The organism is Pseudomonas sp. S3_C06 (genome assembly GCF_054667675.1).
Map to the genome: position 1 here is coordinate 2,991,404 of NZ_CP162747.1, position 56,291 is coordinate 3,047,694.

Consider the following 56,291-nt stretch of genomic DNA (forward strand, 5'->3'; position numbering starts at 1 on the left):
TAATTCACCTTTGAAAATTGCGCCCATCAGCGCCGTGTTACCGCGCAGGTCCTGAGCGCAGGCATCGGCGCCGGCAGCGAGCAACCGTTCCACCGCGGGTGCCTGACCGTGATAGGCCGCCAGAATCAGCGCGGTGTAGCCCTTGGTGTCGCGGGTATCGAGGGAATAACCCGACTCGATGAACGTGTCGAGCATCGGCACATCACCGCGCCGGGCCGCGTCGAAGTAGTAGTCCTGAAGTTGGGCTTTGATCGCCTCGGGACTCTGCCCGGTCGGTGCCGCCCACGCCGCGAACGACAGGCAACCGGCCAACAGTAAAAGACAGATTCGCATCAATAGTCTCCTTGAACAGAACGGGGCCTGACTCAGGCCCCGCGTGCGCTACATCTGTATCAGTCGGCCAGTTTGGCCGCCAACGCCTTGACCCGGCTCAGGTCGCCCTTGGCCACTTTGGTCACACCGGTCCCGTATTCCGGGTCAGCCTTATAAAGGAAGGACAGGATGATGTGCTTGCTCTCGTCATCGGTGGTCGCCAGCGAGCCGCCGAAGCTGTCGATCAGGTCCTGACGCTCTTGCTGGCTGAACGAGCGATACAGATCACCGGCCTGCTTGAAGTTCTGCTCACGCTGGATCTTCGCCTGCTGGGTGCTGCCCGACAGCGTCGACTGGCTATAACGCGCACTTGGCGTCTCGTCACGGGGTTGCAGTCGGCTCGGCTGATAGTTCACACCCGAGTTGCTCGCGCCGAAGTTCATCGCGCCATCCTGATTGCCATTGTTCACCGCAACTTTTGCCGCGTTGATTGGCAATTGCAGAGCATTGGCACCCAGCCGATACATTTGCGTATCGGCATAAGAGAACACTCGACCTTGCAACAAACGGTCTTCGGAAGGCTCGATACCCGGAACAATATTCGCTGGCGCCATGGCCACTTGTTCGGTTTCCTGGAATACATTTGCCGGATTACGGTTCAACACCATTTGTCCAACTTTTCGCTCAGGAATACCTGGCCAGATCTTGGTGGCATCCAATGGATCAAAATCAAACTTGGACAAATCTTGTGGTTTCAGCACTTGAATGTACAAGTCCCATTTCGGGAAGTTACCTTTATTGATATTGCTCACCAGATCATTGGTCATATGACTGTAGTCTTGACCTTGAACGTTGGCGACTTGTTTCGGCGTCAGATTATTAAGACCCTGCAAGCTCTTCCAGTGAAACTTGACGTAATGAACTTCACCCTTGGCGTTGATCAACTTGTAAGCATGTACGCCATTACCGTCCATCTCTCGATAACTGGCAGGAGTACCCGAATTCGAATACAACTCGGTCAATGTACGGGTTGCCTCCGGTACATGTGAGAAGAAGTCGAAACGGCGCGAGTCGTCGTCAAGGTTAGTACGCGGGTCGGGCTTGAACGCGTGAACCATGTCCGGGAACTTGATCGCGTCACGAATGAAAAAGGTCGGGAAATTGTTGCCTACCAGATCCCAGTTGCCGTCAGCCGTGTAGAACTTGGTGGCGAACCCCCGCGGATCACGCAGGGTTTCCGGCGAGTGATTACCGTGCACCACCGCAGAGAAGCGCACAAACACCGGTGTGCTCTGGCCGGCGGCGAATACCTTGGCCTTGCTCAGGTCGCTGAGATCGTTGGTGACAGTGAAGGTGCCATGGGCGCCGGTGCCGCGGGCGTGAACCACTCGCTCAGGAATGCGCTCGCGATCGAAGCGCTGCAGTTTCTGAATCAGTTGTACATCCTGCAGCAGCACCGGGCCGCTGGCGCCGGCGGTCTGCGAGTTCTGATTGTCGCCGACGGCGGCGCCGTTATCGCGGGTCAGGGGCGCGGCGTTAACCGAAAAGGTCAACAGGCTGGCGGTGAGTACACCGAGGGTGCGGCGACGGGGAAAAGCCCCCAGTCCAAGTGCGGAGTTCATATCAGGATCCTCTGGTTGTTTTGGGGCGCATCCAGATGCGCCAAGCCAAGGCTAGAGGCCTGAGACGTCGAACATAAATAGAAAGAACGTAACGCCATGATTGAGAAAATTGGCTGTTCGATCAGCGAGTTACCGTATATTTCGCGCGCGATTGATGGCACTTTGCAAACTAATCGCCAATTGATGTGTCGATAAAAACGAGCATTGTAAGAAGGTGTTTCGCGCAGGACGCGTTTTGCTGATTTACACTGCGTACACCAAACTCATCTGTAACAAGGAAATAACTATGGGCGTGCTAAGTGAGTTCAAGGCCTTCGCGGTCAAAGGCAATGTGGTCGACATGGCCGTCGGTATCATCATCGGTGCCGCCTTCGGCAAGATTGTTTCGTCGTTTGTCGGTGACGTGATCATGCCGCCAATCGGCCTGCTGATCGGTGGGGTGGACTTCAGTGATCTGGCCATCACGCTCAAGGCCGCCGAGGGCAATGCTCCTGCGGTCATGCTGGCTTACGGCAAGTTCATCCAGAGCGTTCTGGACTTCGTGATCGTCGCTTTCGCGATCTTCATGGGGGTCAAAGCCATCAACCGTCTGAAACGCGAAGAAGCCGTGGCCCCTACCCTGCCACCGGTTCCGACCAAGGAAGAGGAGTTGCTGGGCGAGATCCGCGACTTGCTCAAGGCCCAGAACACCCGGCCTTGATCCTTTGCACGATAGAAACAACGGCGCCTTCGAGGCGCCGTTTGTTTACCAGTAGTTTTCCACGGCCACTTGGCCTGGCCGGCGGGTGAGGCTGAGGCTCATGTGGCGTTTTTTCAGCAACGCGCGCGTGTCATCGATCATCTGCGGATTGCCGCACAGCATGACCCGCGAGTGCTCCGCCGACAGCTCCACGCCCGCTGCGCGCTCCAATTCTCCGTTTTCGATCAGCGTAGTAATACGGCCGTGCAGTGCGCCGGGGTGCGCCTCACGCGTCACCGTCGCGATGAACTGCAGTTTGTGGGCATGTTCGCTGAGGTACTCGCGCTGCTTGAGTCCGGCAATCAGATCGTGATAGGCCAACTCCCGCGCTTCGCGCACGCTGTACACCAGAATGATGCGCTCGAATTTTTCCCAGACTTCGAAGTCCTGCAAAATCGACAGGAATGGTGCCACCCCTGTACCCGTGGACAGCAGCCAGAGATCACGCCCGTCGACGAAGCGATCAAGGGTCAGATAGCCGAATGCCTGGCGCTCCACCAGCAAAGTGTCGCCAACCTGCAACCGGCTCAGCTCACTGGTGAACTCTCCCCCCGGCACCACGATGGAAAAGAACTCGAGAAACTCGTCAAACGGCGACGACACCATCGAATACGCGCGCCACACGGTACTGCCATCGGCCTTGGTCACACCGAGCCGGGCGAACTGCCCCGCACGGAAACGAAACCCGGCATCCCGGCTGGTGCGCAAGGTAAACAGGCTCGGCGTCAAGGTTTGAACATCGAGCAAGGTCTGCGTGGTGTATTTCTCGGCACTGGCGGTCATGGGGCACTCCATTGATCGGTGACGGCCAGTGTCGCGCAAATCGAGCCTGCGAAACACCGACAACTGATAATGGTATTCAACCGTTTCCGGACACCGTCAACGCGTTAAGCTGTTGAAAACATCAGAAGTAGAGCAACAACTTTACATGAAGGCTCAAATGTAAAGTTTCTGAGCACTAAGAACTCTTTATAGACAGATCATCAATGTTCAATACCGAAAAAATTTAAAGCACTCCGTAAGAAACATCCTACACCTCGTTGCGTGCCGGATCCTTTGGATCCATTCCGCGCCCCCCGCAACGTCAATGGAGTGTTCAGAAATGGAAACATGGAAGGAATCACAATTGAAACAACTGACGTTTGCCAAGGGAGTAGATGCTGCTTATCCGATTCTGCTGCGATTCGCCGAAAACCTCGGATTCAATTTTTGTGAAATTTCGGTTGTTTCACTCCATCGGGACCTGCCTCTTAAGACCTTGCAAATCAATAACTACCCTAAAGAATGGAACTTACAATATGAAGAAAACCGTTACAGTAAAGTCGACCCACTAATAGCACACTGCAATCACTCGATGACTCCCATTGTCTGGTGCGAATCAGTATTTGCCGACGCCCGGCCGATATGGGAGGGATTACAGCAACATGGACTGCAAAATGGCTGGTCGCAGTCGTTCCATCACGAGCAGAGTGGCTTGTGCAGTATTATCAGCCTTGCCCGAAAACATTACTCGATCAGCCCTCTGGAGCTGTATGAGCATTTCGGTTACATGTTCTATGCCGCCAGTCACTTGAGTGAAATGTTTGCCCGGACACTGCCGCCTCATTCTCTCAAACCCCGCCATCCACACCTTTCCCCAAGGGAACTGGAGGTTTTGCAGTTATCCGCAGGTGGCAAAACGGCCTATGAGATATCGAAGATCCTTAGCCTGAGCGAACGCACGGTGAACTATCACGTGCAGAACGTGATCGAGAAGCTCAACGTCTGCAACAAGATTTCCGCTGTCATCGCCGCCGTCAGAGCGCACATCATCTAGTCGATCAGCCTTGCCTCCTTTACAAAACATGCGGGTAATAACAGCAAAAAAACCGTACCATTTGAGACCCTCTTGAGTGATGACGTGAACATTCTGCGTTGCATTACACTCAGTCGGTTCCGCCGCACACTGTCAGGCTGCGGAACACCCCGTTGATTACCCTGAGTTCCCGCCCGATGCCTTTGCTTGAAACACCCTTCGCCCAACTCGACCTGATCCGCCAGCCCGAGCAGCAGAATGAACCGTTGCAGGCCTTCGATGCGGCCGACGAATACCTGCTCAACCATCTGGCCGCGCAGCAACCGACGGCTGACACGCGGGTATTGGTGCTCAACGACAGCTTCGGTGCGCTGGCGGCCAGCTTGCTGGGCAAGGTCAAGGTCAGCAGCAGCGGCGACTCGTTTCTGGGGTTTCAGGGGCTGGAAAAAAACCTGCTGCGCAATGGCCAGGCGTTCGACGCCATTCGCGGGATACCCGCCAGCGAGCCATTGGTCGGACCGTTCGATCGTGTGCTGATCCGCGTGCCGAAAACCCTCGCGCTGCTGGAAGAACAACTGATCCGCTTGCAAGGGCAGCTCGCACCCGGTGCCGAAGTGGTCGCTGCAGCCATGGTCAAACACCTGCCACGCGCTGCCGGTGACTTGCTTGAGCGCTACATCGGCCCGGTACAAGCCTCTCTGGCGGTGAAGAAAGCGCGGCTGTTGATCGCCACACCTGAAGCGAAAGCCCCGGCCGTCTCGCCCTACCCTTCGCGGTATCGCCTCGACGAACCGTCGATCGAGTTGCTCAACCACGCCAACGTGTTCTGCCGCGAAGGCCTGGACATCGGCACGCGCGCCTTCCTCCCGCATCTGCCGAAAAACCTTGGTAGCGCCCGAGTTGCCGATCTGGGCTGTGGCAACGGGGTTCTGGCCATCGCGAGTGCGCTGCAAAACCCCGATGCGCATTACACGCTGATCGACGAATCGTTCATGGCCGTGCAATCGGCTGCCGAGAACTGGCGCGCAGCGCTGGGTGATCGCGAAGTGATCGTGCGGGCCGGCGATGGTCTGGCCGGGCAGGAACCACAATCGCTGGACGTGGTGCTGTGCAATCCGCCATTCCATCAGCAGCAGGTGGTTGGCGACTTCCTCGCCTGGCGTATGTTCCAGCAGGCGCGCGAAGCGTTGGTGGTGGGCGGCGCGCTGTACATCGTCGGCAACCGTCACCTGGGTTACCACAGCAAACTGGCGCGGCTGTTTCGCGGCGTTGAGCAAGTGGCTGCCACGCCGAAATTCGTGATTCTCAAAGCCCGCAAGTAAACCGCCAGGCAAAAAAAACCCTCCGCAAGGAGGGTTGCAAAGCCGTACCCGAAGGCGCCGGGACGGGGATGATTCAGTGGGTGGTCAGACCTGCGGCATTCATGAACATGCGCATCAGGCTGGCGGCGATAAACAGCACACCGACGCTACCGGCCCAGATCAGAGCCAACCAGCCGAGCCGCTGCCAAAGCGGCTTTTTTTCGGCTTCTTCAATGTCGTGCAGGGAATGTTTTCCAGTCATTTTCTTCAAACCTCTTCAAGATTGATGGCGCCATTGCCGACGCCATCGCGAGCAGGCTCGCTCCCACAGGTTTTGCTTAGTGATAGCCGTCTTCATGGGTAACCTTGCCGCGGAACACGTAGTAGCTCCAGAAGGTGTAACCCAGGATGAACGGGATGATGAACAGCGTCCCCACCAGCATGAAGCCCTGACTTTGCGGCGGTGCGGCGGCGTCCCAGATCGAGATCGACGGCGGCACGATGTTCGGCCACAGGCTGATGCCCAGACCGCTGTAGCCGAGGAAGATCAGCACCAGGGTCAGCAGGAACGGCATGTAGTTGGCGTTGCGCGCCACGGCGCGGATCAGACCGTACATGGTCACCAGCACCAGAATCGGCACCGGCATGAACCAGAACAGGTTGGGCATGCTGAACCAGCGGGTGGCAATATCCGGATGAGCCAGCGGCGTCCAGATACTGACAATACCGATCACGGCCAGCAGTACGAAAGCCAATGGCCGTGCCAGGTCATGCATCTGTTCCTGGAGCTTGCCTTCGGTTTTCATGATCAACCAGGTGCAGCCGAGCAAGGCATAGGCCACCACCAGCGCGGCGCCGCAGAACATTGTGAACGGTGTCAGCCAGTCCAGTGATCCACCGGCGAACTGCCGATTGACCACCGGCAAGCCATCGATGAACGCGCCCAGCGCCACGCCCTGAAAGAACGTTGCCGCCACCGAGCCGCCGATGAATGCCTTGTCCCACAGGTGACGCTTGTCATCCTTGGCCTTGAAGCGGAACTCGAAGGCCACACCACGAAAGATCAGGCCGATCAGCATGAAGATCAGCGGCAGATACAGCGCCGACAACACCACCGAATAGGCCAGCGGGAACGCGCCAAACAACGCCGCGCCGCCCAGTACCAGCCAGGTTTCGTTGCCGTCCCAGACCGGGGCGACGGTGTTCATCATCACGTCACGGTCGACTTTACCGGGGATGAACGGGAAGAGAATCCCGATCCCCAGGTCGAAGCCGTCCATGACCACGTACATCATGATGCCGAAGATGATGATCACGGCCCAGATCAGCGGAAGATCAATACCCATGAGTCAAATCTCCTTGGTCACGCGAATGTCGTCGTCGCCGTGATCGGCATCGGCCGAGTCGTCGGCAGCGGACAACGGACGGGCCGGTGTGCGTTTCTTGCCTGGACCACCGTCCGGCGTTTCCGTGCCTTCGCTGATCTTCGGCCCTTTGCGCACCAGACGCATCATGTAACCGAGACCAGCACCGAACAGGGCGAAGTACACCACCACAAACATGATCAGGGTGATGCTCATCTGCATGAAGCTGTGGTTTGAAGACGCATCCGCCGTGCGCATCAGCCCGTAGACCACCCACGGCTGACGGCCGATTTCAGTGGTGAACCAGCCAGCGAGAATCGCGATCAAACCGGACGGCCCCATCCACAACGCCAGATAGAGGAAAGGGCGCGAGGTGTAGAGCGTGTCGCGTTTGCGCAGCCACAGGCTCCACAAACCGGTGAAGATCATCAGGAAACCAAGGCCAACCATGATCCGGAACGACCAGAACACAATGGTCGAATTCGGCCGGTCTTCCGGCGGAAACTCCTTGAGCGCCGGCACCTGTTTGTCCAGCGAGTGGGTCAGGATCAGGCTGCCGAGGTATGGGATCTCCACGGCGAACTTGGTTTTCTCTTCTTTCATGTCCGGCCAGCCGAACAGGATCAGCGGCGTCGCTTCATCACCGTGGTTTTCCCAGTGACCTTCGATCGCAGCGATTTTTGCCGGTTGGTGCTTGAGCGTATTGAGACCATGGAAGTCGCCGATGACCGCCTGGATCGGCGCGACAATCAGCGCCATCCACATTGCCATCGACAGCATCGTGCGGATCGCCGGATTGTCCTTGCCGCGCAGCAAGTGCCAGGCCGCCGAGGAGCCGACGAAGAATGCCGTGGCGACAAACGCAGCCGTTGCCATGTGCATCAAGCGATACGGGAACGATGGGTTGAAGATGATCGCCAGCCAGTCAGTAGGAATTACCTGACCGTTGATGATTTCAAAGCCCTGCGGCGTTTGCATCCAGCTGTTGGAGGCGAGAATCCAGAAGGTCGAAATCAGCGTGCCGATTGCCACCATGACGGTGGAAAAGAAGTGCAGGCCGCGCCCGACCTTGTTCCAGCCAAACAGCATCACACCAAGGAAACCGGCCTCGAGGAAGAACGCCGTGAGCACTTCATAGGTCAGCAATGGCCCGGTGACGGCGCCGGCGAAGTCCGAGAAGCGGCTCCAGTTGGTGCCGAACTGGTAGGCCATGACCAACCCCGAGACCACGCCCATGCCGAAGTTGACGGCGAAGATCTTCGACCAGAAATGGTAGAGGTCACGGTAGGTGTCGTTATGGGTTTTCAGCCACAGGCCTTCGAGTACCGCGAGGTAACTCGCCAGGCCAATGGTGATGGCCGGGAACAGGATGTGGAACGAGATGGTGAACGCGAACTGAATTCGGGCGAGATCTAGTGCCTCTAAACCGAACATATGGCTTCCTCTGTCAGGTAATACCGGCTGCGGACCCGGAGGCCTGCACCCACTGCCCCCACGGATATGGAGTGCGGCGAATTCTGATTCGTTCTTTTTAAACAACCATCGCAACGCAGGGAGTCTGGCCAACTGGCCACCGGATCAATTCCGTTCGGGGTCTTGATCTGGATCAAGCAACGTTGAAAGAGTAGTCCCATTTTTGCCGATGAACTGCGTGGTCGTTTGCCGCGTGACAAGTTGCCTCACAACCTTGGCAAAGCCCTGCAACAAATCCCTGGAGCGCTGAGGGCGAGGAAAACAGTACAGATCTCGAGAACGAAGCAAATCCCCGAACAGCAGAATCAATCTGCACCGCAAAAAATCGATGTCTTCCTAACTAAATTTTTTGTCATAGCAACTTCCTGTTACAGACTGGTGATAACCTCGCGGTTCCCCTCGAGCCAGACCTGCCTTCAGATGCCCAGTCAAGAGCCCCTGCTGTTACGTCACCATCGTCCGTTTCTCGCTTTCTGGTTCGCACGGATCTTTACCGCCAGCGGATTTCAGATGCTTACCGTGGCGATCGGCTGGAACCTCTACCAACTGACCGGCAACGTGCTCGATCTGGGCTTGGTCGGTCTGGTCGAATTCGCGCCGCGTGTGCTGTTCATGCTGCACACCGGACATGTGGCCGACCGCTACGACCGGCGCAAAGTGGCAGCAATCTGTCAGTCGTTGCAGGCGTTGATCGCCTTGGCGCTGGCGATTGGCAGCGCCACCGATCACGTGACCCGCGAGATGATCTTCATCCTCGCCTTACTGCTTGGCGCGGCGCGTTCGTTCGAGATGCCGACCACTCAGGCACTGCTGCCCAGCATCGTGCCCAGCGCACTGTTCCCTCGAGCAGTGGCGGCGGCGCAGTCGGCACAGCAATCGGCCACGATCGTCGCACCTGCGCTGGGCGGTTTGCTCTACGCATTCGGCAGCGTCTGGGTATATGGCCCGACCGTGCTGCTCTATGTGATCGCCTGCACGCTGATGCTCAACCTGCCCGCGCGGCAAACGCCGTTGAACAAAGGCAAAGCCACGCTGGACTCGTTGCTGGCGGGGATTCGCTTCATTCGCAGCCGCCCGGACATTCTCGGGGCGATTTCGCTGGATTTGTTTGCGGTACTGCTCGGCGGGGCCACGGCGCTGCTGCCGGTATTTGCCAAAGACATTCTGCTGACCGGGCCGTGGGGCCTCGGGTTGCTGCGTTCGGCACCGGCGGTCGGCGCACTGGGGATGTCGCTGTTCCTCGCGCGGTTTGCCGTGGAGCGCAATGTCGGTCGGGTGATGTTCACAGCGGTGGGCATCTTCGGCGTCGCCACCATCGCCTTCGGCCTGTCGACCTCGTTCTGGTTCTCGCTGGCAGTGCTGGTGGTACTCGGCGCGGCGGACATGATCAGCATGGTCATCCGTGCGTCTTTCGTGCAGCTGGAAACCCCGGACGAAATGCGCGGCCGGGTCAGCGCGGTGAACGGGCTGTTTATCGGTGCTTCCAATCAGCTCGGCGAATTCGAATCCGGCGTCACCGCCCACTGGTTCGGCACGGTGCCGGCGGTGGTGATGGGCGGAATCGGCACGCTGGTGGTGACCGGGACGTGGATCAAGTTGTTCCCGACACTGGCTAACCGGGACCGGATGCATGTGCCGGTGGAAGAGGTGAAGGTCTGACAACCTCCAAAGCACAAGACAACTGAAAATGTGCGGTACATAGTTACCGCACTGAGTGTAATGTATCGCCTTACACTCGAGCCCATGATCAAATCCTTTCAGCACAAAGGCCTTCGCGGCTTCTATGAAACAGGTTCGACTCGCGGGATTCGTGCCGACCACGCAAAACGGCTGTCGCGCATGCTGCAGTTCATGGATCGCGCTACGATTCCCGCAGACTTGGATCTTCCGGGCTGGCGCCTGCATCCATTGAAAGGTGAGCTGACGGAGTACTGGTCGCTGAGCGTTTCAGGCAACTGGCGAGTGATCTTTCGTTTTGTCGGTTCGGACATCGAATTGGTCGATTATCTGGACTACCACTGACAGGAGGCAGGCTCATGCCCATGCACAACCCGCCACACCCCGGTGAAACACTGCTGATGGATGTCTTGCCCGAGCTTGGCATCAGCGTGACCGAATTGGCCCGACACTTGGGCTTCGCACGCCCGCATCTTTCACGTGTATTACACGGACATGCGCCAATCAGCCCGGATCTGGCTGTACGTCTTGAGCGTGCTGGCATTGGCAAGGCGCGCGTGTGGCTAGGCGTACAAACCGACTATGATCTGTGGCAAGCGGAGCATCGGGAGCAACCGGTTATCGAACTGATCGCTGTCCACGCCTGACACCTCCAGCCACTACAACTCCCCCGCCACTTTCACCCGCAATGCCTTGCCGCCGAGTTGCTCGACCAGCGTCAAGGCAAACTCCAGCGCAGCGCTTGAGCCTTGTGCGGTGACGCAGTTGCCGTCGACCACCACCGGTTGATCAACAAACGTACAGCCCGAGAGTTGATGGCTGGCGCTGGGCAGGCAGGTCATGCGCCGCTGGCGCAGCACGCCGAAGGTTTGCAGGGTGACGGCCGGGGATTCGGCGATGGCGGCGAACAGGCGTCCGGCGCTGGCCTGATCCTTGAGCAACTGTTGCAGAGGTTGGTGCGCGGCCAGATGTTGTGAACCGACAACACCGCCGGGCAGGACGATCAGGTCGAAGGTTTGCGCCAGCACATCGACCAGCATGCCGTCGGCGGTCAGGCGTGTGCCGCGCGCGCAGGTGAGCATGCGCCGACCTTCGATGCTCGCCGCCACTACCTCAATACCGGCGCGGCGCAACACATCGATCAGGGTCACGCTTTGCAGATCATCGATGCCCTCGGCGAGGGTAATCAGGGCTCTAAAGGTCATGGGCGCTATCCGCTGGGTGATACGTGAAGCGTAGTCAGCTTCACCCGGATCGCGCTGCAACAGCCGTTACTTGATGTAAAGCTGGGTCGACATTGTGTTGCGTGGCGCGTTGATGGAAGTGTTGCTGAAGCTGAAGGTGCCTTCCTGCTTGCCCGCCAGATCGAAGGTATAAAGAGAACCGACGGTTTTATTACCGGGAGTGCATTCGGTCAGGTTGCCGTTATCAAAAGCACACACCGGGGCACGTGTGCCGTTCACTTCAAAACCGTCCAGTGCGACCTGAGGCTGGCTCTTGCCGTAGCCGACTTCGAGCACATAGACCTTGATATTCGGTCCGCTGTGATTGCACTGGGTCTGCGCCTGCCCATCGGCGATGTCTTCAAGACCACAGGCTGGCGATTGCACCTTGATCACTTTCACTTGCGTCAACGGTGGGGCCGATGCCGCCCAGGCTGTCGACATCCCGGCCATCAGTACGGCAATCAAACCCAAAACCTTCATCCAGCACTTGCTCATGCGCTTCCCGCCCGGAAAAAATCAGCGCGCAGTATGGCGCAGTTGGCATCAACGCAAAACTTCGCCGACGATCGACACCAACAACCGCCATATTCCTCACGCTGCTGGTATGATGCGCGGCTTTTTCCGGCCCACCACAATTTTTCAGGCGCTTGCGACGGTCTGTGCTTTGCTGTTGAGGTCGATACATTCACGGCGCCACGCGCGCCACGGGGAGCAGACATGCTGGAAAGGCTGTTTCAACTCAAGGCACACAACACCAACGTGCGCACCGAGATTCTGGCGGGCATCACGACTTTCTTGGCCATGGCCTACATTCTGTTCGTCAACCCGAGCATTCTCGGTGAGACCGGTATGGACAAGGGTGCGGTGTTTGTCGCCACCTGTCTGGCGGCCGCCATCGGTTCGACCGTCATGGGTCTGATCGCCAACTACCCGATCGCCCTCGCCCCGGGCATGGGTCTGAACGCCTTCTTCACCTACACCGTGGTTCTGCACATGGGCCACACCTGGCAAGTGGCGTTGGGTGCGGTGTTCATTTCCGCCGTGCTGTTCTTCCTGCTGTCGATCTTCCGCATCCGTGAATGGATCATCAACAGCATCCCGCTGCCGCTGCGCTCGGCAATTGCCGCTGGTATCGGCCTGTTCCTGGCGCTGATCGCCCTGCACAACGCCGGCATCGTCGTCAGCAACCCGGCAACCATGGTCGGCCTCGGTGACCTGAAAGCGCCGGCACCGATTCTCGCCACCCTGGGTTTTGCCCTGATCGTTGCCCTCGAAGCGCTGAAAGTGCGCGGTGCGGTACTGATCGGCATTCTCGCGGTGACCATCACCTCCATCGTGATGGGCTTCACCCCGTTTGGTGGCGTTACCTCGATGCCACCTTCGCTGGCTCCGACTTTCCTGCAACTGGACATCAAAGGCGCACTGGACATCGGTTTGGTCAGCGTGATCTTCGCCTTCCTGTTCGTCGACCTGTTCGACAACTCCGGCACCCTGATCGGCGTCGCCAAGCGTGCCGGCCTGATGGGCAAGGACGGCCACATGCCGAAAATGGGCCGCGCCCTGATCGCCGACAGCACCGCGGCCATGGCCGGTTCGTTGCTGGGTACGTCGACCACCACCAGTTACATCGAATCCGCTGCCGGCGTGAGTGCGGGCGGCCGTACCGGTCTGACGGCCATCGTCGTGGCGATTCTGTTCCTGCTGGCGCTGTTCTTCTCGCCACTGGCGGCCAGCGTTCCGGCGTTCGCCACCGCACCGGCACTGCTGTTCGTCGCCGTGTTGATGACTTCGGGCCTGGCGGAAATAGACTGGGATGACATCACCGTCGCCGCGCCAGTTGTCGTGACCGCGCTGGCCATGCCGTTCACTTACTCGATCGCCAACGGCATCGCGTTCGGTTTCATCTCCTGGACCGTGATCAAGCTGCTGTCGGGCCGCGCCCGTGAGCTGAACCCGGCGCTGGTGATTCTGTCGATTCTGTTCGTGATCAAGTTGGGTTGGTTCAACGCATGACTTTCGATTCCCAGGCCTACGCCGAGCAACTAGAAGCCAAGGTCACGCGCTTGCGTGATCTGCTGGCGCCGTTCGATGCCCCCGAGCCAACGGTGTTCGACTCGCCGCTGCAGAACTTCCGTCTGCGTGCCGAGTTCCGCCTGTGGCGCGAGGGCGGTGATCGTCATTACGCGATGTTCGCTCAGGACGACAAACGCACGCCGATCCTCATCGAAGAGTTCCCGATCGCCAGCCTGCGCATCAATCAGTTGATGCCGCAGTTGAAAGCGGCGTGGCAGGCCAGTTCGGCGCTGAGCCACAAGCTGTTTCAGGTGGAATTCCTGACCACGCTGGCCGGCGATGCGATGATCACCCTGTGCTATCACCGTCCGCTGGACGAACACTGGCACGCGGCAGCCACCAAGCTATCGGCGGATCTCGGCGTCAGCATCATCGGTCGCTCGAAGGGCAAACGCGAAGTGCTTGGCCTCGATTACGTGGTCGAGAAACTCGAAGTCGGCGGTCGCACCTTCAGCTATCGCCAGCCGGAAGGCGCGTTCACCCAGCCAAACGGCACCGTGAACCAGAAGATGCTGAACTGGGCGTACGAGGCATTGGGCGATCGCACAGACGATCTGCTGGAGCTGTACTGCGGCAACGGCAACTTCACCCTGCCGCTCGCCACTCGCGTGCGCAAAGTCCTGGCCACCGAAATCAGCAAGACCTCGGTCAACGCTGCATTGAGCAACCTCAGCGAAAACGCTGTGGATAACGTCACTCTGGTGCGTTTGTCTGCCGAAGAACTGACCGAAGCGCTCAACGAAGTGCGCCCGTTCCGCCGCCTGCAAGGCATCGACCTGAAGAGCTACGAGTTCGGCAGCGTCTTCGTCGACCCGCCGCGCGCCGGCATGGACCCGGACACCTGCGAGCTGACCCGCCGCTTCGACAACATCCTGTACATCTCCTGCAACCCGGAAACTTTGGCGGCGAACATCGCCCAGTTGCACGACACGCACCGTATTACCCAGTGCGCGTTGTTTGACCAGTTCCCGTGGACGCATCACATGGAATCGGGTGTGTTGCTGACCCGGCGTTGATTGCGGGGCGCTGATGCGAAAAAGCCGTCGTGATTGACGGCTTTTTTGTGGTTTTACAACGCGGGATCGGCCTTGCGTGGTCGCCCGCCCTTTTTGCCATTCGCTCGAGCAGCTTCGGACTTTGCAGCACTGCTTTGACGACCGTTACGCGATGCAACCACCGACGCAGCCATCTTCATGAGTGACTGGCTCGCTGAAATCATCCCGGCAATGGAAACGTCAAGGTCTTTGCCCTCATGGCAAAGCGCAGTGCCTGCGAATCCGACGGTTAGTCCCTCGTAATCGCCTGCATCAAACCCGTCAAACTCTGGATACTGGTTCACCGGAAGCAACACACCGCTGCCATCCTCAAAACGGATGACCAAAGATGATTTTTCAAAGCACACAGAAACAGCTTGGAAACTGCTGGCCTGTCGTACTTCACCAAGCTTTATGGCTGCATCGAGCATTTCTTCCGTCAGTGGTCGATGTACGGACGGCTTTGCCTTAATGACTTTCATAAATGGATTTCAACTCCTTCCGGTTTGCCAACCAATGTCAGAAGCAACTTGTCTTCTTCTGGTTCGTAGCGCGCCGCAGCGATTCTGTAAGTCGTATCGGTAACCAGTTTCATCACGGGTACCTCGTTTGATTCGCAGTCCCACACTTGATTGCCGAGACAGACGGTTTGCAAACCTGACCACCAGATCCTCGTGCGCGACGCAGATGAACGGGATGCCCCAACGATCGACACAAACCCTCCAATACAGCCATCGTCGGTCGACGAGACAGCGGCACGACATCCCACAGATCAATGTCGTTGTGCCAAAAGCTGAAATGGAATCGCGCACTCCAGGCGCCCGCATTTACATGAGCGTGCGGTGGGCAATGCTCATTCCGCAACATTACGCGTATCGACAATCCCTTGTAGTTGCACACATTCATGCTAACCCATCCGTTAGGTTAATAAATTTCAGGATCCGATAATCCTTTCAAATCCGACGACCGGTGCCGTAAAACGCAAGCGGCTCCGCTCTTCTCTCAGGCTAGCGCCGGCATGGGCCAGGAGTCGGTAAATCTTCGAGGGAAAACGTAAGCAAAACTGTCGTTACGATTCGAACAACATCAAGTATGAAACAGCCTTGGTGCGATTACCGAACACAAAAATCCTGGGCTCAGGCACTTCAATTGACCATGGTAACCATCTAGTACATTTTATCTCCACAGGCTGAAACCCTCGGCCAAAGCCAAAAACAATAAGTGGAGTTACCCCTCATGCCCCCTATCGTTCTGGTGCTCAACGGCCCGAACCTGAACCTGCTCGGCACTCGCGAGCCGGCCACTTACGGTCACGAAACCCTGGCGGACATCTCGGCCTTGTGCGGTCGCGCTGGCGAAGAATTCGGCCTGGCCGTGGAATTTCGCCAGACCAACCACGAAGGCGAACTGCTCGACTGGATTCACGCGGCTCGCGGTCGTTGCGCCGGGATCGTGATCAATCCGGCGGCGTGGACGCACACCTCGGTAGCGATTCGCGATGCGCTGGTGGCCAGCGAACTGCCGGTGATTGAAGTGCACCTGTCCAATGTCCACGCCCGCGAACCGTTCCGTCATCACTCGTTCGTCTCGGCGATTGCCACAGCGGTAATGGCCGGTTTTGGCAGTCACGGCTATCGACTGGCACTGGAACATTTCAGCCAGCGGTTGAAGGGGTAACGCGCATGTCTCGCTCTAACGTAATACTCGCCGGGCTGATCGGCGCCGGCATTCAGGCCTCGCGCACGCCAGCGCTGCATGAGCACGAAGGTGATGCCCAAGGCCTGCGTTATCTGTACCGACTGATCGATCTCGATCAACTGAACATGGACAGCACTGCCCTGCCCGACCTGCTGCTGGCGGCCGAGCGGATGCACTACACCGGATTGAACATTACTTTCCCGTGCAAGCAGGCAATCATCCCGCTGCTCGATGAGTTGTCGCCGGAAGCCAAAGGCATCGGCGCGGTGAACACGGTAGTGCTGAAGGACGGCAAACGTGTGGGTCACAACACGGACTGCCTTGGTTTCGCCGAAGGTTTTCGCCGAGGTCTGAAAGACGCCGCCCGCGAGCGTGTAGTCCAGATGGGTGCCGGCGGCGCGGGTGCAGCAGTGGCCCACGCCCTGTTGAGCGAAGGCGTACAACAACTGAGTATTTTCGACGTCGACCGTGAGCGCGCCGAAAGCCTGGCGAACAATCTCAATGAGCATTTCGGCGTTGCTCGTGCGATCGCCGGGCATGATCTGCCGAGCACGCTGAATCAGGCTGACGGGCTGGTGAACACCACGCCGATGGGCATGGCCAAACTGCCGGGCATGCCGGTGCCGGTCGAGCTGCTGCGCAAGGAATTGTGGGTGGCGGAGATCGTGTATTTCCCGCTGGAAACCGAACTGCTGCGCAACGCCCGCGCGCTGGGTTGCCGGACGCTGGATGGCGGCAACATGGCGGTGTTTCAGGCGGTGAAGGCGTTTGAATTGTTCAGCGGCGTGGTGCCGGATGCGCAGCGGATGCTCGCGCATTTTCAAAGCATGAATGGCTAAAAACCTGTGGGAGCGAGCCTGCTCGCGAAGGCGTGCCTTCAGTCAACATATTTACTGACTGACACACCGCTTTCGCGAGCAGGCTCGCTCCCACAAGGGGATATACGTCAGGCTTGCAGGTAGCGCAAAACGGACTCGCAAATCATCTCGCGATGCCGCTGTTTGATGCTTTCATCCGGCAGATCGATCTGAAAAATCTCGCCAAACGTGTGCCGGTTCGACACCCGGTAGAAGCAGAACGAACTGATCAGCAAATGCACATCCAGCGCGTCCAGACCCGCGCGGAACACACCCTCTTCGGCGCCACGACGCAAAATCTCGCCGAGTGAATCAAGAATGGTGTTGTTCATCGCCTTGATCGCATCGGAACGCTTCACGTATTCAGCGTTGTGGATATTTTCGATGCTGACGATGCGCACGAAATCGACGTTGCGGTCGTGGTGATCGAAAGTGAACTCGACCAATCGCCGAATCGCCTCAACCGGCGCCAGCTCGGCCAGATGCAGACGGTTTTCGGTGCTGCGGATATCGCCGTAAAGCTTTTCCAGCACCTCGACGTACAACTGCTCCTTACTGCCGAAGTAGTAATAGATCATGCGTTTGGAGGTGTGGATACGCTCGGCGATCGCATCGACGCGAGCCCCCGACAAGCCTTGCTGGACGAACTCGACGATCGCCTCCTGCAGGATGTTCTCGCGGGTCTTTTCCGGGTTGTTCTTGCGACTCTTGCGCGGCTCTACAGCGGACACTTCAGGAGCTGCGGAAAGTTCTGTATTCATCGTCATTGCGGGCTCACGGCCATCACTGCACAGGCGGCGATTATGGGCCGCGCAGCACAGTGAAGGAAGCCGCGCGGCCCGTGTTTAATCCCGCGTTTACGAATTTCCTACAACTTCGCCTGGCGCACGGCGCCACTGCGTGATTTGGCCATCGCCGCCAGACGCACCGCGACGTTAGCCGCGCCGTAACCGGCATAGCCGTTCTTGCGTTGGATGATCTCGAAGAAGAAACGCCCTTCGAACGGTTCGGTGTAGACGTGGAACAACTCACCGCCCTGTGCATCACGGTCGTACAGAACGTTGTAATACGCCAGTTCACTGAGAAACTCGTCATCGAAATCGAAGCGCGCAGCAAGGTCGTCGTAATAATTGAGCGGGATGTCCAGCAACGGCACGCCGGCTTCTTTGGCGCGACTGACTTCGGCGAAGATGTCGTCACAATCGAAGGCGATGTGATGCACACCGGAGCCGCGATAACTCGACAGCGCGTGGGAGATCGCGGTGTTGCGGTTCTCGGAAATGTTCAGCGGCAAGCGGATCGAACTGTCGCGGCTACGCAGCGCACGGCTCTTCACCAGCCCGTACGGGTCCGGCAGCACCACTTCGTCGTCCGCCTCGAAATCCAGCAGGCTCTTGTAGAACAGCACCCAACTGTCGAGGCTGTCGGCCGGCAGCGCCATGGCCATGTGATCGATACGCTTGAGACCACCGCGTGCCGGCGCATCTGCCAGCAGATTGAAATCGGTGCCGTAGACATCAGCCTGTTCATCGACCAGATAGATCAGGCTACCGTCCGGGGCGCGCACTGCCGCCAGCTCCAGTTCATTAGGGCCGACCAGTCCGCGATAGGGCTGACCTTTGTAGGCGACGGCGCGGGCTAGCGCACTGGCGCTGTCCTTGACCCGCACGGCGGTGGCGCACAGCGACGGGCCGTGAGCCTCGAAAAAGCTGTGAGCAAACGAATACGGTTCGGAGTTGAGGATCAGATTGATGTCGCCCTGACGCAGCAGGCTCACACTCTTGGAGCGGTGCTGCCCGGCCTTGACGAACCCGAGGCGCTCCAGCCAGTTCGACAGCTTGGCGCCAAGGCTTTCATCAACGGCAAACTCAAGAAACTCGATGCCGTTGTACTCGCTGGCCTTCGGCGTTTCGAAGAGAATTTCGCGGTTGGTCACAGGTTTGGTTTCCTGCTCCAGACGCTGGCGGGTCTTCTCTTCCAGATACAGCAGCGAACGCAAACCGTCGGCGGCATTGGCCCGTGGCGGCGCGGCACGGAAACCGTCATTGAAGATTTCCAGCGACAGCGGCCCGGTGTAACCGCTTTGAATAATCGGCGCGAGGAACCCCGGCAGATCGAACTCGCCTTGCCCAGGGAAGCAGCGGAAATGCCGGCTCCACTCCAACACGTCCATGGCCAGGATCGGTGCATCGGCCATTTGTACGAAGAAGATCTTCTCGCCCGGAATGTCGGCGATAGCGCTTGGATCGCCCTTCAACGACAAGGTGTGAAAACTGTCGAGCAAGACGCCGAGGCTCGGGTGATCGGCCTGACGCACGATGTCCCAGACCTGTTGATAAGTGTTGACGTGACGGCCCCAGGCCAGCGCTTCGTAACCAATGCGCAAGCCGCGCGCGCCAGCGTGCTCGGCCAACAGGCGCAGATCATCGACTAGAATTTGCTGATCGCCGACGCTGTCGGCCGAGGCATTGCTGCAGACCAGCACCAGATCGGTGCCCAGTTCCTGCATCAGGTCGAACTTGCGCTCGGCGCGCTCAAGATTGCGCGCCAGGCGATCGCGACGGCAGCCTTCGAAATCGCGGAACGGCTGAAACAGCGTGATGGCGATGCCGAGATCGGCGCACATCTGTTTAATTTCCCGTGGACTGCCGTCGTAGTACAGGAGGTCGTTTTCGAAAATCTCCACCCCGTCGAACCCGGCGGCGGCGATGGCTTCGAGTTTTTCCGGCAGGGTGCCGCTCAAGGAAACGGTGGCAATGGAACGCTGCATGTTTCAACTCCCGGACTGCGCCGCTTTATCTTTACTGTAGGAGCCGCCGAAGGCTGCGATCGTTTGATCTTTATTCGTCACAAGCACAATCAAAAGATCGCAGTCTGCGGCAGCTGCTACATGGGATGGGTTTTTATAGTAGGGAAATTATTGGCTGCATCGATCGCGGCAGCAATTTAAAGTGTACTACCCGGTTAGTTTTGCGTGCGATTATCGAACACAATGGCGGTTTGGCGAATTGACGATTTTTCGTCCACTGCCCAACATCGACTGCACATTGAGTCCGGATCTGAACCACCGGTCGCAGCGTGCAAGTAAAAAGCACACCAAATAACAAATCCAAAAACGGGTGGAACACATGATTCCTTCACAGACTTCCCGCATGGCTCCGGCCATGAGCACTGCCACGGGTGGCATCGGCGACAAGATCCGCGGCGCCATGGCCGTCGGCAAGACCCGTTGGGGCATGCTGGCGCTGGTGTTTTTCGCCACCACCCTGAACTATATCGACCGCGCCGCCCTCGGCGTCATGCAGCCGATCCTCGCCAAGGAAATGAGCTGGACGGCGATGGATTACGCCAACATCAACTTCTGGTTTCAGGTCGGCTACGCGATCGGTTTCGTCCTGCAGGGTCGCCTGATCGACCGGGTCGGCGTCAAACGCGTGTTCTTCTGCGCCGTGCTGCTCTGGAGCCTGGCCACTGGTGCCCACGGTCTGGCGACTTCGGCCGTTGGTTTCATGGTCTGCCGGTTCATCCTCGGTCTGACCGAAGCGGCGAACTACCCGGCCTGCGTGAAAACCACGCGCCTGTGGTTCCCGGCCGGCGAACGTGCAGTGGCCACCGGCATTTTCAACGCCGGCACCAACGTCGGCGCGATGTTCACGCCGATGCTGCTGCCATTGGTCCTGCACGTCTGGGGCTGGCAAGCGGCGTTCCTGTGCATGTCGGCACTCGGCGGGATCTGGTTGCTGTTCTGGGGCTTGAAGTACTTCAACCCGGAAGATCACCCGAGCGTCAAACAGTCCGAACTGGACTACATCCAGCAAGAAGTCGAACCGGAACAGGCCCGCGTACCGTTCTCGAAGATTCTGCGGATGCGCGGTACCTGGGCCTTCGCCCTCGCCTACTCGCTGACCGCGCCGGTGTTCTGGTTCTACCTGTACTGGCTGCCGCCGTTTCTCAATCAGCAATACAACCTGGGCATCAACGTCACCCAGATGGGCATTCCGCTGATCATCATCTACGTCACGGCGGACTTCGGCAGCGTCGGCGGCGGGATTCTGTCTTCGTTCCTGATCGGTCGCGGGATGAATTCGATCAAGGCGCGGCTGCTGTCGATGTTCCTGTTTGCCTGCTGCATCATCGGCGTGGTCATGGCGGCTGGCTCTGCCAATCTTTGGGTGGCGGTGGCGGCGATTTCTCTGGCGATCGGCGCGCACCAAGCCTGGACGGCGAACATCTGGAGCCTGGTGATGGACTACACGCCCAAGCACATGATGAGCACGGTGTTCGGTTTCGGCGGCATGTGCGCGGCGATCGGCGGGATGTTCATGACTCAGATCGTCGGTCACATTCTCACCGTCACCAACAACAACTACACCGTGTTGTTCACCCTGATTCCGGCGATGTATTTCATTGCGCTGACGTGGATGTACTTCATGGCACCGCGCAAGATTCCGACCATCACCGAATAACCTGCCTACACGACGCTAACTGTAGGAGTGAGCCTGCTCGCGATGGCTTAGTGTCAGTCAAAACTTCCATCGACTGACACACCGCCATCGCGAGCAGGCTCACTCCTACAAGGTTTTGCGTAACCTACTCAACGACGGCTCTGCTGCCACGCTGCCGCCAGTCCGCTGCAACAGATCACTGCGATGCCGATAATCGTCAACAGACTCGGCGTGTGATTGAACAGCAGCCAGCCCAACAACCCCGCAAACACAATCTGGCAATAACCGAACGGCGCCAGTAGCGCCGGCGCGGCATGGCGGAATGCCTGGGTGAGAAACAAATGCGCCGTCATCCCACAGCTGCCCAACGCCAGCATCAGCCCGGCGTGGGTCAACGTCGGCACCTGCCAGAAGAACGGCACCAGTGCACTCATCACCAGCGTGTTGCACAGCCCGGCAAAAAAGTTGCTGGTGGTCGGGCTATCGACTTCGGCGAGCTTGCGCGTCAGCAATTGATAAAAGCAGAAAAACAGCGCCGAACAGAACGGCAGCAACACCGCCGGTGTGAACAACTCACCGCCGGGATGGACGATGATCAGCACGCCGATAAAACCGCAAATCACTGCAATCCATTGGCCACGTGTTACCCGCTCTTTGAGCAGCGGCACGGACAATGCCGTCACCAAAACCGGCGCAAGAAAGTTGACCGCCGTGGCTTCCGCCAATGGGATGTACAACAGCGCCGTGGTGAAAAACAGGCTGGTGCCGAGCAGGCAAAGTGCCCGAACCAACTGCCACAACGGCTTCTTGGTGCGCAGGACGCGCAACCCGGACTGCGGCAGAAAAATCCCCGCCATGAGCAAGGTGTGCACCAGGTAGCGCGCCCAGACCACCATCACGATCGGATAGAAACCGGACAGGTATTTCGACAGCGCGTCGTGACTGGAGAACAGGAAGGTTGCCACGACAATCAGCAAGATCCCCTTGAAGGGTTGGTTGACTCCGGAGAGCGGGGTGCTGACGGTCATTGGATTTCCTTGTGTGCCCCAAAAAACAAAAATCTTCGCAGGCAAGTCTCGCCCCCAGGAACGGCACGTTCCCTGTGGGAGCGGGCTTGCCCGCGAAAGGTGCGCAGCAGCGCTTACAACCGCGCCAACAATTCCCGGGTTCTGTCGATGGCCCTCTGCGCTCGCTCTAATCCGCTCACGCCCTGCTCCAACAGTTTCACCGTGGGAATTTCCAGACTCAGTGGAATATTAGTCGGCAGCGCTTTCAACAACCCGAGCAGATCGCAATCGCCCTCGCCGGGAAACCGCCGCTCGTTGCGCGCCTGACGCAAGATCTCGGCCATGTCTAACGGTCTCGGCCCCGCGACATCACATAATTGTGCATAGCGCAGGCGTGACGCCGGCACGTTTGCCAGATCGTCCAAGCGTGACGACGAACGATCAAAGTGAAAGGCATCGACCAGCACCGCAGCGTTTTCCCGATCAGCATGCTCGACAATGCGCAGCGCTTGCTGAAGATCGCGCGCATCGGTCCAAGGCATGAACTCCAGATGCGGGTGCAACCCGTAAGGCGCGGCCAGATCGCACAGGGCGGCGAAGTTGTCGGTGAGTCGTTGCTCGTCAGGATCATTACCGGCGATGAGTAATTCCGTGGCGCCAAATTCCGCGCCCACTGTCAGAAGTTTCGCGAAATCGGCGACGACGGTCTGCGGTTTCAAACGCAGGATTTCCACGTCGAGCACACGGATGCCGGTATCGCGCAGGCGCTGCAAGGTCTGACGGCGCAATTCAGCATCAGCGACCAACGGGAAATGATGCTCCTCAGGCGTCGCCGGTTCCAGGCGCAAGCCGACATGGCTGTAACCGGCGCGCGCGGCCACTTCAACCATTTGCGGCGGCGACAACTCCAGTACCGTAAGGCTGGCCAAGGAGAGGATTCGTTCACTCATGTTCAAGCCTCGATCAACGCAGGGGAGCAGGTACGACCGGTGGCGGCGGCCTCGCGTATGGCTTCGATCAGCGCCAAAGTGCGCGCCGCGTCGGCCGCACTCACCAGCGGCTCGACTTCACGCCGTGCCACGCGTACGAAATGCTGTAACTGCAAGCGCAAAGCATCGTCACCGCTGTAGGACTCTTCGACCATCAACAACGGTTCATGCCAACCGGCGTCGACCTGATCAGCGGCGTAATGCCAACGCTTGAGTTGCGGAATGCTCAAGGCACCAGCGGTCCCGGCCAGCAGATAACAGGGCTGACCGGCCTGACGCGGATAGACTGGGTTCTCACCGGAACCCAGCTCCCAACTCCACGGCGCAGCCACTGCGTCGGACCCGCTCAGGGTTGCCAATGTGCCACCTTCGAATTGCAGCAACACCGCCGCGCTGTCTTCATTGGCAAAACCGCGCACGGTGTTGTCGGTGATCGCTTGCACCGAGCGCACCTCACCGCACAGATGGCGTAGCAGGTCGAGGTCGTGAATCAGATTGGTCAGCAACATCCCGGCACCCGGTTCGCGGCGCCAGGGGATCTCGAAATAACTGTCCGGCTTGCGCAACTGGAACAGTGCGGTCACCGTGGTTAGCCGCCCAAGCGCCCCGCTCTGCACCAACTCATGAGCGCGAACGATCAGCGGATTGTGGCGTCGGTGGTGGCCGACCAGTACCGGAACGCCGCTGCTTTTGACCGCCGCGACCAGCTTGCGCGCTTCGTCCAGATGCACACCGACCGGTTTTTCCAGCAACACCGGCACACCCGCCGCCAGGCAATCGAGCGCTGTGCTGACATGTTGATTATTCGGATTGGCGACGATCACCGCGTCTGGCCTGATCTGCTCAAGCATTTGACGATTATCGGCGAAATGTCTGACGCCCCATTCAGCCGCAAGCGCTGCGACTTGCGGCCCGGGATCAGCCACTGCGCACAGCGTCGCTTCGCTGAGGGTTTGCAGGTGCCGATAATGTTGCTGGCCCATGTTGCCGGCGCCGATCAGGGCGATTCGAAGGGGCGAATTCAAGGTGCGGTCCTCTTGTGATTGTTCTCGGAATAACACTCCGCAAACAATTTAGAACCGAGTTCCAGAATCAAACACCCATCAACCGCAAAACCGTGCGAACACCGCACAATTTTCCTGATCAACCCAAAATCAAATGTGGGAGCGAGCCTGCTCGCGAATGCGGTACGTCAATGAAATAAAAAGTGACTGACACACCGCTTTCGCGAGCAGGCTCGCTCCCACAGGGGGCCTATGTGAATTGTGAATTCGGATCAGACAAACAGTTCTGAGGCCAGGCTTGCTGCTGATAATTCTTCGGTGAATGTCAGCAACAGCGGCGCCAGTTCATGCAACCGCGCCCCCGGCATCCGCGCACTCGGCCCGGCGATACTCAGCACACCGATCACCCGCCCATCCGCAGGGTGTTTCACCACCGCCGCAATCGCCGAAGTGCCGACCGCCGAACTCTCCTCAACGCAGGCATAGCCTTGTTCCCGCGCCAGACGCAGCCGTTCCAGCAATTCGATATTCGAGCGCGGCGCATTCGGCCCCACGCCCACTGGCACTTCCGCCGCCTGACGCTCGACCATCGACAACGCCTCGGCATCGCTCATGCACGCCAGCCACGCATGCCCGGACGCGGTGTAGAACAGCGGCGCATCGCGGCCCATGTCCGGGTCGTAACGCAGACCGCTGCGCGCGCCTTGCGCCTTGGCGATCCAGGTCTGGCGCTCGCCGTCGATCACGCCCAGACGCACCAGTTCACCGGTTTCCTGCGCCAGTCGGTCGAGTACCGGCTGGACGATGTCGGCACCGCTGCTCGACAGGTATTGAAAGCCCATCGCCACCAGTTTGGTCGACAAGTGATAACGCAAGGTTTCCGGATTCTGCCGCACGTAGCCCAGACGGATCAGCTCGGCGAGCAGGCGGTGTGTCGCGCTTTTCGGAATATCCAGTTGCTCGGCCAAGGTCTGCATCGGCAGCCCGCGCGAATCACTGGTAAGGCTTTCCAGCACACTGAAAACCCGTTCGATTTGACTGCCGGCCATGGGGATATCCAAAGGAAATTTTGCCGATTCTAGAAGACATCGGCGGCAAAGCGAAATCTGGAACCGTGTGTTCGATAACCGCCCGTTTTGTTTGATCGAGGCTTGTCGATCGAGTGCACCACTGGTTATTTTCTGGAATCAAATTCCAAAAATAATTCACCGCTGGAGCGTTGCTTTCATGTCTGCCGAACTCCCTGATATCGACTGCGACGTATTGGTCGTCGGTTCTGGCGCCGCCGGGTTATCGGCCGCCGTCACCGCCGCGTGGCATGGCTTGAAAGTCATCGTTGTCGAGAAAGACCCGGTGTTCGGTGGCGCCACTGCGTGGTCGGGTGGCTGGGCTTGGGTGCCGTGCAATCCGCTGGCCCGTCGCGCTGGAATCGTCGAAGACATCGAACAACCGCGCACCTATTTGCGCCATGAACTGGGTGAGCATTTTGATTCGACGATGATCGACGCCTTCCTTGAAGCGGGGCCGCGCATGGTCGCGTTTTTCGAGCAGCACACCGCGCTGCAATTTGCCGATGGCAATGCCATTGCCGACATTCATGGCGACACGCCGGGGGCCGGCACTGGCGGTCGCTCGGTCATCGCGGCGCCTTACGACGGACGCAAGGTCGGACGTTTGCTCAGGCGCCTTCGTACCACCCTGCGCGAAACGTCCTTCATGGGCATGCCGATCATGGCCGGGGTGGATCTGTCGGCCTTCCTCAATCTGACGCGCTCAATGAAAGCCGCATGGCATGTGACCCAACGTTTCACTCGGCACCTGTTCGACCTCGCAGTGCATGGCCGGGCGATGCAACTGGTCAACGGCGTGGCACTGGTGGCACGGCTGGCGAAGTCCGCCGAAGACCTCGGCGTGTTGCTGTGGGAATCGGCGCCTGTGACTGAATTGCTGCGTGATGGCTCGCGCGTCTCGGGCGCGCTGGTCAACACCCGCAAGGGCCCGATCCGCATTCATGCACGCAAAGCCGTAGTACTCGCCGCGGGTGGTTTTGCCAATGACATCGAGCGGCGCAAAAACTTGTTTCCGCGCACGCCGACCGGTCACGAGCATTGGGCGCTACCACCGCTGGCCGTCAACGGCGATGGTTTGCGTCTGGGCGAAAGCGTCGGTGCGCGGGTCAATACCGATGTGGCTTCGCCCGTGGCGTGGGCGCCGGTATCGCAAGTGCCACATTCCGACGGCAGCATTGGTCATTTCCCACACATCATCGAGCGCGGCAAACCCGGGATCATCGGGGTTCTGCGCAACGGCCAACGTTTCGTCAACGAAGCCAACGGTTACTACGACTACGTCAGCGCCATGGTCGCTGCTGCGCCGGAAGGTGAAGAAGTTGCTTCCTGGCTAATTTGCACTCGCGCCTTTCAACGTCGTTATGGCTTGGGCATATCGCGGCCATTTCCGCTGCCCGTGTCAGCATTTATCCGCAGCGGCTATCTGAAAACCGGCAACACCGTTGAAGAATTGGCCCTCGCCTGCGGCATCGACCCGAGCGGCTTGCGCCAGACTGTGGATAACTACAACCGCCATGCCCGTCACGGCGAAGACCCGTTGTTCGGTCGCGGCGCAACTCCCTACAACCGCAAACAGGGTGATCCGGCGAACCTTCCCAACCCCTGCGTTGCCCCAATAGATACCGGCCCGTACTACGCCGTGAAAGTCCAGCCGGGCTGCTTTGGCACGTTTGCCGGCCTCAAGGTCAATCCACATGCGCAAGTGCTGGATGCCAACGAACAGCCCATCGCCGGCCTCTACGCGGCGGGTGGCGACATGGCCAGCATCATGGGCGGCCACTATCCGGCGGGCGGGATCAACCTCGGCCCGGCACTGACTTTCGGTTACATCGCCGCCCGGCATATTGCCGACATCACTGCTTTCGAACAGGAGATCGACCATGCAGCACATCGTTAACGCCCAGGGTTTGAACATGCCAAAACTTGGCCTCGGCACCTGGCCAATGCTCGGCGACGAATGCACCCACGCAGTAGAGCAGGCGCTGGAACTGGGTTATCGCCACATCGACACGGCAGCGGCCTACAACAACGAAGACGCCGTCGGACAAGCGTTGGCGAATACGCCGACACCGCGCGAACAGATTCATGTCACCACCAAGGTCTGGTGGGACCAGTTGCAACCCGACGCGATGCGCCACTCCATGGATCGCAGCCTCACAGCCCTGCGCAGTGATTACGTCGACCTGTTCATGATCCACTGGCCGACCACCGACTGGGATTTGCCAAGCACCCTCGCCACGTTGGCCTCGTTCAAGGAGCAAGGCCTGGCGCGCAACATCGGCGTGGCGAATTTTCCGCTGCCCCTGCTACGCAAAGTCGTCGAGGAATATGGGATTGGTCTGTCAGCGATTCAGGTCGAGTACCACGTCCTGCTCGGGCAAAACGCCCTGCTCGACTACGCTCGTCAACACGACATGGCACTGACGGCCTACACCCCACTGGCACGCAACAAGGTCTCGGACATCCCGCAGATTCAACAGATCGCCAAAAAGCACGGCGTACTGCCGACGCAGGTCGCACTGAAATGGTTGCTCGATCAGCCCAACGTCGCGGCCATTCCCAAGGCCAGCAGCCAGACCAATCAACTGGCCAACCTCGCCTCGCTGAAGGTCGAACTCGACGATGAGGATCGGGCGCTGATCGCCGCGCTATCGAAACGTGAACGTCAGGTCAGTCCGGATTTCGCCCCTGAGTGGGATGCGTTTGATCGCTGATTGATAATCCAGCGATAGAAATCCTGCGCGGGATTGAATTTGCCGCGCGCCAGACCGTCAATAACAGGCCCGACCTCGTCAGCACGAGGCCGGGCCTGTTTGCGTGTGGCCAATAGACGGACGACCGGACTGGCGCCACACTCACACAACAGCAACACTCATCACCACCCGATACACACAGAGGATTCCCACATGCTATGGAAAAAAGGCCGACGCAGTGACAACGTCGTCGATGCCCGTGGTGATGATGCCGGCGGCGGTGGCGGCATGCGTTTCGGCGGTGGCAAGGGCCTGAGCCTGGGCGCGATTCTGCTGATCGTCGGTATTGGCTGGATCACCGGGCAAGACCCGTTGCAGATTCTCGGCCAGCTCGCCGGGCAATCCACCCAACAATCGGCGCCGACCTCGCAAACCCGTCAGGCGCCGCCAGCCAACGATGAGCAAGCCGAATTCGTCCGCTCGATCCTTGGCGATACCGAAGACACCTGGGGCACGATTTTCCAACAGGCTGGCCGGCAATATAAAGACCCGACCCTGGTGCTGTTCAGTAATCGGGTCAATTCCGCCTGCGGTCTCGCGACCTCGGCGACCGGCCCGTTCTATTGCCCGGCGGACCAGAAGGTCTATCTGGACATGGCGTTCTTCCAGGAAATGTCACAACGCTTCAAAGCCGCCGGGGACTTTGCTCAGGCCTACGTAATCGCGCATGAAGTCGGACACCATGTGCAGACGCTTCTTGGCGTTTCGGCGAAAATTCAGACAGCCCGCCAGCAAGGCCGGCAGATGGAAGGCGATGGCGGCTTGCTGGTGCGCCAGGAACTGCAGGCCGACTGCCTCGCTGGTGTCTGGGCCTACAGCGCACAGAAGCGCTTGAACTGGCTGGAACCGGGCGACATCGAAGAAGCCTTGAATGCGGCCAACGCCATCGGTGATGATCGCCTGCAACAACAGGGTCAGGGCCGTGTGGTGCCGGACTCGTTTACTCACGGTACGTCGGCGCAAAGGGTGCGCTGGTTCAAAACCGGATTCGCGCAGGGCCAGGTCGGCCAGTGCGACACCTTCGCGGCGAAAAACCTGTAAATGCATAAATGGCTTTTGGCGTTACTGATTGTTGGCAGCACCGCGCACGCCGCTGGTGTCGATGCGATCAGCCCCGGTCGCTTGCAACTCAAGGCCGGGGAAATGGCGGTAGGCATCGGGCCTGCGCCGGAGAAGATCGAGCGAGTGCTGATCGTCATTCATGGCCGATTACGCAACGCCGAGACCTATCGCAAAAGCGCCGAGAGTGCGGCCGAGCTGGCGGGACAAACCACGCACACCTTGGTGATTGCCCCGCAGTTTCTCAATGAAAGCGACGTTGCCCTGTACTCGTTGCCCGCCACCGTCCTGCGCTGGCAGGGCAACGACTGGATGGGCGGCGGGTTATCCACAGGGCCGAATCCGTTGAGTTCCTATGCGGCGCTCGACGAAATCATCGGACGGATCAGCGATCGCAAACAGTTTCCGGACGTAAAGCAGATCGTAATCTTCGGTCATTCCGGCGGCGGCCAGGTTGTACAGCGCTATGCCCTGCTGGCCAAGGATCAACCGGCGCTGAAGGCCAACGGCATTGGTCTGCGCTATGTGGTGGCCAATCCGTCTTCTTATGCCTACTTCAATGAACAACGGCCAGTGGCGTTTGATCATGCGAAGTGTGCGGGCTTCAATCGCTGGAAGTACGGTCTGTCAGACATGCCGGTGTATGCCGGTGGGCAAACGCCGTTGCAGCTTGAAAGCAGTTACGTCAAACGCGAGGTGATTTATCTGCTTGGGCAGCAGGACGTCGATCCCAAGCATCCAGCATTGGACAAGCGTTGTGAAGCCGAGGCGCAAGGTGCGTATCGCCTGGAGCGGGGGAAGTTGTACTTCGGGTATTTGCTGCGTCGGCATCCGGAAGGGGTGAATCAGCGGTTGGTTGAAGTGCCCGGGGTCGGGCATAACGGCGATGGGATGTTGACCTCGCCGGAGGGGCAAAAGGCGTTGTTCGATCAGTAAGCTATGCAGTGGATGATCTGGCCTCTTCGCGAGCAGGCTCGCTCCCACATTGGATTGATGCATTACACAAAATCCCTGTGTACCGAAGATCTAATGTGGGAGCGAGCCTGCTCGCGAAGGCGTCCCTTCTGACAACATAAATTTCAGGCCAGAAGCATCCGCCGCAACTCGACACAATCCTTCGCATGCCAATCGGTCAACTCCGGCCACGGGTTATCCGGCAAATTCACCAACACCGTCCGCGCCCCCGCCGCTCGGCCGCAATCCAGATCAAAGCGGTAATCACCGACCATCACCATCTCGCTGGCCGGCACGTCCCAAGCGTCTGCCAGTTTCAGCAAGCCACCCGGATGCGGCTTCGGCGGTGCTTCATCGCGGCCCAACACATCGTCCACCGCAAAGCAGTCAGCCAAACCAATGGCATCCAGCGTCACATGCGCCAATTCCCGCGCATTGCGAGTGAGGATGCCGAGGCGATAACCGCGCGCATGCAGATCACGCACCAGCTCCACCGCACCGGTCGCCGGGGTCGAACCCAGCGCCAGATCGCGTTCATGCTCCAACAGCCATGCGTGTTTCACTGCCGCCTCATCCGCCGGCAATGCGGCGAGATGAGTGAGGATGTCGTCTTCCGGCGGAATCGCCAGCGCCACGCGAATTGCCGCGAAATCATGCACGGCGACCGTCAGCGTGCCGTCCATGTCGAACACCCAGTGCTTCACCTCTTTCAGGCTCATGCCCAATCCTTGCGATGACGGATCAAGCCTTCCTGCGTCACCGACGCGACCAGTTGCCCGGCACGGTTGTACACGCTGCCACGGGAGAAACCACGGGAATTACCGGCCCACGGGCTGTCCATCGCGTAGAGCAACCAGTCATCGGCGCGCAGATCGTTGTGGAACCACAGCGCGTGATCGAGGCTGGCGACCTGCATGTCTTTCTGCCAGACCGATTTGCCGTGAGGCAGCATCGAGGTGGTCAGCAGGCCAAAGTCCGAGGCGTAGGCCAGCAGGTATTTGTGCAGCGCCGGGATGTCGGCCAATGCGCCGTCGGCACGGAACCACACGTACTTCACCGGATCCGCCGGCTGCGGGTTGTACGGGTCTTTTTCGGTGACCGGGCGTACTTCGATCGGTTTCGGGCACAGCAGTTTTTCGCGCATGTGCTCCGGGATCAGGTGCGCGCGTTGCTGGGTCAGTTCCAGCTCCGAAGGCAGGTTTTCCGGACCGACCACTACCGGCATCTGGCTCTGGTGTTCGAAGCCTGCTTCGTCGTACTGGAACGAAGCGCTGCAGGTGAAGATCGGGTGGCCCTTCTGGATCGCCGTGACGCGGCGGGTGCTGAAGCTGCCGCCATCACGCACGCGATCAACCGAATAGACCACCGGCAACTTGGCGTCGCCCGGGCGCAGGAAATAGCCGTGCATCGAGTGCACATGACGCGCCTCTTCAACCGTCTGACTGGCCGCCGACAGCGACTGGCCGAGCACCTGACCACCAAACAACTGACGAAAACCCAGGTCCTGGCTACGGCCACGGAACAGGTTTTCTTCGATCGGTTCCAGGGTCAGCAAGTCGACCAGATCTTCCAACACTTGGCTCATTCAGACTCTCCTCACACAAAGCTATATGCCGCGCAGTCTTGGCTGCGGCGGCCGATTCAGATTATGGCGCGGGCCAATGATATGGCGGCCATTGTAAACGTCCGTGTCGGCTTATCCATGCAAGGTTTGCAGCCATTGTTCCCGAGTGATGCGGTACAGCACATGCCGACGCAACGGATGATCGACGGCCAGTTTCGGATGATCGAAATCATCTTCCGGGGCGTGATGCATGCCGATCGCCTGCATGACTTTCTCTGAGGGCAGATTGGATTGCGCGGTGAAGGAAACTATTTCCTTGAGCGCCAACCGATCAAAGCCGCAACGCAGAGCGGTCCACGCCGCTTCGCTGGCATAGCCCAGGCCCCAATGTTCCTTGGCCAGACGCCAGCCGATCTCCACTGCCGGAGTGAACGGCGCATCAAAGCCAACCACGCCGAGCCCGGTGAAACCGATGAATTCACCGCTGTCCTTGCGCTCCAGCGCCCAAAGGCCAAAACCGTGCTCGGCAAAATGCCCACGCACGCGGCCGATCATCGAGGCGCTTTCCAGTCGGCTCAACGCTGCCGGGAAGTAGCGCATCACCTGAGGATCGGCGCACATCGCTGCAAATGCTGGCAAATCCTCGTCCTGCCACTGACGCATCAGCAAGCGTGCGCTTTGCAGTTCCAGTATCGGCTCCATCGTGCCCCTCCGTTTCCATGCCGCAAGTCTACATCGCTGGTAGGATCCTTCACTCATTCCTACGTTCCTACACGAAATCGCCATGCCATTGCCGCTGATCTACCACGAAGACTACAGCCCCGAGTTTCCGGCGGATCACCGCTTCCCGATGGACAAGTTTCGTTTGCTGCGCGATCACCTGGTCGACAGCGGCCTGACCCGCGATGGCGATCTGCTTAGACCCGAGATTTGCCCCAACGACATCCTCGCCCTCGCCCATGACCGTGCGTATATCGAACGCTACATGAGCGGCGAGTTGTCCCGCGAAGACCAGCGGCGTCTAGGCTTGCCATGGAATGAAGCACTGGCCCGGCGCACGGTGCGAGCGGTCGGCGGTTCGATTCTGGCCGCGGAGAAAGCCCTCGAACATGGCCTGGCCTGTCATCTGGCCGGTGGCACTCACCATGCGCATTACGACTACCCGGCAGGATTCTGCATCTTCAATGACCTGGCGATCATCAGCCAATACCTGCTGCAAAGCGGTCGAGTGAATCGCGTGCTGATCTTCGATTGCGATGTGCATCAGGGCGACGGCACCGCACGAATCCTGCATGACACGCCGGAGGCGATTACCGTTTCCCTGCACTGCGAGAAGAATTTTCCCGCACGCAAAGCGCAAAGTGACTGGGACATTCCGCTGCCCAAAGGCATGGGCGATGCTGATTACCTGAAAGTGGTCGATGACACGCTCAACTATCTGCTGCCGCTGTATCAACCGGATCTGCTGCTGTATGACGCCGGCGTTGATGTACACAAGGACGATGCCCTCGGTTATTTGCAACTGACCGACGAAGGCGTCGCCGCCCGCGATGAAAGCGTGATGCGCCATTGCCTGGGCCGCGACATTCCGGTGATGGGCGTGATCGGCGGCGGCTACAGCAAGGACCGCCACGCCCTCGCCCGCCGCCACGGCATCCTCCATCACAGCGCACAGCGGGTCTGGCAGTCACACGGTTGTCATTGAGTTGTGCTGTGTTACCCACAATGGCTGTGGAACTGCCTGTGGATAACCTGAGTGAAAGGGACTACAGGCCATACCGGTTATGGCCTGCAGCGTGCTGATCATTTTTCAACCAACATTCTGAGCCAACACAAATCCTGTAGGAGTGAGCCTGCTCGCGATAGCGTCAACACCTTCAACATTACCTTGGCTGATACACCGCTATCGCGAGCAGGCTCACTCCTACAAGAGATCTGCGCTGTTAGAATGCGCGCCTTATCCCGCCATACCGCAGCGCATGCCATGACCCAGACTTCCGCCTCCTCCCCCGCTCACGTCGCCATCATCGGCGGTGGCCCCGCCGGCCTGATGGCCGCTGAAGTGCTGAGCCAGGCCGGAGTTCGCGTCGATCTCTACGACGGCATGCCCTCGGTGGGCCGAAAATTCCTGCTCGCCGGCGTCGGCGGGATGAACATCACCCACTCCGAAGCCTACCCGGCGTTCCTCTCGCGTTACGCCGAACGCGCGCCGCAAATCGCCCCGCTGCTGCGCGGCTTCGACGCCGATGCGTTGTGCACATGGATTCACGATCTGGGTATCGAAACCTTTATCGGCAGCTCCGGCCGCGTGTTTCCCACCGACATGAAAGCCGCGCCACTGTTGCGTGCCTGGCTCAAACGCCTGCGCGACAGTGGCGTAGTTATCCACACCCGCCATCGCTGGCTCGGTTGGGATGAACACGGCGCGCTGCGCATCGACAGCCCGGAAGGTGAAATCACCGTGAAACCCGACGCCACCCTGCTCGCCCTCGGCGGTGGCAGTTGGTCGCGGCTCGGATCCGACGGTGCGTGGATGCTGGCTCTGGAGCAGCACGGTGTAGGACTTGCGCCATTGCAGCCGAGTAATTGCGGCTTCGAAGTGCAGGCCTGGAGCGAGCTGATGGTCAGCAAATTCGCCGGTGCGCCGCTGAAAAATATCGCCATCGGCTTGAACGACGACGTTCCGCGCTTGGGCGAATGCGTGATTACCGCGACCGGGATTGAAGGCAGTCTGATTTATGCGCTGTCGGCGCCGATTAGAGAGGCGATCAATCAGTATGGCGCGGCGGTTGTTCACATCGACCTGCTGCCCGGCCGGCCTGTGGATAAATTGCAGGCGGCATTGAGCAAGCCACGCGGATCGCGCTCGATGGCCAAGCATCTGCACAGTCAGGTCGGCATTGATGGGGTGAAAGCGGCGCTGTTGCGTGAACTGACTGATGCTGCGACGTTTGCTGATCCGGCGCTGTTGGCGCGGGCGATCAAAGCGTTGCCTCTGACATTGGTGAAAACGCGGCCATTGGACGAGGCGATCAGCAGTGCCGGGGGCGTGACGTTCGAGGCGATGGATGAGCGCTTGATGCTCAAGGCGTTGCCGGGAGTGTTCTGCGCGGGTGAGATGCTCGATTGGGAGGCGCCGACGGGCGGCTATTTGCTGACGGGGTGTTTCGCCAGTGGGCGGGCGGCGGGGTTGGGAATTGTGCAGTGGCTCAAGTCCGAGGCGTCTGCCTGAACCCTCACCCCAGCCCTCTCCCAGAGGGAGAGGGAGCTGACCGAGGTGTCTGACGTCATCCGTCGACCTGAAACAACGAGTCGATTATGGCTTCGGCCAGCCGACCGAGGTATCTGGCGCCATACATCGACCTGAAACACCGAGTCGATTATGGATTTGGTCAGACGACCTAGGTGTCAGGCGAAAGCTTTGTCGATTATGGATTCACAGCCATAGGATCAGGTCGGCGTACTTCGGGAGCATCCCCCAATCAGTCCCCTCTCCCTCGGGGAGAGGGCTAGGGTGAGGGGCTTTTGACCTTAAGGTTTACGCTTGCGCGGTCCAGTGTTGAACACCGGCACTTTACGCACAGGCTTGATCGAAGGCTCCGGCGCCTGCGTCTCGCCGCTGTCGACCCACTTGCCCAGATTGCGCTTGCCGCCACCACCGGAAGCTTTCGGCTTCTTCGGTTTCTTCGGCTTCTTGATCACCTGACCACTGGCATCGGTATCCGGCACACGGTGCTCCGGTTCGAAATCCGGCTCGTTCTGACGCTTCAAGGTCTGACGCGTCAGCATCTCGATCGCCGACAACATGTTCACTTCATCCGCGCATACCAGCGAGATTGCCTCACCGGTTGCACCCGCACGGCCGGTACGACCAATGCGGTGAATATAGTCTTCAGCCACGATCGGCAGATCGAAGTTGATCACCAGCGGCAGATCTTCGATATCCAGACCTCGCGCAGCAACGTCGGTGGCCACGAGAATCTGCACTTCACTGAGTTTGAAACGGTCCAGCGCGCGCTGACGGGTGGCCTGTGGTTTGTCGCCGTGGATACCGTCAGCATTCACACCGAGGCCCTGAAGTTTTTCCACCAGCGCATCGACACCGTTGCGGGTCTTGGCGAACACCAGCACCTGCTTCCACTTGTTCTTGCGCATCAGGTGCACGAACAGTTCAGCCTTGCGCTTCTTGTCCACCGTGACGATCCACTGCTTTACGGTGTTGGCGGCGACGTTGCGCGGGCTGACTTCGACGGTCAGCGGATCGTTGAGCATTTGCCCGGCCAGCAGGCGGATGTCATCGGAAAAGGTCGCGGAGAACAGCAGGGTCTGGCGCTTTTTCGGCAGCATGCGGTAAATGTTCGCCAGTTCTTCGGAGAAGCCCAGGTCGAGCATACGATCGGCTTCATCCAGCACCAGAGTCTGCAGCTGATCGAGTTTCAGCGCGTTCTGGCGGAACAGGTCGATCAGGCGACCGGGTGTGGCGACCAGCACATCGACGCCGCCGCGCAGCTTCATCATTTGCGGGTTGATGCTGACGCCGCCGTACACCGCATAAGTGCGCAGCGGCAGGTTTTCGGCGTACTGGCGCACAGACTCATGAACCTGCTCGGCCAGCTCGCGGGTCGGCACCAGAATCAGCGCACGCGCCGAGTTGGCAGCGACTTTCGGCCCTTCCATGGCCAACAACTGCAGCAGTGGCAAAGCGAAACCGGCGGTTTTTCCGGTGCCGGTCTGGGCCGCTGCCATCAGGTCACGACCGGCCAGCACGGCCGGAATGGCTTGCGCCTGAACCGGCGTCGGGGTCTGGTAGCCGAGCTTCTCGAGGGAGCGCAGCAAGGGTTCGATCAGGCCAAGGGTGGCGAAAGTCATGGGAGTACCGTAGGAAAAAATGACGCGGGCATGCAATGCCGCGCAGTTTACCCTAATTCGTACGCTGTTCCGCGGGAACGGCTGTCGGCGCTGCGACTGGCGGCTGTGCCGGACGGCGCCACTGCGGCAAGCCAATCAACACCACGGCGCTGATGATCACCAGCATCGCCAGCGCTTCTTCGATCCCGATGGTCTCGCCGACAAACACAATCCCCAGCAACACCGCCACCGCCGGGTTGACGTAGGCATAACTGGTCGCCGCCGCCGGACGCACGTGCTTGAGCAGGTACATATAAGAGTTGAAGGCGATGATCGAGCCGAAGAAGATCAGGTACGCCAGCGCCAGCCAGCCTTCAACCGGCGGCACTGCTTGCAAGTGTTCACCGCTCGCCGCGCTGCCGATCAGCAGCACCACGCCGCCAACCAGCATTTCCACCGCGCTGGCCATCGCGCCCTGCGGCAACGGCAGATGTCTGCTCCACACCGAACCGAACGCCCAGGTCGCCGCGGCGAAAATCAGCAGCGCCGCGCCCATCGGACTCGATTGCAGGTTGGAACCCATGTTGAGCATGGCAATGCCGATAATCCCCAACGCCACCCCGGCCCATTCCAGGCGGGTGTTACGCGCCCCCCAGAAATAACCACAGAGCAAAGTAAACAGCGGCACCGTCGCCACAGCCAATGCCGCCACCCCCGAAGCCACGCCAGTATGCTCGGCCACACTCACCGCGCCGTTACCGAAACTGAGCAGCAAAATCCCGATGATCCCCGCCGCTTTCCATTGCGCCCAGGTTGGCGCAGGGGCCCCGCGCCAGCGCAGAAATGCGTACATCAACGTACCGGCGATCACGAAGCGCACACCGCCAAGCATCAGCGGCGGCCAGTACTCGACGCCGATGCGGATCACCAGATAGGTCGATCCCCAAATCACATACAACGCAAAAAACGCGGCGATCAGCGGCAAGGAAAAACGGCGCAAGGCAGGCATGGGCGGCTCGAAAGTCAGGCTCAAGGGATGGATTATTCTAGAAAGGCGCACGGGCAAAAATAAGCTACAAAACCTGTTTATAGCGCCGGTACACTTTGGAAATCACGGAGATCTCCGGGTTAAACCGAGATTTCGAAAGTCTGGCATTTTCAGGAGATTTCCCTTGGACAAATACGACCGCATGCTGCTCAGCGCCCTGCTGGAAAACGGCCGAGCGTCCTACGCCGATCTGGCGCGTAAAGTGAACCTCTCCGCCCCCGCCGTCGCCGAGCGCGTGGCCAAGCTTGAAGTCTCCGGGGTAATCACCGGATATGAGGCAAAAATCGACCTGTCGAAAATCGGCCTGCCGATCCAGTGCATGATCGAATTGCGCCTGCACCAGAACGGCAGTCAGAAGGTCTACGACGAACTGGTAAAAATCCCGCAGCTGACCGAATGCTTTCGGGTCACGGGCGATCCGTGCGTGATGATGAAAGCCGCAGTGGGATCAATGACGGAGCTGGAGGAGTTGATCAATCGCGTGGCGAAGTTTGGCTTCAGCAAGACCTCGATTGTGTTGTCGAGCGCGATCGAAAAGCGCGTGCCGTTAGGCCAGATCGAAGGCAACGGCAAATAGTTCGGCTCCCCCCGAATGATCGTTCCCACGCTCTGCGTGGTAATGCAGCCCGGGACGCTCCGCGTCCCGTTCAAAGCCGAACGCGGAGCGTCCGTTGAGGCATTCCCACGCAGAGCGTGGGAACGATCGGTCTGTGGGATCAGCGATAGCGTTGGAGGTGTTCGGTGACTTTCGCGGCCGGGACTTTTTGCAGTTTGCACAGCAGGTCGTGCGATAGCTCGCTGACGCCGTGCTTGTGCCGCAACTCATCCGCCAGATGCGCCATCAGATTGGCCGCCATCTCGGCATCGGCCATGGCCCGGTGAGCCTGCCCCGTGTGCGGCAAACGCGCAAACGTGGTCAGCGTACCGAGCTTGTGATTCGGCGCCGCCGGCATCAGCCTCCGCGCCAGCAGCAACGAACAGGCAAAGTTCTGCAACCGCGTGCGCTTGATCCGACCCAGTTCAAAGTCCCAGAACTTCTGGTCGAACGATGCGTTATGCGCTACCAGCGGCGTGCAGCCGACGAACTCGTTGACCTCGTTCATCACCTGCTCGGCCGGCGGCGCGGTGCGCAGCATGGCGTTGCTGATGCCGGTCAGTTGTTCGATGAACGCGGGGACGCGTACGCCGGCGTTCATCAGGCTCTGGTAACGCTCGACGATGCGGCCGTTTTCCAGCATGACCACGGCGATTTCCGTGGCGCGGCAGCTGCTGTTCGGCGACAGGCCGGTGGTTTCAAAGTCGATGACTGCAATGCGTTCCAAACCGGGTTCAACTCCGTTCAATTCTTGAGTAACAACGCGCCTTCGATCGGCACGTAACGGCTGGCGGCGCGGATCAGCGAGTTGGCCGTCAGGCCGGGCACGCCATAGGCGACCGCTTGCACGCCGTGTTTGCTGATGATGCGTTCGAGCAGCATGTCGAAATCGCCGTCACCGGAGGCGAGGACAATTTCGTCGACGTGGTCGGCGGCGTCCATGATGTCGAGGGTGATGCCCACGTCCCAGTCGCCCTTGGCCGAGCCGTCGCTGCGCTGGATGTAGGGTTTGAGCTTCACGGTGAAGCCCAGATTGCGCAGGATCTGCTGGAACTGCTGCTGCTTGCTGTCGCCACGGTCGATCGCGTAGGCGTAGGCCTCGACGATCTGCCCGTCCTTGCTGATGTCTGCCCACAGCGCGGCGTAGTTGAAGTGACAACCATAGGCCTGACGCACGGTGTAGTAGAGGTTCTGCACGTCGGCGAACACTGCGATTTTTTTCACCGGAGTTCCTGTGGGCGCGCAAGCGCTCGAAGCGGGATCAGGCGCCAGGCCCGAAAAAGGCGCTCAGTATGCCAGCCCGAAGGAAGGTTCCGCGAATAATCGGCCCGGAGCCCTCAGGGGCTCCGGACGAATGGTGAATCAGACGAAGGAATCGTCGTCATCAAAGAAGGAAGAATTGTCGTTACCGTAGTCCGTGTCGGTGAATCCGCCCTGGTCGTTGCCAGAGAAGCCGTTATCGGCCACACGCTGATCTTCGCCCCAGCCATTGCTGCTCTGGTCAGCGACCTGCGCCGGCTCTTCCTTGATCACTTCAACGATTTCTTCCGGCTGCTGATTGTGATGGAACAGGCTGCTGATGCCCTGCGCCAGCATCACGCCACCAGCTACACCGGCCGCAGTTTTCAAGGCGCCGCCGAGGAAGCTGCTGCCGGCCGCCGGAACGGCTTGTTGCGCATAACCAGGCGGCGCTGCGCCGAAGTTCTGTTGTGGCGCCGGGGCCGCATAATTCTGCTGCGGTGCCGGTTCGCGCCAGCCGCCAGTCGAGGCTGGGGCACTCTGGGTTGGCGCCGGACGCGGGCTGCCACCAAAAATGCTCGACAGGAAACCACCGCCGCCGCTCGGCGCCGGTGCGGCACTCTGGGCCTTCGCCGACTGCAACTCAGCCTGCAAACGCTGGACTTGCTGAGTCAGTTGTTTGTTCTGCTCGTCGAGGCTTTTGAGCGCGGCCTCTTGCACCAGAATCGCCTGGGTCATGAAATAACCTGCCGCCGGCTGGCGGGTCAGGTGTTCCTTGATCCGCGTCTCGGCCTGGGCGTCGCGCGGGGCTGCCTCCGTTTCGGCCTGCTGCAGCCGGGAAAACAGTCCATCGATCAGGGTTTGCTCTTCGCTGTTCATGGCGACCTCGTAGATTGCCGGGGATAACATTGCCCTCGTCCACGTTGGCCGAGGTGCTCTCCTGTAATGGAGACGGTGACAAAACGTTTCAATGACCTTTACCGAATGTTTACGTTTGTGTCGCGCCGGCGATCATCGGTTAAAGTGAGCCACTGTTTTCCACCTGCGATACCGACTGATGAATGCCCTCGAAGTACTGCGCGACTCTCTGTATTTTTTCAAACGCCATTTGGGCAGCATCGTGCGGTTGTGCCTGCCGCTGGTGATTTTCGAAGCGTTCTTGCAACAAGTGGTCGATCACGCCAGCGGGCCGGAAAACATCTCGGCAATCAGCATCGTCGTCGGTCTGCTGGTGTATCCGCTGTACACCGCAGCGCTGATCCTGTTCCTTGATGCGCGCAGCCGTGGCGAGGCACCGCGCAATCGTGATCTGCTGGCGATGGCCGCCACTCTGTGGCCACGCTTCGCGTTACTCACGGCGCTGAACACTTTGTTGATATTGCTGGGCCTGTCGCTGTACTTCCTGCCGGGCCTGATGCTGATGGTGATGCTCGCGTTCGGCGAATACCTGCTGGTGCTGCGCGGCATGGGCCCCTTGCAGGCAATGAAAGAAAGCCTGCGCCTGACCCGTGGGCACTTCTGGCGGATCCTGCTGTGCATTCTCTGCGTGATGACGCCACTGTGGTTGCTCAAAGGTGCGACGCTGGCGGTGTACCCCGAGCCGCAAAACCCGGTGATCGCGATACTGATCGACAGCGCTCACAGCTTCCTGCAACTGTTCACCAGTGTGGTGTTGTTCCGCCTGTTCATGCTGATCAGCGAATTGCCTGACAAACGTGACAGAGCAATCTGACAGCACTGCGCTTGGGCTTCGAGACGACCGTCAGGTATGCTCGGGGCCACTTTCTGTAACGCTATAAGCCGAGCCATGACCCGTCTACTGCGCTACACCCTGTTGCTTGTTGTGCTTGCCATCGCCCTGATCGGTGGGCTGCTGTTCAGCCTGACCTGGCGCCCCGACACTCGCGAAACCCTGCCGGTCAGTTGCACGGGGACGCCACCGACACTCGTGCCGGGCCAGGCGCTGAAAGTCATGACCTGGAACGTGCAGTACCTGGCCGGCAAGCGTTACGTGTTCTGGAATGATCTGGCCCAGGGCAACGATGAAGCGCCGACACCGGAAGACATGGCCTTCAGCCTCGACGAAGTGGCGCGAGTGATCCGCGATGAGCAGCCCGATGTGGTGCTGCTGCAGGAGCTCGATGACGGCGCCAAGGCCAGCGATTATCAGGACCAGCTCAAGCTCTTGCAGGAACGGGTCGCCGACCTGTACCCATGCAACGCCAGTGCGTTTGACTGGAAAGCCGAATTCGTCCCTGATCGACACATCTTTGGCAGCGTCGGCCGGCAACTGGCGACGTTGAGCCGCTATCGCATAGAGCACGCCGAGCGCCTGCAATTGCCAGTGGCTGCCGCCAACTTCATCAGCCGCCAGTTCCAGCCGAAAGACGCCATGCTCGCGACCAAACTGCCACTGAGCGATGGCGGGCAACTGACCGTATTCAACACGCATCTGGAACGCTCCAGCCAAGCAAATGACACCGCGCTGGCACAAGTGAGTGCCGTGGCCAAAGTGCTCGACAAGTACGAAAGCCAGGGCCTGCCGTGGTTGATCGGTGGTGATTTCAATCTGTTGCCGCTCGGCCAGTACCGCCGCCTGCCTGCCGAACAACGCACGCCCTACTCCGCCGACAGCGAGCTGCATCTGCTATGGGACAAATACCCGATGATCCCGACCAACAACGAAGCCAGCGGCATCGACCGGGCGCAATGGCTGACCCACTACCCCAACGATCCTGGCCTGAACGGCCCGGATCGCACGGTCGACTATCTGTTTTACAGCCCGAAGATCAAGCGGGTGGAAGCGATGGTGCGCCAGGACGATACCTTGCGCATCTCCGATCACTTGCCGGTGATTGCGCGCTTCCTGCTGCCGGCGGCGCTCTAGGCAGGGCCAAGGAATATCGACCCGTTGCCCGAATTGACGATATGGAATCCCATGAAAATCTTATTGGTGTGCAAGGACATTGGTGGTTACGCGTGCAAACTGGCGGACTATCTGATGATCGACAACGACGTGTGTTTTATCGATACGTCATCGATGCAGAACAGTTTTGAGCGGGCGCCGAAGATCCTGCGCCGCCCGCTGAAACGCTGGGCGCAGTTACGCCAGTTCAACAAAGCCATCGCTGCGCATGGACGTTTCGACGTCGCACTCATCATCAACCCGGCCCAGATCGATGCAAACCAGTTGGCCGCCGGACTCAAGGTCTCCGACCACAAGATCGCCTACCTCTACGACAGCTTCAGTCGCTGGCCGATGACCCGCGAAGCGCTTGCCGGTTATGACGAGGTGTTTTCCTTCGACCCGGAAAATGCCGAAAGCTACGGGCTGAAAAAACTCTACAATTTCATTTACGACGACTACATCGCGGACGGTGAGCCCGGTGAGTACTCGGCGTTTGTGGTGATGGCGGGCAAGGATCGGGTGCCGGCACTTGCCGGTCTGGCAGAGGAATTCGATCGCCTCGGGGTGACCGATTACAAGTTTCTGGTTCAGTCCAAACCGGTTCCGGGGGCGCATCCGGGTATCACCTTCTTCGAGCAGAGAATGTCACTGCAATCCGTCGGCGAGCTGGTCAAGCGCTCGCGGATCATTCTCGATATAGCCAAGCCCGGTCAGGCCGGGTTGAGCTTCCGTTTCTTCGAAGCCATGGCCTCACGGAAAAAAGTCATCACCACCAACCAGAGGGTGGTCGATTATGACTTTTACAACCCGGCGAACATTCTGGTGATCGATGAGGCCAATCCGGTGATTCCGGAACGGTTCATTACGGATCCGTATGTCGATGTGCCTGAGCACATCTACCAGAAGTACACCTTGCAGGGATGGGTCAAAACCGTCTTTTCGCGCTCATGAAATGACATCGCTGACAGCTCCACCACGAAACCCTGTGGGAGCGAGCCTGCTCGCGAAAGCGGTGTGTCAGGCACCCTATTACCGACTGACACTACGTCTTCGCGAGCAGGCTCGCTCCCACAATGGCCAGGTGATATGACCGTTGGATCAATGCACCTCTTCCAGGTCGTCATGCAGCAGCCCGAAGATCTGTCGTTTCATGTCGATGAACGAGCGGTCCATGACCATGTCCAGTGAGCGTGGACGTTCGATCGGTACGTCGAGAATCTGTTTGATCCGCCCCGGTTTGGCGCCCATCACATAGACCCGGTCGCCGAGCAGAATGGCTTCGTCGATGTCATGGGTGACGAACAACACGGTTTTCTTGCTGTTGCCCCAGACGCGCAGCAACAACTGCTGCATCTGCAAACGTGTCTGGCTGTCGAGGGCGCCGAACGGTTCGTCCATCAGCAGAATCTGCGGGTCATTGGCCAGCGCCCGGGCGATCGCCACACGCTGCATCATCCCGCCCGACAACTGCTTGGCGTAGTTGTTGGCGAACCCGGCGAGGCCGACTTCGTTGACGTAATAATCGACGATCTCCTTGCGCCGCGCCGCCGGCATGCCACGACGCTTGAGACCGAACTCGACGTTCTGGCGCACCGTCAGCCACGGGAACAGCGTGTAGCTCTGAAAGACCATGCCGCGATCCGCGCCGGGGCCCTGTACTTGCTGGCCGCCGACGTAGATATCACCGGAGGTCGGCTCAGCCAGTCCGGCGGTCAGATACAACAGACTCGACTTGCCGCAACCCGATGGCCCGACCAGCACGGCGAATTGCTGATCCGGCACCTCGAACGAGACCTCTTCCAGCGCAGTAAACGTCCCGCCGTCAGGCTTCTTGTAACGCAGGTTGACCTTGTCGACCTGCAAGCGTGACGCCGCTTGCGCCGGGGTCGCGACAGGTTCGATGAAACGATGATTGGCAGCAGTCACTGAGCCCATGCGGCAACCCTCAAACGAAGAAAACGGAACAGTTGATCGGTGACCAGACCGAGCAGGCCGATGATCGCGATGGCGAGAAAAATCACATCCACCTGAAAACCGCGCATGGCCTTCAGGCTCAGGTAACCCAAACCGCTGGAAGCGGCGACCAGTTCAGCCACCACCAGATACGTCCAGGCCCAGCCCATCGTTACCCGTAGGGTATCGAGCACGCCCGGTACCGAGGCCGGCGCGATCACATGCAACACCGCATCGCGGCGACTGGAACCCAAGGTGTAGGAGGCGTTGATCAAGTCCTTGGAAATGCCTTTGGATACATCGGCGATCATCACCAGTTGCTGAAAGAACACGCCGAAGATAATCACCGAAACCCGCTGCTCCAGACCGATGCCGATCCACAGGATGAACAGCGGCACGAATGAGGTCACCGGCAGGTAGCGAATGAAATTCACCAGCGGCTCAAGGAACGCCTGGACAATGCGGAAACTGCCCATCAGCAACCCCAACGGCACCGCCACCAGCGACGACACAATGAAGCCGACCATCACCACTTCGACACTCGCCCAGACATGCGTGCCGAGGGTGCCGTCGCGGCCCAGGCGCACGGCGGCTTCAACCACCGCGCCCGGCGTCGGCAAAAACATCCCCGGCACGACGCCGCCGTAAGACAACCCGGCCCACAGACCGACCAACAACACCCAGGCCAGAGCGCTGGCGCTCCACACCACTTGCACCGGCAAAGCGGTTTTTGGCGTAAGGCTGCGGCTCAGCCATGAATTGCGCTTGAACATGGCAAACCTCCTAGAGAGGGCTGACGAAACGGTTGTCGACCAGTTCGTCGTTGCTGACGTTGTAGGGTTTGCCCTGCAACTCGCTGGCGGTTTCGTTGGCCAGTTTGATCAGCGCTGCGCTGTCACCCGGCTTGCCCGGCGAGCCGAGAAGTTTCTCGCTCATCGCTTGATCGTAGAAACGCACGCCTTGTGCGGCGGCGGCCAGTTCCTTCGGATCGGACAGGTAGCCGCCGACGCCTTTGGCCATGATTTTGTACGCGTCTTCCGGGTGATCCTTGGTGTATTGCACGGCTTTGTACAAGCCGGCGACCAACGCCTTGACGTCTTCCGGCTGTTTTTCGATAACCGTGCAATTGAGCGCGACCACATCGACGATCACCCCGGGGGTGCTGCTGCTGTCGATCAATACTTTGCCCTGCTGCTTGTCGCGAACCATCGACAAGTGCGGCTCCCAAGTCACGGCGGCGGGTACGCGACCGGCGATGAACGCGGTGGCGGCGTCATCAGCGGTCATGTTCTGCACGGTGATGTCGCTCATCTTCATGCCGTTCTTTTTCAGCAGGTAGGAAAGCCAGAACTGCGACGTGGAGCCTTCGTTGACTGCCACGGATTTACCCTTGAGTTCTTGCAGGCTCTTCACATCCTTGCCGACCAGCACGCCGTCGCCGCCATGGCTGTCATCCAGCGCCGCGACCGCTTTGAAGCAGAACTGCGGGCGATACTTGAGCACTTCATCGATGGTCGACGCCGAGCCGGACAATTGCCCGGAGGCCTGCGCGGCCATGTACATCGACGCCTCTTCGACCACTGGCAGTTCGACGGTCAAACCGTTTTCCTTGAAGTAGCCCAGATCCTGAGCCAGATAGAGCGTGCCGTAGCCGACCCACGTGGTGTGGCCGATAGACAGGGTGCCGGCCTGGGCGCTGGTCGCGACCGTGGCCGCCAGGGCGGTGATTGCCAAAGGCTGAGTGAGACGAATACACAAGGACTTGATCATGGAGCACTCCCGACGCTGTTGATTTAGTTTTGTCATGGGCAGTACGGTCGCCGGCCGTTGTGCAGTTGCTGCCGTTGGACTCTCGCGGACGCTTGGGCGGACAACATTCGGCTGGCGGGCAAGATCGATGGTGGCCCATGTGCGCGGTGAGGAAAATCAGGAAATTGTTGGCTGCAAATGATGAAAAAACTGGGTAGTGCGCACTGCTAAAGGGCGGGGATTGCGGGGGTGCGCGAGGTGGGTGCAGATCGGGGATTTTCTGTGACCGGGAGAATGTCATCGCTGGCAAGCCCGCTCCCACAGGGATCTCGAGCGAACCCCGGATTCTGTGAACACCGCTGAAATCTGTAGGAGTGAGCCTGCTCGCGATGGCGTCAGGTCAGTCGATTACTTGGCTGCCTGACCCACCGCAATCGCGAGCAGGCTCACTCCTACAGGGGATCTTCGGTGTGACATAGATCCAGTGTGGGAGCGAGCCTGCTCGCGAAGGGGGCGACTCGGTCTCAGCGCAACTGGAACCAGGTGGTTTTCAGTTGGGTGTATTTGTCGAACGAGTGCAACGACAGATCGCGTCCAAACCCTGACTGTTTACCACCGCCAAAAGGCACCGTCACATCCAGCGCATCCACCGTATTGACCGACACCGTACCCGCGCGCAGCTGCCGCGCCACGCGGTGTGCGCGGTTGAGGTCATCGGTCCACAACGACGACGCCAGTCCATACGCACTGTCGTTGGCCAGCCGTATAGCCTCGGCTTCATTATCGAACGGCATCACCGCCAGCACCGGTCCGAATACCTCTTCGCGAAACAGCGGCATGTCGGCGGTTACACCGGTAAAAATCGTCGGCTCAATAAAATTGTCCGACCCGTTAAACCGCCGCTGCTGCCCGCCACAAACCCGCGTCGCACCGGACTGCTCGGCACTGCGAATAAAACGCATGATGCCCGCCGTCTGCTTGTGATCAACAATGGCGCCAGCACTGCTTTGCGGATCCAGCGGATCCCCCGGCAACCAACGCTCAGCCTGCGCTTTCAAGCGCTCGACAAACTCATCGTGAATCGAACGCTCCACCAGCAACCGCGAATTGGCCGAGCAGACTTCACCCTGATTGAAGAAGATCCCGAACGCGGCTTTTTCCGCTGCCAGATCGAGATCCTGACAATCGGCGAACACCAGATTGGCGCTCTTGCCGCCGCACTCCAGCCAGACCTGTTTGAGGTTCGATTGCGCGGAATACTGCATGAAATATTTGCCGACCTGAGTCGAGCCGGTGAACACCAGACAATCGACATCCGCGTGCAAACCCAACGCCTTGCCAGCCTGTTCGCCAAGCCCCGGCAACACGTTCAGCACTCCCGCCGGCAGCCCTGCTTCCAGCGCCAGATCGGCCAGACGCAATGCCGAAAACGGTGACTGCTCGGCCGGCTTGAGGATCACCGAATTACCCGCCGCCAACGCCGGCGCGAGTTTCCACGCGGCCATGTCCAACGGGAAATTCCACGGCACCACAGCGGCGACTACACCGAGTGCTTCACGGGTGATGGTCGCCAGCACATTCGGCGCACTGGGCGCGACCTGATCGTAGAGTTTGTCGATGCTTTCGGCGTACCAGCGAAACACCCCGGCAGCGCCCGGCACGTCGATGTTGTAAGCGTCCATCACCGGTTTACCCATGTTCAGCGAGTCGAGCAAGGCCAGCTCTTCGCGATGACTCATCAGCAGATCAGCCAAGCGCAGCAGCACTTGCTTGCGCTCGGCTGGAGATCGTTGCGACCACGTACCGGCCTCAAACACTTGCCGCGCATTGCGCACTGCGACATCGACATCCGCCTCGCCACACGCAGCAACATTCGCCAGACATTGCCCGGTCGCCGGGTTGATCGCGGCAAAGGTCTGCCCCGATTGCGCAGCGCAATGTTTGCCGTCGATCACGGCCTGATTGGGAAACTTCAATGCAACGGCGCGGCGCTGCCACTCTGCAAGCTCGAACACGACGGATGCTCCTGAGGCGTTATTGTGCCTCGATGGTCGCTCAGGCCCGCAGGGGCTAAAAATAGTAAAAATGTCTTCGCAGGCAATAAAAACACTGGGCAATGACTTCCCCCAAACGCTGCACAGGTGGCTATGGTTGAAGGATAAAAACATCGTCGTGCAATGGACGTGGCGGCGCACAAATTGCTTGGAAGTCGAGTCCGCTCGTCCTGAGGTTTGCCGTGGCCGCCTACAATTTGCGTCAGCTGAAATACTTCATCACCACCGTCGAGTGCGGCAGCGTTGCCGAGGCTTCGCGCAAGCTGTACATCGCGCAACCGGCGATCTCCACCGCGATCAAGGCGCTGGAAGACAGCTTCGCCGTGCAACTGCTGATCCGTCATCACGCGCAAGGGGTTTCCCTTACGCCAAGCGGTGCGCGTTTTTTGCGCAAGGCGCAGGAACTGTTGCGCATGGCCAAGGAGTTCGAGCAGAACGCCCTCGCCGACAATGATGTGGTCGCGGGGCAGATCGATATCGGTTGTTTCGAAACGGTTGCGCCGTTGTACTTGCCGCAACTGATTGCCGGGTTCTCGGCGCTGTATCCGGGGGTGAAAATCCGCATCCGCGATGGCGAGCAGCAAGAGCTGGTGCAAGGCCTGACGTCAGGCGCGTTCGACCTGGTGATTCTTTATGAACATGAACTCGACGCGACCATCCAGACCGAACCGTTGATGCCGGCTCAACGGCCCTACGCGCTGTTGCCGGCGGATCATCGTTTTGCCCAGTACAAGCAAGTGTCACTGCGCGACTTGTGTCTGGATCCGATGATCCTGCTCGATGTGCAGCCGAGCCGGACCTACTTCGTCAGCCTGTTTGAAGAGCTCGGGCTGACCCCACGCATCGAGTTCAGCTCACCATCGATTGAAATGGTGCGCGGGATGGTCGGCCAGGGTTTCGGCTTTTCGATTCTGGTGACCAAACCCCATTCGGAATGCACCTACGACGGCAAGAAAGTCGTGTGCGTGGACATCGTCGAGGACGTCACCGGTTCAGGTTTGGTGGCGGCGTGGCTCAAACGCGGGCAGTTGACCAAACCGGCGCAGTTGTTCGCCGATTATTGCCGCGAACAACTGACCGCGAAGACTCACTTTTAATCATAAAAGATCGCTGCCTTCGGCAGGTCCTACGCAAAACCTGTGGGAGCTGCCGAAGGCTGCGATCTCTTGATCTTCAGGTGCCACGCGGCTTGGCCCGTGCGGTCGCCTCGGCCACCAGCGGATCATCCGGCCAATAGTGCTTCGGATACCGCCCCTTCAAATCCTTCTTCACCTCGGCATAGGTACTGCGCCAGAAGTTGGCCAGATCCTGCGTCACCTGCACCGGGCGCCGCGCTGGCGATAGCAGATGCAATTTGACCACCTGCCGCCCACCGGCGATTCGCGGCGTATCGGCCAGCCCGAACAGCTCCTGCAAACGCACCGCGAGAATCGGTGGAAACTCGCTGTAGTCCAAACGAATCGACGACCCCGACGGCACGCTCAGATGATGCGGCGCCAACTCATCAAGCTTCTGCGGCAACGGCCACGGCAGCAGATTGCGCACGATGCTCGACAGATCGAGATTGGCAAAATGGCTGAGTCGCGAAACCTTGCCCAGATAGGGCATCAGCCAATCTTCGAGGGTGTTCAGCAACGTCGCGTCACTGACATCCGGCCACTGACTGTTTTCCTGAATGTTCAATTCCAACTGCCGCAACAACGCCACTCGCGCCTGCCACTGACGCAGTTCCGGCGTCCATGGCAGCAGCTCCAGACCTTTGCGCCGCACCAGATTGACCAGCGCCTGACTGCGCGCATTTTCGTCGAGACCGGTCAACGGCTCACGGCTGAGAATCAGCTCGCCGACCTTGCGCTGACGCTCGGCGCGCAACACGCCTTCGCGCTCGTCCCAGTCCAGTTGATCGACGTTGCGTACCTGTTCAGCGAGTACGGAATCAAACAGCGCCGGATCGAAATCCGCCGCCAGATAAATCCGCTCTTCACGCTGGCCCTGACGGCTGCCGAGATCGGCGATGACGATCCACGGCTCTTTCATCAGGCTGTCGGCTTCGGCGAACAACGCAGCGCGACCATTGGCCAGGCGATATTCGGCGCCACCGGCACGCCGCTGTTGCGCGACGCGATCCGGGTAGGCCAACGCCAGCAACGCGCCGAGCCAGCGCGGATGATCAGGATCGCTGACCGGTTCACTGGCCTTGCCGCGCAGGTAACCGCGATATTGCCGGGCGAGTTGCTTAGCCCGTTGTACGCCGCCCTGCGCACCTCGGGCGGCACGTTCTTCGCCGGAGAGCAGCACCAGACGACTGTGCAGATCCGCCCCGGCGCCACGCAAGATATCGCGTTCACCAAGCAATGCGGCGACGTCGCAGGCCATGTTGGCCAAACCCAATGCCTGACCGCGCAACAGCAAATGACCGATGCGCGGATGCGCCGGTAACTCAGCCATGGCCTGACCGTGCGTGGTCAGCGCTTCACCTTCCAGCGCGCCGAGACGCTGCAGTAAATCCTGCGCCTGTGCATAAGCCGCCGCTGGCGGAACGTCGAGCCAGACCAGTTCGCCCGGCGTGACACCCCAGCGCCCCAGTTGCAGGGCGAGGCTGGCGAGATCCGCCGAAAGAATTTCCGCACTGCCATAAGCGGCGAGCTGTTCGTGCTGATCCTGCGACCACAAGCGATAGCAAACCCCCGGTTCAAGTCGCCCCGCTCGCCCCGCACGCTGGGTGGCGCTGGCCTTGGAAATCCGCTGGGTATCAAGGCGCGTCATGCCGCTGCCGGGATCGAAACGCGGCACCCGCGCCAGCCCGGCGTCGATCACCACGCGCACGCCGTTGATGGTCAGACTGGTCTCGGCGATGTTGGTCGCCAGCACCACTTTGCGCTGACCGGCCGGCGCCGGATCGATCGCCGCACGTTGCGCATTGAGGTCGAGTTCACCGTGCAGCGGGCACAGCAGAACATCACTGCGCTCACCGATTGCGTCGACCAATTGTTGATGCACGCGACGAATTTCCGCCTGCCCCGGCAGGAACACCAACAGGCTGCCGGTTTCATCGTGCAGCGCTTCGAGTACGGTTTGCGTTACGCGTTGATCGATGTATTCGCCGGGCTGAAACGGCCGGCCCCAGCGCATCGTCACCGGATACATGCGCCCTTCGCTGCGCAGGATCGGCGCGTCGTCCAGCAACCCGGCCAGACGCTCGCCTTCGAGCGTGGCCGACATCAGCAGAATCTTCAGCGGCTGTTCAGCTCGGAACAGCTCACGACCGTTCAGACTTAAGGCCAGCGCCAGATCGGCGTCGAGGCTGCGTTCGTGGAATTCGTCGAAGATCAGCAGGCCCACGCCTTCCAGCGCCGGATCATCCTGCAAGCGCCGGGTGAGAATGCCTTCGGTGACCACTTCGATGCGTGTGTTGGGGCCGACCTTGCTGTCGAGACGAATGCGATAACCAACGGTTTCACCGACCTTCTCGCCCAGCTCACTGGCCAATCGTTCTGCGGCTGCACGCGCGGCGAGACGGCGCGGCTCAAGCATCAGAATGGTCTGCCCGGCCAGCCACGCTTCATTGAGCAAAGCCAAGGGCACGCGGGTGGTTTTACCGGCGCCGGGCGGTGCTTCGAGCACGGCTTCGTGGCGCGTCGCCAAGGCTTCACGCAGGGCGGGTAAAACTTCATCGATTGGCAAAGAATTCATGCTGGCTCCTCAGGGCGTGCCCACAGTAAATTGCGAGTCGCGTTAAAGCTGTGAGCGTGCCAGGCAAGGCGCGGGACGCAGGTAAGGGTCGTTTCCTTGCCAAGTCCCGCAACGCAGCATGGCGCGCTCACAGCTTTAGCCCGGAGGGCCGAACCCCGACAGGATTCATCAGCCTTCACGCGGTGTCGATCTGGAGAAAACAACTTCAATCCTCAACATATTTCGGTAGGGGTGAGACGAGGCCGCAATTTACTGTGGGCATGCCCTGCCAGGCCCGAGTATAACGGCGAACTGGCGGGCGTTCGTCAGGGTCTTAACTTCACACGACGACGCTTCGTTCTTAGATCAATCAGGAGATTTTCCCATGCGCTTACCTTTTCGCCTGATCGGCGGTGTACTGGTCGCCACCCTGCTCACGCAAATCACCGCGTGCGGTTCGATTTTCTACCCGGACCGGCGCGGTCAGATCGACGGCAAGATCGACCCGGCGATTGCCGTGCTCGACGCCGTGGGCCTGCTGTTCTACGTCATTCCCGGGCTGATCGCGTTTGCCGTCGACTTCGCCACCGGCGCGATCTATTTCGAACCGGGTCACACCGCGCAGATCGATCCGGCCAAACTCAAACAAGCCATCGGTCCGGACGGTCAGGTCGATAATCACAAGCTGCAGGCTATTCTCGAAAGTGAACTTGGACGGGACTTTCCATTGGATGATCCACGCCTGATTCAACACAAGGGCAGCACTCAACAACTGGCGATGTTCGGCCTGCAACCCGCCGCTTAAAAAGGAAGTTAAATGACATCCAGCCCCGAACACGCCCGCCTGCTACGGCTGGCGACCCGCGCCTCGGTGGCGGTCGCGTGCACGCTGATCGTCGCCAAAGCCATCGCCTGGTGGCTCAGCGGATCGGTGAGCATGCTCGCCGGCCTCACCGACTCGGCGCTGGATGGCGTCACTTCGATGCTCAATCTGCTGGCGGTGCATTACGCGCTGCGCCCGGCCGATGACGATCACCGTTATGGCCACGGCAAGGCGGAATCGCTGGCGGGCATGGCGCAGGCCTTGTTCATTGGCGGCAGTGCGGTATTGATCGCGTTTCAGGCGTTCGAACGGTTGAAGACGCCAGAGCCGATCGGCGCACCGTGGCTGAGCATCGGTGTGATTGTGTTTTCGTTGCTGCTGACGGCGGCGCTGCTGGTGTTGCAGCATCGGGTGATCAAGCAGACCGGCTCCAACGCCGTGCGCGCGGACTCGCTGCACTATCGCTCGGACATGTTGCTCAACGGCAGCATTCTGCTTGCGCTGATTTTGGCCGGGTTTGGTTTTGAGCAACTGGATGCGTGGTTCGGTCTGGGCATTGCTGCGTACATTTTGTGGAGCGCAATCCAGATCGCCCGGGAAAGTTTTTCGGTGCTGATGGATGAAGAGCTGCCGATGAATGTCAGTCAGCACATGCTCGAACTGGCCTGCAGTGTGCCGGGCGTGTTGGGCGCGCATGACTTGCGCACGCGGATCTCCGGCAACCACTGGTTCGTGCAGTTGCACCTGGAATTGCCGGGGGAATTGACCTTGTCAGTGGCACACGGCATCAGCGATCAAGCCGCCGATGCCATTCACAAAGCCTACCCGCGAGCCGAAGTGCTGGTGCACGCCGATCCGATAAAAGCAGCTACAAGCCGCGAGCCGCAAGCTTCAAGCTTGTAGCTCGAAACTTGCAACTCGTAGCTGCTCTTACTGGACCTGATAACCGCGACTGCTCAGGCAATTGCCCTGAGCCTGTCGATAGGCCTGAACCACTTCGGGCGCGGGTTGATAGGTCGCGGTGCGCGGGTCAAAACCGCTTTGCTGCACAGCGTACTGGTAGCACTGATAACCGTCCTGCTGCACCTGCTCCGGCGACTGACCGTTGGCTGGATACGCTTCGACGTCATAGCCTTGGGATTGCGGCTGCGGCTGTTGCTGCACCGGCGGCTCGACCACCACGTAATCTTGCGTCGCTTCCTGATACGCGTAGTAGGAACCGGCGGCGAGGAACAGCAGCGAACCACCGATCCACACTTCACGGGCGTAATCCGGCAGATACTGAATGCGGATCCCGCGCGGCGGTTGCACGACGATGTAGCGCGGGCCTTGTGGGCGATACCAGTAACCGCCGGAAAAGAAGTAATCCTGCCCGCGATACGGCACGCGGTAATCGCGATCCGGGAAACGGTCGATCACATGCCCCGGCCGATATTGCGGACCCGGGCCCCAACCGTTGCCGTGTCCGTCGGGACGTCCCGGCCAGCGATTGTCGTTGGGCCGGTTGCCGGTCTGCCATTGCTGGTTGTGGTAACCGTTCTGCGGACGCTCATCGCGGTAGTAACCCTGACGCGGCTCCTGGGTCTGACGCTCAGTGTCGGGCCGCGACTGGATCGGCAGGCTATTGGCCGGCAGTTGTGGCGGCGGTGGTGGCTGGCGCACCGGGTTGGGATTGTAGGCCGGGCGGTTCTGGTCGTGGTTCTGCCACTGGCCATTGTTGTTGTGCTGCTGCTGGCCGTTGTGCTCAAACTGGCGGCTGTTGTCGCCACGAATGATCTCGTTGTTCTGCGGACGCGGCTGATTCTGTTGCGGCTGACTCTGCGATGGATTGTTCTGCGGGCGCGGCTGATTGTTGCCGCCATGGCCCTGATTGTTGCCTTGATGATCCTGGCCGTGGCCGCCGCCATCCGGGCCGCGATTCTGTGGTTCATCGGCAAGCGCTTGCACACTGACACTCACACACAGCAAACCAACACCAGCCAGACGCCAGATGCGCGAATTCATGCTTTTTCTCACTGCGGGGCCTGCAAATGTAAGAGGACTTGTCACTAAGACCGGGAATACACACGCCCGGTTCTGCAACAGGTTATCAGTCGCGCAACTTATTTATTGAGCGCTAGGGCATGAAATCGCAGGCAAGAAAAAAGGGAGACCCGTCGGCCTCCCTTCTAGAGAACTTCGTCCTGGCTCGACGCTTTTGACGTCGGCTCACCTCACGCCGTCTTCTGGACAGTGTGCAGCTCGGGGGCCGGCACAACCCCGGTGGGGGTGGCGGCCGCGGCAGGCCGGATAGGGCGGGCCGCGTGGACTGTGTTACCGAGCAGTGATTCTGGTGATAAGAATAGGCCTGAGACCGCGACAGAGGATTGCGAAGATTGCTGAAATAAACACCACTTGCGCAATTTTTAACCCTGGATAGATAATCCGCCGCAATAGTTACAACCAAGGACAGATTGATGAGCAAACTCGACCGTTACGACCTGAGCATTTTGGCGGAATTGCAGCGCGACGCCCGCATCTCCAACCAGGAACTGGCCGAGCGCATCGGTCTGTCGCCCTCCCCTTGCTCGCGTCGGGTCAAGCAACTGGAAGACGATGGCTATATTTCGCGTCAGGTGGCGTTGCTTGATCGCAAGATGCTTGGGCTGAGCCTGACGGCGTATGTGCTGATCGGCATGGATCGGCATACGCCGGAGCGTTTCGAGAATTTCGAGGCGGCGATTCGGACGTTGCCGCAAGTGTTGGAGTGCAGCCTGGTGACGGGGGTGGATGCCGATTACCAGTTGAAGGTGGTGGTGCCGGATATGGATCACTATCAGAAGCTGTTGCTGGGGCATTTGACCCGGATCGAAGGGGTGACCAGCGTTCGGTCGAGTTTTGTGCTGAATCAGGTGCTCAACAGCACTGAACTGCCCTTGACCCACCTGCGCAACTGATCAAAAGCCCCTCACCCCAGCCCTCTCCCAAAGGGAGAGGGGGCCGACCGTGAGATGCTGAGGAAGTACGCCGACCTGAGGGTTCTGCTGTGAATCCATAATCGACTCGATCTTTCAGGTCGATGTATGACGCCAGACACCTCGGTCAGTCCCCTCTCCTCACGGAGAGAAAAGGGGCCGACCGTGAGATGCTGAAGAAGTACGCCGACCTGAGCGTTCTGCTGTGAATCCATAATCGACTCGATCTTTCAGGTCGATGTATGACGCCAGACACCTCGGTCAGTCCCCTCTCCCTACGGGAGAGGGCTAGGGTGAGGGCAAAGGCTTCGGATCAGACCCAGATCAATGCCACCCCACACACCTTGGCGTATACTCGCCGCGCCCTTTTAGCCCCATGCGCGCCGGAGAAACCCAATGGATCCAGCATTATTAGAAGAGTGGATGATGACC

55 protein-coding genes and 1 pseudogene (2 of these 56 running past the window's edge) are annotated in these 56,291 nt (G+C 59.5%); 26 read left to right on the plus strand and 30 right to left on the minus strand.

The window, feature by feature from the left end; genetic code table 11:
- Together AB4N44_RS13175 and katB are read right to left on the minus strand one after the other, a co-directional pair.
- A protein-coding gene (locus tag AB4N44_RS13175; RefSeq protein WP_150775717.1) for an ankyrin repeat domain-containing protein crosses the window boundary here: on the minus strand, window positions 1–333 show its 5' portion. 213 nt of this gene lie to the left of the window's left edge; the window shows 333 of its 546 coding nt (coding positions 1–333); the start codon lies at window positions 331–333; its stop codon lies beyond the left edge, outside the window.
- Between the two features lie 59 nt (window positions 334–392).
- On the minus strand, window positions 393–1,934 hold the full coding sequence (gene katB / locus AB4N44_RS13180; protein ID WP_127929853.1) for a catalase KatB: 1,542 nt from the start codon (window positions 1,932–1,934) through the stop codon (window positions 393–395).
- A gap of 286 nt (window positions 1,935–2,220) precedes the next feature.
- On the opposite strand from katB, the gene mscL reads away from it, so the two are divergent.
- Window positions 2,221–2,634, plus strand: coding sequence for a large-conductance mechanosensitive channel protein MscL (gene mscL / locus AB4N44_RS13185; protein WP_007909770.1), 414 nt, complete (start codon window positions 2,221–2,223; stop codon window positions 2,632–2,634).
- A gap of 45 nt (window positions 2,635–2,679) precedes the next feature.
- Here mscL and AB4N44_RS13190 read toward each other — a convergent pair whose 3' ends face one another.
- Window positions 2,680–3,456, minus strand: a complete 777-nt coding sequence (locus tag AB4N44_RS13190) for a ferredoxin--NADP reductase (RefSeq protein WP_150751717.1) — start codon at window positions 3,454–3,456, stop codon at window positions 2,680–2,682.
- 319 nt (window positions 3,457–3,775) lie between these two features.
- Here AB4N44_RS13190 and AB4N44_RS13195 point away from each other — a divergent pair, with 319 nt between their 5' ends.
- Together AB4N44_RS13195 and AB4N44_RS13200 are read left to right on the plus strand one after the other, a co-directional pair.
- On the plus strand, window positions 3,776–4,489 hold the full coding sequence (locus AB4N44_RS13195) for an autoinducer binding domain-containing protein (protein WP_174245088.1): 714 nt from the start codon (window positions 3,776–3,778) through the stop codon (window positions 4,487–4,489).
- A gap of 176 nt (window positions 4,490–4,665) precedes the next feature.
- Complete coding sequence (locus AB4N44_RS13200; RefSeq protein ID WP_127929856.1) at window positions 4,666–5,790, plus strand: methyltransferase; 1,125 nt, start codon at window positions 4,666–4,668, stop codon at window positions 5,788–5,790.
- Between the two features lie 73 nt (window positions 5,791–5,863).
- On the opposite strand, the gene AB4N44_RS13205 is transcribed toward AB4N44_RS13200, so the two are convergent.
- The 3 genes from AB4N44_RS13205 to AB4N44_RS13215 form a co-directional block, all read right to left on the minus strand.
- On the minus strand, window positions 5,864–6,031 hold the full coding sequence (locus AB4N44_RS13205) for a DUF2474 domain-containing protein (RefSeq protein WP_103303628.1): 168 nt from the start codon (window positions 6,029–6,031) through the stop codon (window positions 5,864–5,866).
- Window positions 6,032–6,107: 76 nt separating this feature from the next.
- On the minus strand, window positions 6,108–7,115 hold the full coding sequence (gene cydB, locus AB4N44_RS13210) for a cytochrome d ubiquinol oxidase subunit II (RefSeq protein ID WP_007909749.1): 1,008 nt from the start codon (window positions 7,113–7,115) through the stop codon (window positions 6,108–6,110).
- Between the two features lie 3 nt (window positions 7,116–7,118).
- On the minus strand, window positions 7,119–8,567 hold the full coding sequence (locus tag AB4N44_RS13215; RefSeq protein ID WP_127929857.1) for a cytochrome ubiquinol oxidase subunit I: 1,449 nt from the start codon (window positions 8,565–8,567) through the stop codon (window positions 7,119–7,121).
- Between the two features lie 459 nt (window positions 8,568–9,026).
- On the opposite strand from AB4N44_RS13215, the gene AB4N44_RS13220 reads away from it, so the two are divergent.
- From AB4N44_RS13220 to AB4N44_RS13230, 3 genes are all read left to right on the plus strand, one after another.
- A complete protein-coding gene (locus AB4N44_RS13220; RefSeq protein ID WP_460108737.1) occupies window positions 9,027–10,265 on the plus strand; it encodes an MFS transporter in 1,239 nt (412 codons plus the stop codon).
- 84 nt (window positions 10,266–10,349) lie between these two features.
- Entirely contained in the window at window positions 10,350–10,628 is a 279-nt protein-coding gene (locus AB4N44_RS13225) for a type II toxin-antitoxin system RelE/ParE family toxin (protein ID WP_127929858.1), read from the plus strand.
- 14 nt (window positions 10,629–10,642) lie between these two features.
- Window positions 10,643–10,930 (plus strand): HigA family addiction module antitoxin, encoded by a 288-nt coding sequence (locus AB4N44_RS13230; RefSeq protein ID WP_095048728.1) that lies wholly within the window; start codon window positions 10,643–10,645, stop codon window positions 10,928–10,930.
- Window positions 10,931–10,942: 12 nt separating this feature from the next.
- On the opposite strand, the gene AB4N44_RS13235 is transcribed toward AB4N44_RS13230, so the two are convergent.
- Window positions 10,943–11,488 (minus strand): DJ-1 family glyoxalase III, encoded by a 546-nt coding sequence (locus AB4N44_RS13235; protein ID WP_127929859.1) that lies wholly within the window; start codon window positions 11,486–11,488, stop codon window positions 10,943–10,945.
- Window positions 11,489–11,554: 66 nt separating this feature from the next.
- Complete coding sequence (locus tag AB4N44_RS13240; protein WP_127929860.1) at window positions 11,555–12,004, minus strand: DUF4879 domain-containing protein; 450 nt, start codon at window positions 12,002–12,004, stop codon at window positions 11,555–11,557.
- A 222-nt stretch (window positions 12,005–12,226) separates the two neighbouring features.
- Between AB4N44_RS13240 and AB4N44_RS13245 the strand changes: the two genes are divergently transcribed.
- Entirely contained in the window at window positions 12,227–13,522 is a 1,296-nt protein-coding gene (locus AB4N44_RS13245; RefSeq protein WP_127929861.1) for an NCS2 family permease, read from the plus strand.
- Window positions 13,519–14,598 (plus strand): tRNA (uridine(54)-C5)-methyltransferase TrmA, encoded by a 1,080-nt coding sequence (gene trmA / locus AB4N44_RS13250; protein WP_160041902.1) that lies wholly within the window; start codon window positions 13,519–13,521, stop codon window positions 14,596–14,598. The genes AB4N44_RS13245 and trmA overlap by 4 nt, the downstream gene beginning before the upstream one ends.
- Before the next feature lie 53 nt (window positions 14,599–14,651).
- Here the strand turns inward: trmA and AB4N44_RS13255 are convergent, their stop codons facing one another.
- Window positions 14,652–15,098, minus strand: coding sequence for a DUF2442 domain-containing protein (locus tag AB4N44_RS13255; protein ID WP_016986172.1), 447 nt, complete (start codon window positions 15,096–15,098; stop codon window positions 14,652–14,654).
- Window positions 15,095–15,522, minus strand: a pseudogene (locus AB4N44_RS13260) (DUF4160 domain-containing protein). Before AB4N44_RS13260 ends, AB4N44_RS13255 begins: the two are co-directional and overlap by 4 nt.
- A gap of 330 nt (window positions 15,523–15,852) precedes the next feature.
- On the opposite strand from AB4N44_RS13260, the gene aroQ reads away from it, so the two are divergent.
- Window positions 15,853–16,293, plus strand: coding sequence for a type II 3-dehydroquinate dehydratase (gene aroQ / locus AB4N44_RS13265; protein ID WP_007909727.1), 441 nt, complete (start codon window positions 15,853–15,855; stop codon window positions 16,291–16,293).
- Window positions 16,294–16,298: 5 nt separating this feature from the next.
- Window positions 16,299–17,153: a shikimate dehydrogenase gene (locus tag AB4N44_RS13270; RefSeq protein WP_460108733.1), complete on the plus strand. Its 855-nt coding sequence runs from the start codon at window positions 16,299–16,301 to the stop codon at window positions 17,151–17,153.
- A 107-nt stretch (window positions 17,154–17,260) separates the two neighbouring features.
- Here AB4N44_RS13270 and AB4N44_RS13275 read toward each other — a convergent pair whose 3' ends face one another.
- Together AB4N44_RS13275 and quiC are read right to left on the minus strand one after the other, a co-directional pair.
- Window positions 17,261–17,938, minus strand: coding sequence for a TetR family transcriptional regulator (locus tag AB4N44_RS13275; protein WP_016986169.1), 678 nt, complete (start codon window positions 17,936–17,938; stop codon window positions 17,261–17,263).
- 101 nt (window positions 17,939–18,039) lie between these two features.
- Window positions 18,040–19,941 carry a 3-dehydroshikimate dehydratase QuiC gene (gene quiC, locus AB4N44_RS13280; protein WP_460108731.1) on the minus strand — a complete coding sequence of 634 codons (1,902 nt, stop codon included), beginning with the start codon at window positions 19,939–19,941 and terminating at the stop codon, window positions 18,040–18,042.
- A 358-nt stretch (window positions 19,942–20,299) separates the two neighbouring features.
- Here quiC and AB4N44_RS13285 point away from each other — a divergent pair, with 358 nt between their 5' ends.
- Window positions 20,300–21,637 carry an MFS transporter gene (locus tag AB4N44_RS13285; protein WP_064118770.1) on the plus strand — a complete coding sequence of 446 codons (1,338 nt, stop codon included), beginning with the start codon at window positions 20,300–20,302 and terminating at the stop codon, window positions 21,635–21,637.
- Between the two features lie 128 nt (window positions 21,638–21,765).
- On the opposite strand, the gene AB4N44_RS13290 is transcribed toward AB4N44_RS13285, so the two are convergent.
- From AB4N44_RS13290 to AB4N44_RS13305, 4 genes are all read right to left on the minus strand, one after another.
- Window positions 21,766–22,644, minus strand: a complete 879-nt coding sequence (locus AB4N44_RS13290; protein WP_034153813.1) for a DMT family transporter — start codon at window positions 22,642–22,644, stop codon at window positions 21,766–21,768.
- A 113-nt stretch (window positions 22,645–22,757) separates the two neighbouring features.
- Window positions 22,758–23,573 (minus strand): sugar phosphate isomerase/epimerase family protein, encoded by an 816-nt coding sequence (locus tag AB4N44_RS13295; RefSeq protein WP_460108730.1) that lies wholly within the window; start codon window positions 23,571–23,573, stop codon window positions 22,758–22,760.
- 2 nt (window positions 23,574–23,575) lie between these two features.
- A complete protein-coding gene (locus tag AB4N44_RS13300) occupies window positions 23,576–24,637 on the minus strand; it encodes a Gfo/Idh/MocA family protein (protein WP_127929867.1) in 1,062 nt (353 codons plus the stop codon).
- Between the two features lie 251 nt (window positions 24,638–24,888).
- Window positions 24,889–25,665, minus strand: a complete 777-nt coding sequence (locus AB4N44_RS13305) for an IclR family transcriptional regulator (protein ID WP_460108728.1) — start codon at window positions 25,663–25,665, stop codon at window positions 24,889–24,891.
- Between the two features lie 178 nt (window positions 25,666–25,843).
- Here AB4N44_RS13305 and AB4N44_RS13310 point away from each other — a divergent pair, with 178 nt between their 5' ends.
- From AB4N44_RS13310 to AB4N44_RS13325, 4 genes are all read left to right on the plus strand, one after another.
- On the plus strand, window positions 25,844–27,583 hold the full coding sequence (locus tag AB4N44_RS13310) for an FAD-dependent oxidoreductase (protein WP_460108726.1): 1,740 nt from the start codon (window positions 25,844–25,846) through the stop codon (window positions 27,581–27,583).
- Window positions 27,567–28,400 (plus strand): aldo/keto reductase, encoded by an 834-nt coding sequence (locus AB4N44_RS13315; protein ID WP_150751726.1) that lies wholly within the window; start codon window positions 27,567–27,569, stop codon window positions 28,398–28,400. Before AB4N44_RS13310 ends, AB4N44_RS13315 begins: the two co-directional genes overlap by 17 nt.
- Before the next feature lie 192 nt (window positions 28,401–28,592).
- Window positions 28,593–29,480 carry a KPN_02809 family neutral zinc metallopeptidase gene (ypfJ, locus tag AB4N44_RS13320; RefSeq protein ID WP_095121652.1) on the plus strand — a complete coding sequence of 296 codons (888 nt, stop codon included), beginning with the start codon at window positions 28,593–28,595 and terminating at the stop codon, window positions 29,478–29,480.
- Complete coding sequence (locus tag AB4N44_RS13325; protein WP_127929871.1) at window positions 29,481–30,434, plus strand: alpha/beta hydrolase family protein; 954 nt, start codon at window positions 29,481–29,483, stop codon at window positions 30,432–30,434. It abuts the gene before it with no gap.
- A gap of 143 nt (window positions 30,435–30,577) precedes the next feature.
- On the opposite strand, the gene AB4N44_RS13330 is transcribed toward AB4N44_RS13325, so the two are convergent.
- The 3 genes from AB4N44_RS13330 to AB4N44_RS13340 all read right to left on the minus strand — a co-directional run bounded on the left by AB4N44_RS13330 (window position 30,578) and on the right by AB4N44_RS13340 (window position 32,718).
- Window positions 30,578–31,171, minus strand: coding sequence for an HAD family hydrolase (locus AB4N44_RS13330; RefSeq protein WP_127929872.1), 594 nt, complete (start codon window positions 31,169–31,171; stop codon window positions 30,578–30,580).
- On the minus strand, window positions 31,168–32,037 hold the full coding sequence (tesB, locus tag AB4N44_RS13335; RefSeq protein WP_003228466.1) for an acyl-CoA thioesterase II: 870 nt from the start codon (window positions 32,035–32,037) through the stop codon (window positions 31,168–31,170). The genes AB4N44_RS13330 and tesB overlap by 4 nt, the downstream gene beginning before the upstream one ends.
- A gap of 111 nt (window positions 32,038–32,148) precedes the next feature.
- On the minus strand, window positions 32,149–32,718 hold the full coding sequence (locus AB4N44_RS13340) for a GNAT family N-acetyltransferase (RefSeq protein WP_127929873.1): 570 nt from the start codon (window positions 32,716–32,718) through the stop codon (window positions 32,149–32,151).
- A gap of 82 nt (window positions 32,719–32,800) precedes the next feature.
- Here AB4N44_RS13340 and AB4N44_RS13345 point away from each other — a divergent pair, with 82 nt between their 5' ends.
- Window positions 32,801–33,721, plus strand: a complete 921-nt coding sequence (locus AB4N44_RS13345) for a histone deacetylase family protein (protein WP_150775700.1) — start codon at window positions 32,801–32,803, stop codon at window positions 33,719–33,721.
- Between the two features lie 279 nt (window positions 33,722–34,000).
- Complete coding sequence (locus AB4N44_RS13350; protein ID WP_150751730.1) at window positions 34,001–35,248, plus strand: TIGR03862 family flavoprotein; 1,248 nt, start codon at window positions 34,001–34,003, stop codon at window positions 35,246–35,248.
- A 299-nt stretch (window positions 35,249–35,547) separates the two neighbouring features.
- On the opposite strand, the gene AB4N44_RS13355 is transcribed toward AB4N44_RS13350, so the two are convergent.
- Window positions 35,548–36,885, minus strand: coding sequence for a DEAD/DEAH box helicase (locus AB4N44_RS13355; protein ID WP_460108724.1), 1,338 nt, complete (start codon window positions 36,883–36,885; stop codon window positions 35,548–35,550).
- A 52-nt stretch (window positions 36,886–36,937) separates the two neighbouring features.
- The gene (gene yedA, locus AB4N44_RS13360; RefSeq protein WP_127929877.1) at window positions 36,938–37,873 is read right to left on the minus strand and encodes a drug/metabolite exporter YedA; all 936 of its coding nucleotides are present in this window, start codon (window positions 37,871–37,873) and stop codon (window positions 36,938–36,940) included.
- Window positions 37,874–38,036: 163 nt separating this feature from the next.
- On the opposite strand from yedA, the gene AB4N44_RS13365 reads away from it, so the two are divergent.
- Entirely contained in the window at window positions 38,037–38,489 is a 453-nt protein-coding gene (locus tag AB4N44_RS13365; protein WP_127929878.1) for an Lrp/AsnC family transcriptional regulator, read from the plus strand.
- 139 nt (window positions 38,490–38,628) lie between these two features.
- On the opposite strand, the gene AB4N44_RS13370 is transcribed toward AB4N44_RS13365, so the two are convergent.
- From AB4N44_RS13370 to AB4N44_RS13380, 3 genes are all read right to left on the minus strand, one after another.
- The gene (locus AB4N44_RS13370; RefSeq protein ID WP_150776461.1) at window positions 38,629–39,234 is read right to left on the minus strand and encodes a 3'-5' exonuclease; all 606 of its coding nucleotides are present in this window, start codon (window positions 39,232–39,234) and stop codon (window positions 38,629–38,631) included.
- Between the two features lie 17 nt (window positions 39,235–39,251).
- Window positions 39,252–39,731, minus strand: a complete 480-nt coding sequence (locus AB4N44_RS13375; protein WP_007949802.1) for a LabA-like NYN domain-containing protein — start codon at window positions 39,729–39,731, stop codon at window positions 39,252–39,254.
- A 138-nt stretch (window positions 39,732–39,869) separates the two neighbouring features.
- Window positions 39,870–40,625, minus strand: coding sequence for a DUF2076 domain-containing protein (locus AB4N44_RS13380; protein ID WP_150751791.1), 756 nt, complete (start codon window positions 40,623–40,625; stop codon window positions 39,870–39,872).
- Between the two features lie 178 nt (window positions 40,626–40,803).
- On the opposite strand from AB4N44_RS13380, the gene AB4N44_RS13385 reads away from it, so the two are divergent.
- The 3 genes from AB4N44_RS13385 (at window position 40,804) to AB4N44_RS13395 (ending at window position 43,605) form a co-directional block, all read left to right on the plus strand.
- Entirely contained in the window at window positions 40,804–41,478 is a 675-nt protein-coding gene (locus tag AB4N44_RS13385) for a YciC family protein (protein WP_311883536.1), read from the plus strand.
- A gap of 75 nt (window positions 41,479–41,553) precedes the next feature.
- Window positions 41,554–42,633, plus strand: a complete 1,080-nt coding sequence (locus tag AB4N44_RS13390; RefSeq protein ID WP_127929881.1) for an endonuclease/exonuclease/phosphatase family protein — start codon at window positions 41,554–41,556, stop codon at window positions 42,631–42,633.
- A 51-nt stretch (window positions 42,634–42,684) separates the two neighbouring features.
- A complete protein-coding gene (locus AB4N44_RS13395; protein ID WP_460108721.1) occupies window positions 42,685–43,605 on the plus strand; it encodes a hypothetical protein in 921 nt (306 codons plus the stop codon).
- 147 nt (window positions 43,606–43,752) lie between these two features.
- Here the strand turns inward: AB4N44_RS13395 and AB4N44_RS13400 are convergent, their stop codons facing one another.
- The 4 genes from AB4N44_RS13400 to AB4N44_RS13415 all read right to left on the minus strand — a co-directional run bounded on the left by AB4N44_RS13400 (window position 43,753) and on the right by AB4N44_RS13415 (window position 48,371).
- Window positions 43,753–44,589, minus strand: coding sequence for an ABC transporter ATP-binding protein (locus tag AB4N44_RS13400; protein WP_127929883.1), 837 nt, complete (start codon window positions 44,587–44,589; stop codon window positions 43,753–43,755).
- Window positions 44,577–45,380, minus strand: a complete 804-nt coding sequence (locus tag AB4N44_RS13405; protein ID WP_127929884.1) for an ABC transporter permease — start codon at window positions 45,378–45,380, stop codon at window positions 44,577–44,579. Before AB4N44_RS13405 ends, AB4N44_RS13400 begins: the two co-directional genes overlap by 13 nt.
- 10 nt (window positions 45,381–45,390) lie before the next feature.
- Window positions 45,391–46,377, minus strand: a complete 987-nt coding sequence (locus AB4N44_RS13410; RefSeq protein ID WP_127929885.1) for an ABC transporter substrate-binding protein — start codon at window positions 46,375–46,377, stop codon at window positions 45,391–45,393.
- A 503-nt stretch (window positions 46,378–46,880) separates the two neighbouring features.
- Window positions 46,881–48,371 (minus strand): aldehyde dehydrogenase, encoded by a 1,491-nt coding sequence (locus AB4N44_RS13415; protein ID WP_460108718.1) that lies wholly within the window; start codon window positions 48,369–48,371, stop codon window positions 46,881–46,883.
- A gap of 221 nt (window positions 48,372–48,592) precedes the next feature.
- On the opposite strand from AB4N44_RS13415, the gene AB4N44_RS13420 reads away from it, so the two are divergent.
- Window positions 48,593–49,507 (plus strand): LysR substrate-binding domain-containing protein, encoded by a 915-nt coding sequence (locus tag AB4N44_RS13420; RefSeq protein WP_127929887.1) that lies wholly within the window; start codon window positions 48,593–48,595, stop codon window positions 49,505–49,507.
- Window positions 49,508–49,583: 76 nt separating this feature from the next.
- On the opposite strand, the gene hrpB is transcribed toward AB4N44_RS13420, so the two are convergent.
- Window positions 49,584–52,103 (minus strand): ATP-dependent helicase HrpB, encoded by a 2,520-nt coding sequence (hrpB, locus tag AB4N44_RS13425; protein WP_127929888.1) that lies wholly within the window; start codon window positions 52,101–52,103, stop codon window positions 49,584–49,586.
- 364 nt (window positions 52,104–52,467) lie between these two features.
- Here hrpB and AB4N44_RS13430 point away from each other — a divergent pair, with 364 nt between their 5' ends.
- Together AB4N44_RS13430 and AB4N44_RS13435 are read left to right on the plus strand one after the other, a co-directional pair.
- Window positions 52,468–52,887, plus strand: a complete 420-nt coding sequence (locus AB4N44_RS13430; protein ID WP_007909665.1) for a hypothetical protein — start codon at window positions 52,468–52,470, stop codon at window positions 52,885–52,887.
- A 12-nt stretch (window positions 52,888–52,899) separates the two neighbouring features.
- On the plus strand, window positions 52,900–53,808 hold the full coding sequence (locus AB4N44_RS13435) for a cation diffusion facilitator family transporter (RefSeq protein ID WP_460108715.1): 909 nt from the start codon (window positions 52,900–52,902) through the stop codon (window positions 53,806–53,808).
- Window positions 53,809–53,835: 27 nt separating this feature from the next.
- Here AB4N44_RS13435 and AB4N44_RS13440 read toward each other — a convergent pair whose 3' ends face one another.
- A complete protein-coding gene (locus tag AB4N44_RS13440; RefSeq protein WP_460108714.1) occupies window positions 53,836–54,909 on the minus strand; it encodes a DUF6515 family protein in 1,074 nt (357 codons plus the stop codon).
- A 452-nt stretch (window positions 54,910–55,361) separates the two neighbouring features.
- On the opposite strand from AB4N44_RS13440, the gene AB4N44_RS13445 reads away from it, so the two are divergent.
- Both AB4N44_RS13445 and AB4N44_RS13450 read left to right on the plus strand, forming a co-directional pair.
- Complete coding sequence (locus AB4N44_RS13445) at window positions 55,362–55,841, plus strand: Lrp/AsnC family transcriptional regulator (protein ID WP_008081091.1); 480 nt, start codon at window positions 55,362–55,364, stop codon at window positions 55,839–55,841.
- A gap of 414 nt (window positions 55,842–56,255) precedes the next feature.
- Window positions 56,256–56,291: the start of a DUF2788 domain-containing protein gene (locus tag AB4N44_RS13450; RefSeq protein WP_007909655.1), read on the plus strand. It continues 174 nt past the right edge of the window; 36 of the gene's 210 nt are visible here — the first part of the coding sequence; its start codon is at window positions 56,256–56,258; the stop codon falls past the right edge of the window.

Excerpts from the sequence above, each read along its gene's own strand:
- katB (WP_127929853.1), bottom strand. The coding sequence starts at position 1,934 with ATGAACTCCGCACTTGGACTGGGGGCTTTTCCCCGTCGCCGCACCCTC.
- mscL (WP_007909770.1), top strand. The coding sequence starts at position 2,221 with ATGGGCGTGCTAAGTGAGTTCAAGGCCTTCGCGGTCAAAGGCAATGTG.
- AB4N44_RS13190 (WP_150751717.1), bottom strand. The coding sequence starts at position 3,456 with ATGACCGCCAGTGCCGAGAAATACACCACGCAGACCTTGCTCGATGTT.
- AB4N44_RS13195 (WP_174245088.1), top strand. The coding sequence starts at position 3,776 with ATGGAAACATGGAAGGAATCACAATTGAAACAACTGACGTTTGCCAAG.
- AB4N44_RS13200 (WP_127929856.1), top strand. The coding sequence starts at position 4,666 with ATGCCTTTGCTTGAAACACCCTTCGCCCAACTCGACCTGATCCGCCAG.
- AB4N44_RS13205 (WP_103303628.1), bottom strand. The coding sequence starts at position 6,031 with ATGACTGGAAAACATTCCCTGCACGACATTGAAGAAGCCGAAAAAAAG.
- cydB (WP_007909749.1), bottom strand. The coding sequence starts at position 7,115 with ATGGGTATTGATCTTCCGCTGATCTGGGCCGTGATCATCATCTTCGGC.
- AB4N44_RS13215 (WP_127929857.1), bottom strand. The coding sequence starts at position 8,567 with ATGTTCGGTTTAGAGGCACTAGATCTCGCCCGAATTCAGTTCGCGTTC.
- AB4N44_RS13220 (WP_460108737.1), top strand. The coding sequence starts at position 9,027 with ATGCCCAGTCAAGAGCCCCTGCTGTTACGTCACCATCGTCCGTTTCTC.
- AB4N44_RS13225 (WP_127929858.1), top strand. The coding sequence starts at position 10,350 with ATGATCAAATCCTTTCAGCACAAAGGCCTTCGCGGCTTCTATGAAACA.
- AB4N44_RS13230 (WP_095048728.1), top strand. The coding sequence starts at position 10,643 with ATGCCCATGCACAACCCGCCACACCCCGGTGAAACACTGCTGATGGAT.
- AB4N44_RS13235 (WP_127929859.1), bottom strand. The coding sequence starts at position 11,488 with ATGACCTTTAGAGCCCTGATTACCCTCGCCGAGGGCATCGATGATCTG.
- AB4N44_RS13240 (WP_127929860.1), bottom strand. The coding sequence starts at position 12,004 with ATGAGCAAGTGCTGGATGAAGGTTTTGGGTTTGATTGCCGTACTGATG.
- AB4N44_RS13245 (WP_127929861.1), top strand. The coding sequence starts at position 12,227 with ATGCTGGAAAGGCTGTTTCAACTCAAGGCACACAACACCAACGTGCGC.
- trmA (WP_160041902.1), top strand. The coding sequence starts at position 13,519 with ATGACTTTCGATTCCCAGGCCTACGCCGAGCAACTAGAAGCCAAGGTC.
- AB4N44_RS13255 (WP_016986172.1), bottom strand. The coding sequence starts at position 15,098 with ATGAAAGTCATTAAGGCAAAGCCGTCCGTACATCGACCACTGACGGAA.
- aroQ (WP_007909727.1), top strand. The coding sequence starts at position 15,853 with ATGCCCCCTATCGTTCTGGTGCTCAACGGCCCGAACCTGAACCTGCTC.
- AB4N44_RS13270 (WP_460108733.1), top strand. The coding sequence starts at position 16,299 with ATGTCTCGCTCTAACGTAATACTCGCCGGGCTGATCGGCGCCGGCATT.
- AB4N44_RS13275 (WP_016986169.1), bottom strand. The coding sequence starts at position 17,938 with ATGACGATGAATACAGAACTTTCCGCAGCTCCTGAAGTGTCCGCTGTA.
- quiC (WP_460108731.1), bottom strand. The coding sequence starts at position 19,941 with ATGCAGCGTTCCATTGCCACCGTTTCCTTGAGCGGCACCCTGCCGGAA.
- AB4N44_RS13285 (WP_064118770.1), top strand. The coding sequence starts at position 20,300 with ATGATTCCTTCACAGACTTCCCGCATGGCTCCGGCCATGAGCACTGCC.
- AB4N44_RS13290 (WP_034153813.1), bottom strand. The coding sequence starts at position 22,644 with ATGACCGTCAGCACCCCGCTCTCCGGAGTCAACCAACCCTTCAAGGGG.
- AB4N44_RS13295 (WP_460108730.1), bottom strand. The coding sequence starts at position 23,573 with ATGAGTGAACGAATCCTCTCCTTGGCCAGCCTTACGGTACTGGAGTTG.
- AB4N44_RS13305 (WP_460108728.1), bottom strand. The coding sequence starts at position 25,665 with ATGGCCGGCAGTCAAATCGAACGGGTTTTCAGTGTGCTGGAAAGCCTT.
- AB4N44_RS13310 (WP_460108726.1), top strand. The coding sequence starts at position 25,844 with ATGTCTGCCGAACTCCCTGATATCGACTGCGACGTATTGGTCGTCGGT.
- AB4N44_RS13315 (WP_150751726.1), top strand. The coding sequence starts at position 27,567 with ATGCAGCACATCGTTAACGCCCAGGGTTTGAACATGCCAAAACTTGGC.
- ypfJ (WP_095121652.1), top strand. The coding sequence starts at position 28,593 with ATGCTATGGAAAAAAGGCCGACGCAGTGACAACGTCGTCGATGCCCGT.
- AB4N44_RS13325 (WP_127929871.1), top strand. The coding sequence starts at position 29,481 with ATGCATAAATGGCTTTTGGCGTTACTGATTGTTGGCAGCACCGCGCAC.
- AB4N44_RS13330 (WP_127929872.1), bottom strand. The coding sequence starts at position 31,171 with ATGAGCCTGAAAGAGGTGAAGCACTGGGTGTTCGACATGGACGGCACG.
- tesB (WP_003228466.1), bottom strand. The coding sequence starts at position 32,037 with ATGAGCCAAGTGTTGGAAGATCTGGTCGACTTGCTGACCCTGGAACCG.
- AB4N44_RS13340 (WP_127929873.1), bottom strand. The coding sequence starts at position 32,718 with ATGGAGCCGATACTGGAACTGCAAAGCGCACGCTTGCTGATGCGTCAG.
- AB4N44_RS13345 (WP_150775700.1), top strand. The coding sequence starts at position 32,801 with ATGCCATTGCCGCTGATCTACCACGAAGACTACAGCCCCGAGTTTCCG.
- AB4N44_RS13350 (WP_150751730.1), top strand. The coding sequence starts at position 34,001 with ATGACCCAGACTTCCGCCTCCTCCCCCGCTCACGTCGCCATCATCGGC.
- AB4N44_RS13355 (WP_460108724.1), bottom strand. The coding sequence starts at position 36,885 with ATGACTTTCGCCACCCTTGGCCTGATCGAACCCTTGCTGCGCTCCCTC.
- yedA (WP_127929877.1), bottom strand. The coding sequence starts at position 37,873 with ATGCCTGCCTTGCGCCGTTTTTCCTTGCCGCTGATCGCCGCGTTTTTT.
- AB4N44_RS13380 (WP_150751791.1), bottom strand. The coding sequence starts at position 40,625 with ATGAACAGCGAAGAGCAAACCCTGATCGATGGACTGTTTTCCCGGCTG.
- AB4N44_RS13385 (WP_311883536.1), top strand. The coding sequence starts at position 40,804 with ATGAATGCCCTCGAAGTACTGCGCGACTCTCTGTATTTTTTCAAACGC.
- AB4N44_RS13390 (WP_127929881.1), top strand. The coding sequence starts at position 41,554 with ATGACCCGTCTACTGCGCTACACCCTGTTGCTTGTTGTGCTTGCCATC.
- AB4N44_RS13395 (WP_460108721.1), top strand. The coding sequence starts at position 42,685 with ATGAAAATCTTATTGGTGTGCAAGGACATTGGTGGTTACGCGTGCAAA.
- AB4N44_RS13400 (WP_127929883.1), bottom strand. The coding sequence starts at position 44,589 with ATGGGCTCAGTGACTGCTGCCAATCATCGTTTCATCGAACCTGTCGCG.
- AB4N44_RS13405 (WP_127929884.1), bottom strand. The coding sequence starts at position 45,380 with ATGTTCAAGCGCAATTCATGGCTGAGCCGCAGCCTTACGCCAAAAACC.
- AB4N44_RS13410 (WP_127929885.1), bottom strand. The coding sequence starts at position 46,377 with ATGATCAAGTCCTTGTGTATTCGTCTCACTCAGCCTTTGGCAATCACC.
- hrpB (WP_127929888.1), bottom strand. The coding sequence starts at position 52,103 with ATGAATTCTTTGCCAATCGATGAAGTTTTACCCGCCCTGCGTGAAGCC.
- AB4N44_RS13430 (WP_007909665.1), top strand. The coding sequence starts at position 52,468 with ATGCGCTTACCTTTTCGCCTGATCGGCGGTGTACTGGTCGCCACCCTG.
- AB4N44_RS13435 (WP_460108715.1), top strand. The coding sequence starts at position 52,900 with ATGACATCCAGCCCCGAACACGCCCGCCTGCTACGGCTGGCGACCCGC.
- AB4N44_RS13440 (WP_460108714.1), bottom strand. The coding sequence starts at position 54,909 with ATGAATTCGCGCATCTGGCGTCTGGCTGGTGTTGGTTTGCTGTGTGTG.
- AB4N44_RS13445 (WP_008081091.1), top strand. The coding sequence starts at position 55,362 with ATGAGCAAACTCGACCGTTACGACCTGAGCATTTTGGCGGAATTGCAG.